The sequence below is a fragment of the Thioalkalivibrio sp. XN8 genome, from assembly GCF_011058255.1.
Lineage (GTDB): Bacteria > Pseudomonadota > Gammaproteobacteria > Steroidobacterales > XN24 > XN24.
The window spans coordinates 76,111-133,584 of the sequence record NZ_JAALFH010000065.1; the positions used below are offsets into that span (position 1 = coordinate 76,111).

Annotated in this window: 48 protein-coding genes (2 of these 48 cut by a window edge); 26 read left to right on the forward strand and 22 right to left on the reverse strand. The window is 70.9% G+C overall.

Features of this window, described 5'->3' with window-relative positions; genetic code table 11:
- On the reverse strand, positions 1 to 1,204 hold the 5' portion of the coding sequence (locus tag G6N75_RS10525) for a methylmalonyl-CoA mutase family protein (RefSeq protein WP_165348316.1). Its footprint begins 2,228 nt before the window's first position; 1,204 of the gene's 3,432 nt are visible here — the first part of the coding sequence; the start codon lies at positions 1,202 to 1,204; the stop codon falls past the left edge of the window.
- Between the two features lie 325 nt (positions 1,205 to 1,529).
- Here G6N75_RS10525 and G6N75_RS10530 point away from each other — a divergent pair, with 325 nt between their 5' ends.
- The 13 genes from G6N75_RS10530 (at position 1,530) to zapE (ending at position 17,758) form a co-directional block, all read left to right on the forward strand.
- Positions 1,530 to 2,651 carry a Glu/Leu/Phe/Val dehydrogenase gene (locus G6N75_RS10530; protein ID WP_165348317.1) on the forward strand — a complete coding sequence of 374 codons (1,122 nt, stop codon included), beginning with the start codon at positions 1,530 to 1,532 and terminating at the stop codon, positions 2,649 to 2,651.
- 7 nt (positions 2,652 to 2,658) lie between these two features.
- Positions 2,659 to 3,831, forward strand: coding sequence for an isovaleryl-CoA dehydrogenase (locus G6N75_RS10535; protein WP_165348318.1), 1,173 nt, complete (start codon positions 2,659 to 2,661; stop codon positions 3,829 to 3,831).
- Between the two features lie 15 nt (positions 3,832 to 3,846).
- Positions 3,847 to 5,025, forward strand: coding sequence for an acetyl-CoA C-acyltransferase (locus G6N75_RS10540; RefSeq protein ID WP_165348319.1), 1,179 nt, complete (start codon positions 3,847 to 3,849; stop codon positions 5,023 to 5,025).
- A complete protein-coding gene (locus G6N75_RS10545) occupies positions 5,026 to 6,636 on the forward strand; it encodes a carboxyl transferase domain-containing protein (RefSeq protein WP_165348320.1) in 1,611 nt (536 codons plus the stop codon).
- Between the two features lie 10 nt (positions 6,637 to 6,646).
- Positions 6,647 to 7,471, forward strand: a complete 825-nt coding sequence (locus tag G6N75_RS10550; RefSeq protein ID WP_165348321.1) for an enoyl-CoA hydratase-related protein — start codon at positions 6,647 to 6,649, stop codon at positions 7,469 to 7,471.
- The gene (locus G6N75_RS10555) at positions 7,468 to 9,474 is read left to right on the forward strand and encodes an acetyl-CoA carboxylase biotin carboxylase subunit (RefSeq protein WP_346765521.1); all 2,007 of its coding nucleotides are present in this window, start codon (positions 7,468 to 7,470) and stop codon (positions 9,472 to 9,474) included. The genes G6N75_RS10550 and G6N75_RS10555 overlap by 4 nt, the downstream gene beginning before the upstream one ends.
- A gap of 1 nt (position 9,475) precedes the next feature.
- Positions 9,476 to 10,381, forward strand: coding sequence for a hydroxymethylglutaryl-CoA lyase (locus G6N75_RS10560; RefSeq protein WP_165348322.1), 906 nt, complete (start codon positions 9,476 to 9,478; stop codon positions 10,379 to 10,381).
- A 57-nt stretch (positions 10,382 to 10,438) separates the two neighbouring features.
- Complete coding sequence (locus tag G6N75_RS10565) at positions 10,439 to 11,206, forward strand: SDR family NAD(P)-dependent oxidoreductase (protein ID WP_165348323.1); 768 nt, start codon at positions 10,439 to 10,441, stop codon at positions 11,204 to 11,206.
- A 75-nt stretch (positions 11,207 to 11,281) separates the two neighbouring features.
- Positions 11,282 to 12,922, forward strand: coding sequence for an electron transfer flavoprotein-ubiquinone oxidoreductase (locus G6N75_RS10570; protein WP_346765526.1), 1,641 nt, complete (start codon positions 11,282 to 11,284; stop codon positions 12,920 to 12,922).
- 40 nt (positions 12,923 to 12,962) lie between these two features.
- Positions 12,963 to 13,709, forward strand: coding sequence for an electron transfer flavoprotein subunit beta/FixA family protein (locus G6N75_RS10575; RefSeq protein ID WP_165348325.1), 747 nt, complete (start codon positions 12,963 to 12,965; stop codon positions 13,707 to 13,709).
- Positions 13,709 to 14,671, forward strand: coding sequence for an FAD-binding protein (locus G6N75_RS10580; protein ID WP_165348326.1), 963 nt, complete (start codon positions 13,709 to 13,711; stop codon positions 14,669 to 14,671). Before G6N75_RS10575 ends, G6N75_RS10580 begins: the two co-directional genes overlap by 1 nt.
- Before the next feature lie 7 nt (positions 14,672 to 14,678).
- Positions 14,679 to 16,649, forward strand: a complete 1,971-nt coding sequence (locus G6N75_RS10585) for an acetoacetate--CoA ligase (RefSeq protein ID WP_165348327.1) — start codon at positions 14,679 to 14,681, stop codon at positions 16,647 to 16,649.
- Positions 16,649 to 17,758 (forward strand): cell division protein ZapE, encoded by a 1,110-nt coding sequence (gene zapE / locus G6N75_RS10590; RefSeq protein WP_165348328.1) that lies wholly within the window; start codon positions 16,649 to 16,651, stop codon positions 17,756 to 17,758. Before G6N75_RS10585 ends, zapE begins: the two co-directional genes overlap by 1 nt.
- On the opposite strand, the gene G6N75_RS10595 is transcribed toward zapE, so the two are convergent.
- The 8 genes from G6N75_RS10595 to G6N75_RS10630 form a co-directional block, all read right to left on the reverse strand.
- Positions 17,731 to 18,153: a CrcB family protein gene (locus G6N75_RS10595; protein ID WP_165348329.1), complete on the reverse strand. Its 423-nt coding sequence runs from the start codon at positions 18,151 to 18,153 to the stop codon at positions 17,731 to 17,733. The genes zapE and G6N75_RS10595 overlap by 28 nt on opposite strands.
- On the reverse strand, positions 18,150 to 18,539 hold the full coding sequence (locus G6N75_RS10600) for a CrcB family protein (protein ID WP_165348330.1): 390 nt from the start codon (positions 18,537 to 18,539) through the stop codon (positions 18,150 to 18,152). The genes G6N75_RS10595 and G6N75_RS10600 overlap by 4 nt, the downstream gene beginning before the upstream one ends.
- 14 nt (positions 18,540 to 18,553) lie before the next feature.
- Positions 18,554 to 21,460 (reverse strand): M14 family zinc carboxypeptidase, encoded by a 2,907-nt coding sequence (locus G6N75_RS10605; protein ID WP_165348331.1) that lies wholly within the window; start codon positions 21,458 to 21,460, stop codon positions 18,554 to 18,556.
- Between the two features lie 59 nt (positions 21,461 to 21,519).
- The gene (locus G6N75_RS10610) at positions 21,520 to 22,950 is read right to left on the reverse strand and encodes an FGGY family carbohydrate kinase (protein ID WP_165348332.1); all 1,431 of its coding nucleotides are present in this window, start codon (positions 22,948 to 22,950) and stop codon (positions 21,520 to 21,522) included.
- A 49-nt stretch (positions 22,951 to 22,999) separates the two neighbouring features.
- Positions 23,000 to 25,609: a penicillin acylase family protein gene (locus G6N75_RS10615; RefSeq protein WP_206203073.1), complete on the reverse strand. Its 2,610-nt coding sequence runs from the start codon at positions 25,607 to 25,609 to the stop codon at positions 23,000 to 23,002.
- Between the two features lie 179 nt (positions 25,610 to 25,788).
- Positions 25,789 to 26,463: a hypothetical protein gene (locus G6N75_RS10620; protein WP_165348334.1), complete on the reverse strand. Its 675-nt coding sequence runs from the start codon at positions 26,461 to 26,463 to the stop codon at positions 25,789 to 25,791.
- Positions 26,460 to 28,826 (reverse strand): hypothetical protein, encoded by a 2,367-nt coding sequence (locus tag G6N75_RS10625; protein ID WP_165348335.1) that lies wholly within the window; start codon positions 28,824 to 28,826, stop codon positions 26,460 to 26,462. The genes G6N75_RS10620 and G6N75_RS10625 overlap by 4 nt, the downstream gene beginning before the upstream one ends.
- Positions 28,827 to 28,980: 154 nt before the next feature.
- Positions 28,981 to 29,631 (reverse strand): phosphoribosyltransferase, encoded by a 651-nt coding sequence (locus G6N75_RS10630; protein ID WP_346765522.1) that lies wholly within the window; start codon positions 29,629 to 29,631, stop codon positions 28,981 to 28,983.
- A 111-nt stretch (positions 29,632 to 29,742) separates the two neighbouring features.
- Between G6N75_RS10630 and G6N75_RS10635 the strand changes: the two genes are divergently transcribed.
- Entirely contained in the window at positions 29,743 to 30,669 is a 927-nt protein-coding gene (locus tag G6N75_RS10635) for a hypothetical protein (protein ID WP_165348337.1), read from the forward strand.
- A gap of 390 nt (positions 30,670 to 31,059) precedes the next feature.
- Positions 31,060 to 31,281, forward strand: coding sequence for a SlyX family protein (locus tag G6N75_RS10640; protein ID WP_165348338.1), 222 nt, complete (start codon positions 31,060 to 31,062; stop codon positions 31,279 to 31,281).
- Here G6N75_RS10640 and G6N75_RS10645 read toward each other — a convergent pair.
- Complete coding sequence (locus G6N75_RS10645) at positions 31,275 to 33,197, reverse strand: ATP-binding cassette domain-containing protein (RefSeq protein ID WP_165348339.1); 1,923 nt, start codon at positions 33,195 to 33,197, stop codon at positions 31,275 to 31,277. The genes G6N75_RS10640 and G6N75_RS10645 overlap by 7 nt on opposite strands.
- A gap of 122 nt (positions 33,198 to 33,319) precedes the next feature.
- On the opposite strand from G6N75_RS10645, the gene G6N75_RS10650 reads away from it, so the two are divergent.
- On the forward strand, positions 33,320 to 33,973 hold the full coding sequence (locus G6N75_RS10650) for a DUF480 domain-containing protein (RefSeq protein WP_346765523.1): 654 nt from the start codon (positions 33,320 to 33,322) through the stop codon (positions 33,971 to 33,973).
- On the forward strand, positions 33,970 to 34,710 hold the full coding sequence (locus tag G6N75_RS10655; RefSeq protein WP_165348340.1) for a hypothetical protein: 741 nt from the start codon (positions 33,970 to 33,972) through the stop codon (positions 34,708 to 34,710). Before G6N75_RS10650 ends, G6N75_RS10655 begins: the two co-directional genes overlap by 4 nt.
- A gap of 9 nt (positions 34,711 to 34,719) precedes the next feature.
- Here G6N75_RS10655 and pdxH read toward each other — a convergent pair whose 3' ends face one another.
- Complete coding sequence (gene pdxH, locus G6N75_RS10660) at positions 34,720 to 35,355, reverse strand: pyridoxamine 5'-phosphate oxidase (protein ID WP_165348341.1); 636 nt, start codon at positions 35,353 to 35,355, stop codon at positions 34,720 to 34,722.
- 72 nt (positions 35,356 to 35,427) lie between these two features.
- Between pdxH and G6N75_RS10665 the strand changes: the two genes are divergently transcribed.
- Together G6N75_RS10665 and G6N75_RS10670 are read left to right on the forward strand one after the other, a co-directional pair.
- Positions 35,428 to 37,002, forward strand: a complete 1,575-nt coding sequence (locus G6N75_RS10665; RefSeq protein ID WP_165348342.1) for a peptide ABC transporter substrate-binding protein — start codon at positions 35,428 to 35,430, stop codon at positions 37,000 to 37,002.
- Positions 37,003 to 37,048: 46 nt separating this feature from the next.
- On the forward strand, positions 37,049 to 37,678 hold the full coding sequence (locus tag G6N75_RS10670) for a glutathione S-transferase family protein (protein WP_165348343.1): 630 nt from the start codon (positions 37,049 to 37,051) through the stop codon (positions 37,676 to 37,678).
- 19 nt (positions 37,679 to 37,697) lie between these two features.
- On the opposite strand, the gene G6N75_RS10675 is transcribed toward G6N75_RS10670, so the two are convergent.
- From G6N75_RS10675 to hppD, 5 genes are all read right to left on the reverse strand, one after another.
- Positions 37,698 to 38,174 carry a hypothetical protein gene (locus G6N75_RS10675; RefSeq protein WP_165348344.1) on the reverse strand — a complete coding sequence of 159 codons (477 nt, stop codon included), beginning with the start codon at positions 38,172 to 38,174 and terminating at the stop codon, positions 37,698 to 37,700.
- Positions 38,175 to 38,246: 72 nt separating this feature from the next.
- Entirely contained in the window at positions 38,247 to 38,930 is a 684-nt protein-coding gene (maiA, locus tag G6N75_RS10680) for a maleylacetoacetate isomerase (RefSeq protein WP_165348345.1), read from the reverse strand.
- Positions 38,905 to 39,891: a fumarylacetoacetate hydrolase family protein gene (locus G6N75_RS10685; RefSeq protein ID WP_165348346.1), complete on the reverse strand. Its 987-nt coding sequence runs from the start codon at positions 39,889 to 39,891 to the stop codon at positions 38,905 to 38,907. The genes maiA and G6N75_RS10685 overlap by 26 nt, the downstream gene beginning before the upstream one ends.
- Entirely contained in the window at positions 39,888 to 41,018 is a 1,131-nt protein-coding gene (locus G6N75_RS10690) for a homogentisate 1,2-dioxygenase (protein ID WP_165348347.1), read from the reverse strand. The genes G6N75_RS10685 and G6N75_RS10690 overlap by 4 nt, the downstream gene beginning before the upstream one ends.
- Before the next feature lie 16 nt (positions 41,019 to 41,034).
- Positions 41,035 to 42,093, reverse strand: a complete 1,059-nt coding sequence (gene hppD / locus G6N75_RS10695) for a 4-hydroxyphenylpyruvate dioxygenase (protein WP_165348348.1) — start codon at positions 42,091 to 42,093, stop codon at positions 41,035 to 41,037.
- Between the two features lie 98 nt (positions 42,094 to 42,191).
- Between hppD and G6N75_RS10700 the strand changes: the two genes are divergently transcribed.
- Entirely contained in the window at positions 42,192 to 42,653 is a 462-nt protein-coding gene (locus tag G6N75_RS10700) for a MarR family transcriptional regulator (RefSeq protein ID WP_165348349.1), read from the forward strand.
- A gap of 14 nt (positions 42,654 to 42,667) precedes the next feature.
- Here G6N75_RS10700 and G6N75_RS10705 read toward each other — a convergent pair whose 3' ends face one another.
- On the reverse strand, positions 42,668 to 43,507 hold the full coding sequence (locus tag G6N75_RS10705; protein ID WP_165348350.1) for a tryptophan 2,3-dioxygenase family protein: 840 nt from the start codon (positions 43,505 to 43,507) through the stop codon (positions 42,668 to 42,670).
- A 137-nt stretch (positions 43,508 to 43,644) separates the two neighbouring features.
- On the opposite strand from G6N75_RS10705, the gene pdhA reads away from it, so the two are divergent.
- Genes pdhA through gpmA form a run of 6 tightly spaced genes read left to right on the forward strand, consistent with a single transcriptional unit; the run spans position 43,645 to position 53,339 of the window.
- Positions 43,645 to 44,727: a pyruvate dehydrogenase (acetyl-transferring) E1 component subunit alpha gene (pdhA, locus tag G6N75_RS10710; RefSeq protein WP_165348351.1), complete on the forward strand. Its 1,083-nt coding sequence runs from the start codon at positions 43,645 to 43,647 to the stop codon at positions 44,725 to 44,727.
- Positions 44,727 to 45,704, forward strand: coding sequence for an alpha-ketoacid dehydrogenase subunit beta (locus G6N75_RS10715; RefSeq protein ID WP_165348352.1), 978 nt, complete (start codon positions 44,727 to 44,729; stop codon positions 45,702 to 45,704). Before pdhA ends, G6N75_RS10715 begins: the two co-directional genes overlap by 1 nt.
- A gap of 4 nt (positions 45,705 to 45,708) precedes the next feature.
- The gene (locus G6N75_RS10720) at positions 45,709 to 46,917 is read left to right on the forward strand and encodes a dihydrolipoamide acetyltransferase family protein (protein WP_165348353.1); all 1,209 of its coding nucleotides are present in this window, start codon (positions 45,709 to 45,711) and stop codon (positions 46,915 to 46,917) included.
- A 12-nt stretch (positions 46,918 to 46,929) separates the two neighbouring features.
- Positions 46,930 to 51,768 (forward strand): NAD-glutamate dehydrogenase, encoded by a 4,839-nt coding sequence (locus G6N75_RS10725; RefSeq protein ID WP_165348354.1) that lies wholly within the window; start codon positions 46,930 to 46,932, stop codon positions 51,766 to 51,768.
- A 31-nt stretch (positions 51,769 to 51,799) separates the two neighbouring features.
- Positions 51,800 to 52,555, forward strand: a complete 756-nt coding sequence (locus G6N75_RS10730) for an NYN domain-containing protein (RefSeq protein ID WP_165348355.1) — start codon at positions 51,800 to 51,802, stop codon at positions 52,553 to 52,555.
- A gap of 49 nt (positions 52,556 to 52,604) precedes the next feature.
- The gene (gene gpmA / locus G6N75_RS10735) at positions 52,605 to 53,339 is read left to right on the forward strand and encodes a 2,3-diphosphoglycerate-dependent phosphoglycerate mutase (RefSeq protein ID WP_240901096.1); all 735 of its coding nucleotides are present in this window, start codon (positions 52,605 to 52,607) and stop codon (positions 53,337 to 53,339) included.
- Between the two features lie 16 nt (positions 53,340 to 53,355).
- On the opposite strand, the gene G6N75_RS10740 is transcribed toward gpmA, so the two are convergent.
- The 5 genes in view from G6N75_RS10740 to G6N75_RS10760 are tightly spaced (each overlapping or abutting the next) and all read right to left on the reverse strand, a layout consistent with a single transcriptional unit that may run on beyond the window.
- Positions 53,356 to 54,261 carry a patatin-like phospholipase family protein gene (locus G6N75_RS10740; RefSeq protein WP_165348357.1) on the reverse strand — a complete coding sequence of 302 codons (906 nt, stop codon included), beginning with the start codon at positions 54,259 to 54,261 and terminating at the stop codon, positions 53,356 to 53,358.
- On the reverse strand, positions 54,258 to 55,064 hold the full coding sequence (locus tag G6N75_RS10745; protein WP_165348358.1) for a crotonase/enoyl-CoA hydratase family protein: 807 nt from the start codon (positions 55,062 to 55,064) through the stop codon (positions 54,258 to 54,260). Before G6N75_RS10745 ends, G6N75_RS10740 begins: the two co-directional genes overlap by 4 nt.
- The gene (locus tag G6N75_RS10750; protein WP_165348359.1) at positions 55,061 to 56,239 is read right to left on the reverse strand and encodes a CaiB/BaiF CoA-transferase family protein; all 1,179 of its coding nucleotides are present in this window, start codon (positions 56,237 to 56,239) and stop codon (positions 55,061 to 55,063) included. Before G6N75_RS10750 ends, G6N75_RS10745 begins: the two co-directional genes overlap by 4 nt.
- Entirely contained in the window at positions 56,239 to 57,189 is a 951-nt protein-coding gene (locus tag G6N75_RS10755; RefSeq protein ID WP_206203075.1) for a nitronate monooxygenase, read from the reverse strand. The genes G6N75_RS10750 and G6N75_RS10755 overlap by 1 nt, the downstream gene beginning before the upstream one ends.
- Positions 57,176 to 57,474: the 3' portion of an acyl-CoA dehydrogenase family protein gene (locus tag G6N75_RS10760; protein ID WP_165348360.1), read on the reverse strand. Its footprint extends 862 nt past the window's final position; 299 of the gene's 1,161 nt are visible here — the last part of the coding sequence; the start codon falls outside the window, past its right edge; it ends in the stop codon at positions 57,176 to 57,178. Before G6N75_RS10760 ends, G6N75_RS10755 begins: the two co-directional genes overlap by 14 nt.

Below are 57,474 nucleotides of genomic sequence, written 5' to 3' on the forward strand. Positions count from 1 at the left end.
CCCGGAACATCCGGTTGACGCCCGGGTCGTTGAACTGGCTCGCGATGGTCGGGTAGACCGGGACCTCCTCGTCGGGCAGGTCGAAGGCCTTGCGGTTGCGCTTCCACTGCTTGCGCACGTCGCGCAGCGCGTCCTCGGCGCCGCGCTTCTCGAACTTGTTCAGCACCACCAGCTCGGCGAAATCGAGCATGTCGATCTTCTCCAGCTGGCTGGCCGCGCCGTACTCGCTGGTCATGACATAGACCGGCAGGTCCACCAGGTCGACGATCTCCGTGTCGCTCTGGCCGATGCCGGCGGTCTCCACGATGACCAGGCCGAAGCCGACCGACTTGAGGAAGTCGACCGACTCCGCCAGCGCCGCGCTGGTCGCGAGGTGCTGGCGGCGGGTCGCCACGGAGCGCATGAAAACCCGCTCGTCGGCGAGGGAATTCATGCGGATGCGATCGCCGAGCAGCGCGCCGCCCGTGCGCCGCCGGGTCGGGTCGACGGCCAGGACGGCGATGCTGAGTTCCGGGAAGGCCCGCAGGAAGCGGTTCAGCAGCTCGTCGGTCAGGCTCGACTTGCCCGCCCCGCCGGTGCCGGTGATGCCGATGACCGGCACTGCCGCGCCGGCGGCGGGCTCCAGCGCCGTACGCGGGCCTCGCGGCTCCCTCGCCTCGTCGGCCGCATCCTCGATCAGGCTCAGGGTCCGGCCGATGCGCAGGTGGTCCCGCGGGCCGCCGGCGCCCGGAGCGAGCTCCGGCCGCGGCGCAGCGCGGACCCGCTTGAAGACGTCGTCGATCATCCCGTCGAGGCCGAGCTGCATGCCGTCCTCGGGGCCGTAGACCCGCTCCACGCCGTAGGCCTCGAGGGCCCGGCGCTCGGCCGGGGAAATCGTGCCGCCCCCTCCGACCACCACGCGGATGTGCTCCGCCCCATGCTCGCGGAGCATGTCGACCATGTAGCGGAAATACTCGTTGTGGCCGCCCTGGTAGGAGGAGACCGCGATGCCGTCGGCGTCTTCCTGCAGGGCCGCCCGCACGATATCGGCCACGCTGCGGTTGTGGCCCAGGTGCACCACCTCCGCGCCGTGCGACTGGAGAATCCGGCGGATGATGTTGATGGCCGCGTCGTGGCCGTCGAACAGCGAGGCGGCGGTGACGAAGCGCAACGGCCGCCCGGCGCCGCCCGGCAGGACCTCCAATGCGCGTGCTGCTGTGCTCATGTCGATCTGTCGTACCTGCTCATGCCGCCGGGGCACAGGGTCCCCGATTATAGCGACAAGCCGCCCCCGGCCGGGACGCGCCCGGATGCTGCGATGCGGCACAAGCCGGCGGGAATGCAGGAGTTTTCCGCGCTGGCTATAATTGCGCGGCCCGACTCGCCGCCCGGCGGGACCCGGAGACCCGCCTCTCCGCCCGGCCCCGCGGCGCGATCCGCGTCAACGCAACCGACCGCGCGCGGCCCGCACGGGCCCCGCACGGCGTCGCGCGCCAGAACAACGACCAGGGCGGACGCCCTGACCGGACCAAAGCAGGAGGTCTCCGCAGATGAATCTGTTCCAGCAGCTCGAGGGCATGGGCCACGAGCAGGTCGTGTTCTTCCAGCACAAGGACAGCGGCCTGAAAGCGATCGTCGCGATCCACGACACGGCGCTCGGCCCCGCCCTGGGCGGCCTGCGGATGTGGCCCTACGCGAGCGACGACGAGGCCGTGAAAGACGTGCTCCGCCTGTCGCGGGGCATGACCTACAAGGCCGCCGTCTCCGGGCTGAATCTCGGCGGGGGCAAGGCGGTACTGATCGGGGACCCCGCCAAGGACAAGAGCGAGGGGCTGTTCCGGGCGTTCGGCCGCTTCATCGGCTCGCTCGGCGGCCGCTACATCACCGCCGAGGACGTCGGCACCACGGTCGACGACATGGACTACATCTACCAGGAAACCGACCGGGTGGTGGGCGTGCACCGGGTCCACGGCGGCAGCGGCGATCCCTCGCCTTTCACGGCCTTCGGCACGCTGCAGGGCATCAAGGCCTGCCTGCAGAAGAAGTACGGCCACGACGACCCGGGCAAGGCGAGCTTCGCCATCCAGGGCGCCGGCAGCGTGGGCCACTACCTGGCCAAGTTCCTCTCCGAGGCCGGGGCCAAGGTGTTCGTCTGCGACATCAACGCGGACCGCGTCCAGCACATCGTCGACGAGTTCGGGGCCGAGGCGGTGAGCACCGAGCAGATCTACGACGTGGACGCGAACGTGTTCGCCCCCTGCGCGCTCGGCGGCGTCATCAACGACGCCACCCTGCCGCGGCTGAAGTTCGACATCGTCGCCGGCAGCGCCAACAACCAGCTCGAGACCAACCAGCATGGCACGGCGCTGGAGGAGCGCGGCATCGTCTACGCGCCCGACTACGCCATCAACGCCGGGGGGCTGATGAACGTCGCCATCGAGCTGCAGGGCTACGATCGCGACCGCGCCTACCGCATGGTCTCCAGCATTCGCGACATCATCGGCCGCATCTTCCAGCTGGCCGAACGCGACGGCATTCCGACCTGGCAGGCGGCCGACCGCCTGGCGGAGGAGCGTATTGCGATGATCTCGAAGGTGAAGATCCCCTATTCCAAGCGCTTCAAGGACCGCCTCTCCGGGCGTCGCAGCCATACCACCGAAATGATGAGCTGAGGCCGGGATGGAGCTGTTCAACACCGGGCTGGGCGAGGACCTCGACCTGCTGCGGGACTCGGTGCGAAGGTTCGCTGCCGAGCGGATCGCGCCGCTGGCCGAGGAGATCGACCGCAGCAACGAGTTCCCGCAGGCGCTCTGGCCGGCCCTCGGCGAGATGGGCCTGCTCGGGCTGACCGTGGGCGAGGACTACGGCGGCTCGGGACTGGGCTATCTCGCGCACTGCGTGGCAATGGAGGAAATCTCCCGTGCCTCGGCCTCGGTCGGCCTGTCCTACGGCGCCCACTCGAACCTCTGCCTGAACAACATCTGGCTGAACGGGAACGAGGCCCAGAAGCAGAAATACCTGCCGAAGCTGTGTTCAGGCGAGTGGGTGGGGGCGCTGGCCATGTCCGAGCCCGGCGCCGGCTCGGACGTCATCGGGTCGATGAGCTGCCGCGCCGAACAGCGCGGCGACGTGTGGGTCGCGAACGGGTCGAAGATGTGGATCACCAACGGCCCGGAGGCCTCGGTCCACCTGGTCTACATGCGCACCGCCGATCCGGGGCTCGGCTCGAAGAGCGTCACCGCCTTCCTGGTCGAACAAGGCATGCCGGGCTTCCGCACGGCGCAGAAGCTCGACAAGCTGGGCATGCGCGGCTCCAACACCTGCGAGCTGGTGTTCGAGGATTGCGAGATCCCGGCGGAAAACGTGCTCGGCGAAGTCAACGGCGGCGCCTACATCCTGATGCGCGGCCTGGACTCCGAGCGCCTGGTGCTCTCGGGCGGGCCGATCGGGATCATGCAGGCCTGCATGGACGTGGTGCTGCCCTACCTGCACGAGCGCAAGCAGTTCGGCGAGCCCATCGGCAGCTTCGGCATCATGCAGGCCAAGATCGCCGACATGTACACCGCCCTGCAGTCCTCGCGCGCCTTCACCTACCGCGTCGCCGGCCAGTTCGACCGCGGGGAGCCGACACGTTTCGACGCGGCGGCCTGCCTGCTGCAGGCCTCCGGCGCCGCCGTGGCGGTCGCCCTCGAGGCCATCCAGGCGCTGGGCGGCAACGGCTATATCAACGACTACCCCGCCGGCCGGCTGCTGCGCGACGCCAAGCTGTACGAGATCGGCGCCGGCACCAACGAGATCCGCCGCATGCTGATCGGCCGGGAGCTGTTCCGCGCCTCCGGCAGCGCCAACTAGACCCAGGAGTCCGCCATGAGCCAGTCACCGATCGTCATCGCCGCCGCCCGGCGCACCCCCATCGGTTCCTTCCAGGGCACCCTCTCCGCCGTACCCGCGCCCGAACTGGCCGCCGCCGCCATGCAGGCGGCGCTCGGGGATGCCGGCGTCGAGCCGGACGACGTCTCGGAAGTCATTTTCGGCTGCGTGCTGCCCGCCGGCCTCGGCCAGGCCCCGGCGCGCCAGGCCGCGCTGGCCGCGGGACTGCCGCAGGCCGTCGGCTGCACCACGCTCAACAAGGTGTGCGGCTCCGGCATGAAAGCCGCCATGTTCGGTCACGACCTGCTGCGCGCCGGCTCGGCCTCGATCGTGCTGGCCGGCGGCATGGAGTCGATGAGCAACGCGCCCTACCTGCTGCCCAAGGCCCGGGCGGGCTACCGCATGGGGCACCAGCAGGTGCTGGACCATATGTTCTACGACGGGCTGCAGAACCCCTACGACGGCCACATGATGGGGCACTTCGCGGAGGCGACGGCCCGGGAATACGGCTTCAGCCGCGAGGCGCAGGACGCCTTCGCCATCGAGAGCGTCCAGCGGGCCCTGGCGGCCGCGGACGACGCCTTCGCGGCCGAGCTCGTGCCCGTGACCGTCAAGACGCGGCGCGGCGAAACCGTGGTCGGCGGCGACGAGGAACCCGGCCGCTGCGACCTCGACAAGATCCCCTCCATGCGTCCGGCCTTCGCCAAGGACGGCACCGTGACCGCCGCTTCCTCGTCCTCGATTTCCGACGGCGCCGCCGCCCTGGTACTCACCACGGCGGCGGAAGCCGAGCGGCGCGGCCTGGCGCCGCTGGCGCGCATCGTCGGGCACGGCGGGTTCGCCCAGGCGCCGGAGCGGTTCACGACGGCGCCGGTCGCCGCCATGCGCCACCTGATGGCGCGCCTCGGCTGGGGTGCGGACGACGTCGACCTCTACGAAATCAACGAGGCCTTCGCGGTGGTCACCATGGCCGCCATCCACGACCTGGGCCTGGACCCGGCGAAAGTGAACGTCAACGGCGGCGCCTGCGCCCTGGGCCACCCGATCGGCGCCACCGGCGCCCGGATCCTGGTCACGCTGGTGCACGCGCTGCGGCAGCGCGGCCTCAGCCGGGGCGTGGCTTCGCTGTGCATCGGCGGCGGCGAAGCCACCGCGGTCGCCGTCGAGACGCTCTGAATGCCGGTCATCCAGAGCAGCCTGCGCCCCGACGACGAGTCTTTCCGCGCCAACCGCAGCCACATGGAGGCGCTGGTCGAGGACCTGCGCGCCCAGGCCGCGCAGGCGGCCCTCGGCGGCGGCGAGCGGGCCCGCGACCGCCACACCGACCGCGGCAAGCTGCTCCCTCGTGACCGCATCGACGCACTGCTCGACCCGGGCAGTCCCTTCCTGGAGCTGTCGCCGCTGGCGGCCCACGGCCTGTACGACGGCCAGGCGCCGAGCGCCGGCATCATCACCGGCATCGGCCGCGTCGCCGGCCAGGAAGTCGTGGTGGTGGCGAACGACGCCACGGTCAAGGGCGGCACCTATTTCCCCGTGACGGTAAAAAAGCATCTCCGCGCCCAGGAAGTGGCGCTGGACAACCACCTGCCCTGCGTCTACCTGGTGGACTCCGGCGGCGCCTTCCTGCCGCTGCAGGACGAGGTGTTCCCGGACCGCGACCATTTCGGGCGCATCTTCTACCACCAGGCACAGCTGTCGGCGGCGAACATCCCCCAGCTGGCGGTGGTGATGGGGTCCTGCACCGCCGGCGGCGCCTACGTGCCGGCGATGTGCGACGAGGCCGTCATCGTCCGCAACCAGGGCACGATCTTCCTCGGCGGCCCGCCGCTGGTGAAAGCGGCCACCGGCGAGGAAGTCGACGCCGAGACGCTCGGCGGCGGCGAGGTGCACAGCCGCATCTCCGGCGTCACCGACCATCTCGCCAACGACGACGCCCACGCGCTGGCCATCGCCCGCGAGCTGGCGGCGGGCTGGCACCGCCGCCGCCACGGCCACGGTCCCGTGGCCGAGCCGGAAGACCCGCTTTATGCCGCCGAGGAGCTCTACGGCGTCGTGCCGCCGGATACCCGCTTCCCCTATGACGTGCGCGAGATCATCGCGCGCCTGGTCGACGGCTCCCGGCTGACCGAGTTCAAGCCGCTCTACGGCAAGACCCTGGTCTGCGGCACGGCGCGCATCAACGGCTATCCCGTCGGCGTCCTGGCCAACAACGGCATCCTGTTCTCCGAGTCCGCGCTCAAGGGCGCGCACTTCATCCAGCTGTGCAACCGGCGCGGCATCCCGCTGCTGTTCCTGCAGAACATCACCGGCTTCATGGTCGGCAAGAAGTACGAGCAGGCCGGCATCGCCAAGGACGGCGCCAAGATGGTCAACGCGGTCGCCACCGCCACCGTGCCGAAGTTCACCGTGGTGGTGGGCGGATCCTTCGGCGCCGGCAACTACGCCATGTGCGGCCGGGCCTACGGCGGGCGCTTCCTGTGGACCTGGCCCAATGCCCGCATCTCGGTGATGGGCGGCGAGCAGGCCGCCAGCGTGCTGGCGACGGTGCGGCGCGACGGCCTGGCGGCCCGTGGCGAGGACTGGCCGGGGGACGAGGAGGAAGCCTTCCGCGCCGGCATCCGCGCGCAGTACGAGACCCAGGGCCATCCCTATTACGCGACCGCGCGACTGTGGGACGATGGCGTCATCGACCCGGCCGATACCCGCCGGGTCCTCAGTCTCGCCTTGTCGGCGGCGCGCAACGCCCCGCCTGCCGCCGAGGCGCCCTACGGCATTTTCCGGATGTAGAGGCAGGCTCATGGCCGACAACGTCTTGCTGGAACTGGACCGTCGCGGCATCGCGACCCTGACCCTCAACCGGCCCGAGGTGCATAACGCCTTCGATGCCGCCCTGGTGCAGCGACTGACCGAGCTGCTGGTGGCGGTCAAGGAACGCGGCGCTGCGCGCGCCGTCGTCCTGACGGGCGCCGGCCGCTCCTTCTCCGCCGGCGCGGACCTGAACTGGATGCGCGCGATGGCCGCCTGCACCGAGGAGGAGAATTTCGAGGACGCGCTGCAGCTGGCCGACCTCATGGCGCTGCTGAACTCCATGCCCCTGCCCACGGTGGCGCGGGTGAACGGCCATGCCTACGGCGGCGGCGTCGGCCTGCTGGCCTGTTGCGACCTGGTCCTGGCCAGCAACGAAGCGAGGTTCGCCCTGTCGGAGGTTCGCCTCGGCCTGGTGCCCGCGGTCATCAGTCCCTACGTCATCGCCGCCATCGGCGAGCGCAATGCCCGCCGCCTGTTCCTCAGCGGCGAGGCCATGAACGCCAAGCTGGCCCGTCGGGTGGGGCTGGTGCACGAGATCGCCAAGCCGAACCGGCTCGACGCCGCGCTCGAGGACCAGCTCGGCATGCTGCTCAGGGGCGGCCCGGTGGCGCTGCGCGAGAGCAAGCAGCTGATCGCCACGGTCACCGGCCACCAGCTGTCGGCCGACGACGCGCTCAAGCGCCGCACGGCGGAGATCATCGCGCAGCTCCGCGGCTCGGCCGAGGGGCAGGAAGGGCTGGCCGCCTTCCTCGAGAAGCGCGAGCCTGCCTGGATCGGGCAGCCGGCCGGCGGAGACGCCGGGGGAGAGGCGTGAGGGAATCGTTCCCCATCCGGCGGCTGCTGATCGCCAACCGCGGGGAGATCGCCTGCCGGGTGATCCGGACCTGCCGCCGGCTCGGCATCGAGACGGTCGCCGTTCACTCCAGCGCGGACGCGCGCGCCCGCCACGTCCGCGAGGCGGACACGGCCGTGGCCATCGGCGGGGCGGCGCCGGCCGAGAGTTACCTGGACGGCGCGCGCATCATCGACGCGGCGCTGGCGGCGGGGGTCGATGCGGTCCACCCCGGCTACGGCTTCCTGTCGGAGAACGAGGACTTCGCGCGCGCCTGCGGCGCCGCCGGGCTGGTGTTCGTCGGGCCGAAGGCCGAGACCATCCGCCGCATGGGCTCGAAGAGCGAGGCCAAGGCGATCATGGAGGATGCCGGCGTCCCCGTCGTACCCGGCTACCACGGCGCGGACCAGTCCGATGACACGCTTGAACGCCAGGCCGGCCAGGTCGGTTATCCGCTGCTGATCAAGGCCTCGGCTGGCGGCGGCGGCAAGGGGATGCGCGTGGTCCGCTCGGCGGCCGAGTTCGCCGACGCGCTGGCCGCGGCCCGGCGCGAAGCGCAGAAGGCCTTCGGCGACGACCGGGTGATCCTCGAGCGCTACCTCGAGCGGCCGCGCCATATCGAGTTCCAGGTCTTCGGCGACCGCCACGGCAACGTGGTCCATCTCTGGGAGCGCGAGTGCTCGACCCAGCGCCGCTACCAGAAGGTCATCGAGGAAAGCCCCTCGCCGCTGCTCGACGACGCCACGCGCCAGCGCATGGCCGCGGCGGCGGTCGAGGCTGCGCGGGCGGTCGACTACCTGAACGCCGGCACGGTGGAGTTCATCGTCAGCCCGGAGCGCGAGTTCTGGTTCATGGAAATGAACACGCGCCTGCAGGTCGAGCACCCCGTGACCGAGATGGTCACCGGCCTCGACCTGGTGGAGTGGCAGCTGCGCGTCGCCATGGGCGAGCCGCTGCCGCTGGCCCAGGCCGAGATCCCGCAGCGCGGCCACGCCGTCGAGGCGCGCATCTACGCCGAGAACCCGGCGGCCAGCTTCATGCCCTCGACCGGGCGAATCCGCTGCCTGCGGGCGCCCGACCGGCACCCGGCCGTGCGGCTCGACTCGGGGGTGGACGAGGACGACGTGGTCAGTCACCACTACGACCCGATGCTGGCCAAGCTGGTGGTACATGGTATCGACCGCGCGGAATGCATCTCGCGCCTGCGCCAGGCGCTGGCGCACACCGCCGTGGCAGGGGTCGCCACCAACCTGCCGCTGCTGCGCGCCATGGCGGCCCATCCCCTGTTCGCGGCGGGCGAGGTCGACACCGGCTTCCTCGACCGCGCCCTGGAGGAAGTGCTGTGGGATGTCCCGACGCCGCCGCTGACCGCGCTGGCTGCTGCCGCCTGGCGGCTCGCCGGCGAGCTCGAGCGGCCGGCACCGGCCGACGATCCCTGGTCGCCCTGGGCCGCCGGTGACGGGTGGCGCGCCGGCGGCAGCGGCGGTCTCCCGCTCCGCCTGCTCGACGCCGCCGGCCGGCGCCACGAGCTGCGGCTGGAACTCCGGCCGGAGGGCGTGCGCGTGCACGCCGGCTCGCATCATCTCGAGGCCGAGCTGCAGGAAATCGGGCCGGACCGGCTGCACGTCCGCTGCCAGGGGCTCGACGAGGAGGCGCTGGTCGTGACCGACGGCGACCGGGTCTACGTGGGCCTCGGCGACCATGGCTGGGATTTCGTGGTCGAGCCGCTGTACGCGGGGGACAGCGCGCTCGCCGAACAGGACACGCATCCGGTGGCGCCCATGCCCGGCACCATCGTGGCCGTGAAGGTGGCAGCCGGCGATCGCGTCGAAGCAGGCCAGGCGCTCCTCATCATGGAGGGCATGAAGATGGAGCTCACCCTGGCGGCGCCCGTCGCCGGCATCGTCGAGCGCGTGCTGTGCGCGGCAGGCGACACCGTCGAGGCCGAGACGGTGCTGGTCGACATCCGGCCGGAGGACGACTGAGGTGTCCCTGCCCACCCGCGTTCGCATCGTCGAGGTCGGCCCGCGCGACGGGCTGCAGAACGAGCCGGCGACCGTCCCTGCCGCCGTGAAGATCGAATTCATCCAGCGGCTGGCGGCCGCCGGGCTGCCGGCCGTGGAGGCGACCAGCTTCGTCAGCCCGCGCTGGATCCCGCAGCTCGCCGATGCCGAGGAGGTGTACCGCGGCCTCGAGCGCCGGCCCGGCGTGGCGTATCCGGTGCTGGTGCCCAACCTGCAGGGACTGGAGCGCGCCATGGCGGCCGGCGCCGAGGAGATCGCGGTCTTCACCGCCGCTTCCGAGGCCTTCAACCAGAAGAACATCAACGCCTCCATCAGCGAGAGCCTGGACCGCATCCGCCGGCTGGCCGATCCGGCGCTGGAGCGCGGCCTGCGCATCCGCGGCTACATCTCCTGCGTCCTCGGCTGTCCCTACGAGGGACCGGTGCGGGAGGAGAAAGTGGTGGCAGTCGCCGCGGCCCTGTTCGGGCTCGGCTGCTACGAGGTATCCCTGGGCGACACCATCGGCGTCGGCACGCCGGTCGCCGCCCGCCGCATGCTCTGGGCCGTCGCGGGCGAGTGCGGCATGGAACGGCTGGCGGTGCATTTTCACGACACCCGCGGCCAGGCGCTCGCTAACATCTTCGCCTGCCTCGAGGCCGGCGTGACCACGGTGGACGCCTCGGTGGCCGGCCTCGGGGGCTGCCCCTACGCCCGGGGCGCTTCGGGCAATGTCGCCACGGAAGACCTGGCGTACCTGCTGCAGGGCCTCGGCATCGAGACCGGCGTCGACCTGCCGCGACTGGTTGCGGCCGGGCGCTGGATCTGCGCCCGGCTCGGCCGCGAGCCGCGCAGCCGGCTGGCGCTGCTGCCCGAATACCAGGACGACTAGCATCATCCCGCGCCCGGCGCGGGCCATCTGCCGCAAGCAAGGACCAAGGAACGAAGTATGCAACTGTCACAACTCAAGGCCGTCGTCACCGGCGGCGCCTCCGGCCTGGGCCACGCCGTCGCCAGGCGCATCGCCAGCGAGGGCGGCCGGGTCGCCATCCTCGACGTCAACGAGAGCCAGGGCCGGGAGGCCGCCCAGGCGCTCGGCAGCCAGGCCATGTTCGTGCGCACCGACGTGAGCAACGAAGGCGAGGTCAACGCCGCCGTGGACGCGGCGGCCGAGGCCTTCGGCGGGATCAACCTGGCGGTCAGCTGCGCCGGCATCCTCGGCGCCGGCCGCGTGCTCGGGCGCGACGGGCCGATGGCCGGCGACTATTTCGCCAAGGTGATCACGGTGAACCTGGTCGGCACCTTCCTGCTGGCCAAGGCGGCGGCGGCGAAGATGCAGGCCAACGAGCCCAACGTGGAAGGCGAGCGCGGCGTAATCGTCAACACGGCCTCGGTCGCGGCCTTCGAAGGCCAGGTCGGCCAGGCCGCCTACTCCGCCTCCAAGGGCGGCGTGGCCGCCATGGCGCTGCCGCTGGCGCGCGAGTTTGCGCGCCTCGGCATCCGGGTCAACACCATTGCGCCGGGGATTTTCCTGACGCCCATGATGGAAGGCATGCCCGAGCATATCCAGCAGTCGCTGGCCGCCCAGGTCCCCTTCCCCTCGCGGCTCGGCCGCCCCGACGAATTTGCCGACCTGGTGGCCTACATCTGCACCAACAGCATGCTCAACGCCGAGACCATCCGGCTCGACGGCGCCATCCGCATGCAGCCCAAATAGCGGCATGCCTCGGGTAAAATCACGGGTTCAGCCGCGCACCAGGACGAGTCGCCGATGAGCGCACATGACGAAGGCATCGAGCGCGATGTCATGGAATACGACTACGCGATCGTCGGCGGCGGGCCGGCCGGTCTCGCCTGCGCGATCCGCCTGAAGGCGAAACTCCCGGAGGCGAACATCTGCCTGCTGGAAAAGGGCTCGGAGATCGGCGCCCACATCCTTTCCGGCTGCGTCATGGAGCCGGGGCCGCTGGACGAGCTGATGCCGTCCTGGCGCGACAACCCGCCGGCCATCTGCGTCCCGGCCGGCACGGACGAGTTCCGTTTCTACACCCGCCAGCGCTCCTACAAGCTGCCGACGCCGCCACAGATGCACAACGCGGGCAACTTCATCGTCTCGCTGGGCGAACTGTGCAAGCAGATGGCGGCCCAGGCCGAGTCGCTCGGCGTGGAGGTCTTCCCCGGCTTCCCGGGCCGGCATCCCCTCATTGACGGCGAGGGTGACGCGGCGCGCGTGATCGGCGTGCGCTGCGGCGACATGGGCCGCGAAGCGGACGGCACGCCCGACGGCCGTCCCGGCGACAACTTCGCCCCCGGCGTCGACATCCACGCGAACGTCACCCTGTTCGCCGAAGGCTGCCGCGGCAGCCTCTCCAAGCAGCTCATCAGGCGCTTCGAGCTCGACCGCGACGCCATGCCGCAGACCTACGGCCTCGGCTTCAAGGAACTGTGGCAGCTCCCGGAGGGACGCACGACGCCGGGGCTGATCCAGCACAGCGTGGGCTGGCCCCTGGACAATGCCACCTACGGCGGCAGTTTCGTCTACCACCTCGACCAGGATCGCGTGTATGTCGGCTACGTGGTCGGCCTCGACTACGCCGACCCGCGCTTCTCGCCCTTCGAGGCTTTCCAGCAGTTCAAGCACCATCCCGACATGCGCGCCCTGCTGGCGGGCGGCGAGATCATCGCCACCGGCGCCCGCACCATCATCGAGGGCGGCTGGCAGGCGCTGCCGAAGATGGACATGCCCGGCGCGCTGCTCATCGGCGACGGCGCCGGCACGCTCAACGTGCCGAAGATCAAGGGCGTGCACCAGGCCATCCGCTCGGGGATGCTCGCTGCCGACCACCTCGCGGCGGCCGGTGAGCCCGCAGGCTACGACGCCGCCTTTCGCGCCTCGGCGGCGGGAGAGGAACTGCGCAAGGTGCGCAATATCCGGCCCGGCTTCAACCGCGGCCTGTGGTTCGGCATGGCCAACGCCGCGCTGGAGACCGTGCTGGGCGGCCGCAGCCCCTGGACGCTGAAGACGCACTCCGACTGGGACAGCCTCAACTCGCTCGCTGCCGCGCGGGCGCACGACGGCCAGGCGGCGATGGCCGCGAACTGGGAAGCCGAGCGCAGCCTGCCGCCGCGCGACCGCCTCGCCAGCGTGTATTTCGCCAACACCGCGCACGAGGAAGCCCAGCCGGTGCACCTGCGCGTGGCCGACACCTCCATCTGCGCCACCCGCTGTGCCGAGGAATACGGCAACCCCTGCACCCGCTTCTGCCCCGTCGGCGTCTACGAGATGGTCGACGACGGCCAGGGCGGGCGGCAGCTGCAGATCAACGCCTCGAACTGCGTGCACTGCAAGGCCTGCGATATCAAGGACCCCTACCAGGTGATCGACTGGGTGACGCCGGAAGGCGGCAGCGGACCGAACTACCAGACAATGTGATCGCCGCGCCGGGGACGGCGCAGCACCTCAAGGAGAAGCCATGAAAATCCTGGTCGGCATCAAGCGCGTCATCGACTACAACGTGCGCGTGCAGGTGAACCGCGAGGGCACCGGCGTGGTCAAGGACGGCGTCAAGATGAGCATCAACCCCTTCGACGAAATCGCCGTCGAGGAAGCCTTGCGCATGAAGGAGCGCGGCGAAGCCGAGGAAGTGGTCGTGGTGTCCGTCGGCCCGGAGGCCGCGCAGCAGCAGTTGCGCACCGCGCTCGCCATGGGCGCCGACCGCGCGGTGCTCTACCAGGCCGAGGAAGAGATCCAGCCGCTGGCCGCCGCGCGCGCCCTGCTGCAGATCGTGCAGGCCGAGGATGCCGGACTGGTGCTGCTCGGCAAGCAGGCCATCGACGACGACGCCAACCAGGTGGGCCAGATGCTGGCGGCGCTGTGGGACCGGCCGCAGGCGACTTTCGTTTCCAAGCTCGAACGCAGCGGCGACACGCTCAAGGCCATGCGCGAGGTCGACGCCGGCCTGGAGAACATCGAGGTCGACCTGCCCGCCGTAGTGACCGTCGACCTGCGCCTCAATGAGCCGCGCTTCGTCAAGATGCCCGACATCATGAAGGCCAAGCGCAAGCCGCTGGACATCAAGCCGTTCGCCGAGCTGGGCGTGGAGATGCCGCCGCAACTGGAAGTGGGCGCGCACGAGCCGCCGCCGAAACGGCAGGGCGGGACCAAGGTCGAGTCGGTAGCAGCGCTGGTCCAGGCGCTCAAGGACAAGGGGGTACTGTGATGAGCCGTGTACTGTTGATCGCCGACCACGACGGCAAGACCCTGAACACCGGCATCGCCCGCACGGTGGCCTGCGCGCGCCAGCTGGGCAACGTGCACGTGGCCGTGTTCCATGCGCCCGACGGCGACGCGCCCTGCGCTGCCGCCGCCAAGCTCGACGGCGTGTCGCGCGTGCTGTCTGTCCGCCACGAGGCCAACGGGGCGCCGCTGGCCGCGGTGCTGGCGCCGCAGATCGCCAGGCTGGCCGCCGAGCACGAGGGCGGCTATGACTACGTGCTCGCGCCCTCCACCACCTTCGGCAAGGACGTGCTGCCGCGCGTGGCGGCGCTGCTCGGCGTGCCGCAGGTATCCGACCTGATGGAGGTGATCGACGCGCGCACCTTCAAGCGGCCCATCTACGCCGGCAACGTCATCACCACGGTCAAGGTGCCGGAAGGCATCCCGGTCCTGGCGACCGTGCGCATCGCCTCCTTCCAGGCGGTCGGCGAAGCCGGCGAGGCGCCCATCGTCGCGGCGCAGGCCGAGGCAGAGCTGCCGACGCACAGCCGCTACCTGGGCCTCGCGGAGTCCGGCGGCAGCGACCGTCCCGACCTGCAGAGTGCGCCGCGCGTGGTCGCCGGGGGCCGAGGCGTGGGGAGCAAGGAGAACTTCGAGATCATCTTCAAGCTGGCCGACAGGATCGGCGCCGCGGTAGGCGCCAGCCGCGCGGCGGTGGACGCCGGCTACGTGCCGAACGACATGCAGGTCGGCCAGACCGGGAAGATCATCGCCCCGGACCTGTACATCGCGATCGGCATCTCCGGCGCCATCCAGCACATGACCGGCATCAAGGACGCCGGCTGCATCGTGGCCATCAACAAGGACGGCGACGCGCCGATTTTCGAGGCCGCGGACTTCGGGCTGGTGGGGGATTTGTTCACGCTCCTGCCGGAGCTGGAGAAGGCGCTCGACGCGGCGGGCTGAGTGCGGCATGGCGGCGCCTGACCAGAGCGGCGATGTCCTGTGGCGCCCCGCGCCGGGACAGGTCGAGCGGGCGCAGCTGACCGCCTTCATGCGGTCCGCCAGCGACCGGGCCGGCCATCCCATGGCGGACTACGCCACGCTGTGGCGCTGGAGCATCGAACATCCCGAGCAATTCTGGCCGGCCGTCTGGGACTTCTGCGGCGTCAAGGCGTCGCGCCGCTGGGATAACGTGCTCGAGCACGGCGACCGGATGCCGGGCGCGAACTGGTTTCGCGGTGCGCGGCTGAACTTCGCCGAGAACCTGCTGCGGCAGGATGAACCTGAACGGCCTGCCCTGGTTTGGCGCGACGAGGACGGTGCCCGGCGCGTCTTCACCCGGGCGGAGCTTTATCATGAGGCGGCCCGCCTCGCCGGCGCGCTGAAGCGGCTCGGGGTCGATCCCGGCGACCGCGTCGCCGGCTTCCTGCCGAACTGCCCCGAAGCGGTGATCGCCATGCTGGCCGCAGCCAGTCTCGGCGCGACCTGGTCCTCCTGCTCGCCAGACTTCGGCATCCAGGGTGTACTCGACCGCTTCGGCCAGATCCGGCCGAAGGTGCTGTTCACGGCCGACGGCTACCGCTACAACGGCAAGCGCATTGATTCCGTCGAGCGCATCCGCGGGGTGCTGCAGGAACTGGAGGGCGTGGAGCGCGTCGTGCTGGTGCCGTTCCTGGATGCCGACCCCGACGTGGCTGCGCTACCGCACGCCGTATCGTGGCAGGACTTCCTGTCGGACCAGTCGGAGCTCGAGTTCGCCCAGCTACCCTTCGACCATCCGCTCTACATCCTCTACTCCTCCGGCACCACCGGCGTGCCGAAATGCATCGTGCACGGCGCCGGCGGCACGCTGCTGCAGCACCTCAAGGAACACCGGCTGCACACCGACATCGGGCCCGAGGACACGCTGTTCTACTTCACCACCTGCGGCTGGATGATGTGGAACTGGCTGGTGTCCGGGCTGGCTACAGGCGCCACCTTAGTGCTCTACGACGGCAACCCCTTCCATCCCGGGCCCGAGGCGCTGTGGCGCATGGCCGAGGAAGAAGGCATCACCGTCTTCGGCACCAGCGCCAAGTACCTCGCCGCGGTGGAGAAAGCCGGCTTCGCCCCGCGCGAGCATTTCGCCTTGGAGTCCCTGCGCGCGGTGCTGTCGACCGGCTCGCCGCTGATGCCGGCCTCCTTCGACTTCGTTTACCGCGCTGTCAAGGCGGACGTGCAGCTCGCCTCCATCTCCGGCGGCACCGACATCGTCAGCTGCTTCGCTCTCGGCTGCCCGGTCCTGCCCGTCCATCGCGGCGAACTGCAGTGCCGCGGCCTCGGCATGGCGGTGGAGATTTTCGACGACACGGGCCGGTCGCACACCGACGAGCCCGGCGAACTGGTGTGCACCCGGCCCTTCCCGTCCATGCCGGTCGGGTTCTGGAACGACCCCGACGGCAGCAAGTACCGGGCCGCCTATTTCGAACGCTTTCCCGGCGTCTGGCATCACGGCGACTGGGCGCGGCTGACGCCGCACGGCGGGTTGTTGATCTACGGGCGCAGCGACGCAGTGCTGAACCCCGGCGGCGTGCGCATCGGCACGGCCGAGATCTATCGCCAGGTGGAAAAGCTCGATGAGATCGTCGAGTCGCTGGCCATCGGCCAGGACTGGGGCGGCGACCAGCGCATCGTCCTGTTCGTGCGGCTGCGCGAGGGACTGTCCCTCGACGAGGACCTGGCGGCGAAGATACGCCAGGTGATCCGCGCCAGCACGACGCCCCGCCACGTGCCGGCGAAGATCCTCCAGGTGCACGATATTCCCCGCACTCTCAGCGGCAAGATCGTGGAGCTTGCCGTGCGCAACGTGGTCCACGGCCGGCCGGTGAAGAACACGGACGCGCTGGCCAACCCGCAGGCGCTGGAGGAGTTCCGGGACCGGCCCGAGCTGGCCGGGGACTGATGGGTACGGCCGGGGACTTGCCCGCCGCGCAGACGCCGCTGAAGCGTTACCGGAGTGAAGTCGCGCGGCTCGGCTGGGCGCAGGACCCGGCCCAGGAAGCGATCGCGGCACGCCTCGACCGGCTGCACGCGGAACTCGTGGCCTGGCGCGCCCCGCGGCGGCGCCTGTTCGGGCGGGCGCCGGCGGTCGAGCCCGTGCGCGGCCTCTACCTGTGGGGCGACACGGGCCGCGGCAAGACCTGGCTGGTCGACCTCTTCTACCAGTGCCTGCCCTTCCGCGAGAAAACGCGGCGCCACTTCCACCGCTTCATGGCCGACGTGCACGAGGCGCTCGGGGAGTATCGCGACCAGCCCGACCCGCTGGCACGCGTCGCCGACGACCTGGCGGCCCGGGCCCGCGTGATCTGCTTCGACGAGTTCTTCGTCTCGGACATTGCCGACGCCATGATCCTCGGCACCCTGTTCACGCAGCTGTTCGCGCGCGGCGTCACCCTGGTCGCCACCTCGAACGTGCCCCCGCACGACCTCTATCGCGACGGCCTGCAGCGGGCCCGCTTCCTGCCGGCAATCGAGGAACTGGAGCGCCATACCGAGATCGTCCACCTGGCGGGCGGGACGGACTACCGCTTCCGCCTGCTCGAGCGGGCCGGGACCTATCACGTGCCCAGCGACGCGGCGGCCGAGGCCGCGCTGCAGGCGTTTTTCGCGGACGCCGCGCCGGTCGACACCCGCAACCGGGGCCCGTTGCGCATCCTCGGGCGCGAGATCCCGGTGCGCTGCCGCGCCGACGGCGTGGCGTGGTTCGACTTCGGCGACCTCTGCGGCGGCCCGCGCAGCCAGGCCGACTACATCGAGATCGCCCGCAGCTTCCACACCGTGCTGGTCAGCGACGTGCCGCAGTTCACCCCGGAGCTGGAGAACGAGGCGCGCCGCTTCATCGCCCTGGTGGACGAGTTCTACGACCGCAGCGTGAAGCTGGTTCTGGCCGCCGCCGTGCCCCCCGCCGGGCTTTATCGCGGCCGGCGGCTGGAGTTCGAGTTTCGCCGGGCCGTCAGTCGCCTCGAGGAAATGCGCTCGACCGCCTACCTGGCGCTGCCCCACCGGCCCTGAGCGCCGAGGCGGTAACCCGCCCAGGCCGCAGCCAGCCACAACGGGACCGAGGTGGCGACATAGGCCAGGGCGAGCCCGACGCGGCCGGCCTGCAGCTGCGCCAGGACCTCGAGGGCGAAGGCCGAAAACGTGGTGAAGCCACCGCAGAAACCGGTCATCAGCAGCAACTGGCCGGGCAGGCCCGCCAGCGGACCGCGCCGGCGCGCCACCAGGCCCGCCAGCCAGCCAACCAGGGCGGAGCCCGCGACGTTGGCGACGAAGGTCCCCCATGGCCAGGCGGCCGCGCCGCCGTCACCCGCCGCCAGCATCACGGCCCAGCGCGCCAGCGCGCCCAGGGCGCTGCCCGCGGCAACAAGGGCATAGAGCTCCGTCCGACGCAGGCCGGCGCCGGTCATGCCAGCCCCCCGGCAAGGCCGCGCGCCAGGGTCCAGCCGAGGCCGGCGCCGCCGAGAGTGCCAAGCAGGGAGATGGTCGTCTCCGCCGCGGCCCGGCCGGCCCGGCCGTCGTGCAGCAAGGCGAGCGTCTGCAGGCTGAACGACGACACGGTGGTGTAGCTGCCGAGAAACCCGACCACCGCCAGCTGCCAGGCCATGGAGCCCGCGCCGGTCCCGGTCGCCAGCCCGGCCGCCAGGCCGGCGACGAGGGCGCCGCTGACGTTCACGGCCAGGATGCCCGCGGCGGGCGAGGTGCCGCGGAGCCGGCCAATCCGCTCGGCCAGCCAGAACCGCGCCATGCCGCCGAGCGCGCCGCCGGCGAGCACGGCCGCCGCGTCAGCGAGCATGGCGCCGCCCTGGCTCAGGGCAGCGGAATCGGCTGGCTCGTACCCATGCCCGGGCCCAGCACCAGCGCATTCTCGAGCACCCGCATGGCGCCCAGCTGCGCGGCGCGGAAAGCCGGCGCATGGGCGAACAGGATCACCTGGCCGCGGCCGATACGCTCGCGCGTCACCCAGGCCGAGGAGGAGATCCGGGTCCGGGCCTCCGGCCACAGCAGGCCCGACATGCGGACCCTGAGCTCCTGTCCCGCCGGCACCGGCGCCCAGTTCAGCGTGGCCGCCTCGGTGTCGGCCGGGTTATAGACGCCGATGCGGAACGGGGCATCCACCGGGAACGCCGCCATCAGCACCGGTGACCTGGAGAACAGCACGGGCAGCACTTCGCCCGTGCCGGCCGCCAGCCAGTGCTTCGTGTCCACGCGCGTGGCCACGATCGCCCCCGAGGGCATCAGCATCGACTGCCACTCGTCGTTGCGCTTGCGGGCTTCGGGCTCGGGCAGCTCCCCGGCCTCGAGCCACGGGTAGTCGAGTTCCGCCGTGGCTGCATGGCCCCAGGTCGCGGGCCCGTCGGGCACCGGCTGGGCTGCCAGCCACTCGCGGTGCAGGGTGTCCTGGTACTCCGCCAGCTCCTCGTCGATCACCGCCTCGAGCGGGCGCGTTTCGACCAGCGGGTCGTCGCCGTCCATCAGCGCCCGCGCCGAGTTGCCGACCGCCACCAGCGTCCCGCCGGCCCGCACCCAGTCCTCCAGCGCGGCACTCAGCCCGGCCGGCAGGGCGCTGCGGCCCCAGCGCTCCGGCAGGTAGATGACGTTGTAGCGGCGCAGGTCGAAGGCGCCGATACGGCTCTCGTCGAGATGGCTGTGGCGGATGCCGAGGCGATGGTCGAGCGCATACCAGGTGGCGCCGAAGTCCAGCATGTTGGTCATGCCGCGCGACACCAGCGCGATGTTGGGCTTGACCAGCAGCTCCCATTCGCGTCCGCCGAGGTCGGCCAGGTCGCCGGGCGCCAGGCCGTGGCCGAGCGCCAGCAGCGGCAGGCCGAGCTCGGCTGCGACGGTGTGGGCGTCGGCCTGCCAGTCGGGCCGGTCGCGGTTGTCGTCCAGCGTCACGGCGATGGACCCGAGCGGGAGCGGCTGGCCGTCGAGCTGCGAGGCCTTGCGGCTCGCGCGCACGAAATAACCGCGCTCCATCATGCGGCCGGCGAAGGCCAGCGAGCGATCGTCGGCGCCGGACACCGCCACCGCGATGGTCGCCGGGCCCATGGCCGGCGCAGCAGGTGTGGCTACCGGCGCGGCCAGCTCGACCGGCTCCAGGCCGCTGTCGAGGTGCTGCGGCACGGTCAGCGCCTCCAGCCCGAACATCATGGTGATGTTCCAGCCGGTCGTGTCGTAGATGGTGCTGCGCCCTTGCTTGAGCACGCGCTCGCGCTCGTTGGCCAGCGCGGTATCGGACATGCGCGGATCGAACTCGAACATCGCGGCCAGCAGCCGCCCCTCGGGCTGGCGGTTACGCAGCACCAGGCTGCCGGCCGGCAGGTCCACGCCGCGCAGCTCCCGCCCGAGCTGGTCGGTGGCGCTGCCGACCCGGAGCTGGCGCGTCAGCCGGTGCACTTCGAACCCCTGGATGCGGGCCAGGTCGAGCAGGTTGTCGAGCCGGCCCTGGTTATCGGTCGGCAGGATGACGAAGCTGCGGCTGCCGTAAGGACCGCGGGCCGAGCTGACCTCGGCACGGTCCGTGGCGAAGGCCTCGAGCAGGTTCCCGCGCTCGCGGCGCAGGGTCTCGAGGTTGGCGAAGGTCGAGATCACCTGGTGGTGGACAGACTGCCGGTAACTGATCAGCAGCGAGTGCCGCTGCACGCCGTCCTCGGCCAGGCGCGCCTGTTCATACAGGATGCCCTGCGAGCCGCGCAGGGCGGCCCACGCGTCGGTGTAGCCCGGGTACCAGTCCTCGTGCCACTCGCCGGTGTAATAGGGATAGCCGTAGCGGTCGAAAGCCCGCGCCTGGTCCGCGGCAAAGACCTGGCCCATGGGACGCCGATACGGCGGCAGGTGCGGGTTGTGCGGTTCGCGCGCCGGCGAGAACAGGTAGGTATCCTGCGCGCCCATTTCGTGGGCATCGACCAACAGCAGCGGCCGCCACTTGGCGATCTCGGGGATGCGGCCGCGGGTCTCGGGATGGCGCGCGTAAATCCAGTCGCGGTTCAGGTCGAACAGGTAATGGTTGCCGCGGCCGAAGGGCCAGTAGCCGGTGTGCAGCACCGACTGGTCGTCGACATTTGGCTGGGTGCCGCGCGACTCGGCCAGGCCCTTGATGAAGCGGGCGCGACCGTCCGGGTTCATGTTCGGGTCGACGATGACCACCAACTCTTCCAGCAGCTCCCGAGTCGCTGCCGAGCGGTCCGCCGCGAGATGGTGGATCACGGCCAGCGCGGCGTCCGAGCCGGAGCTCTCGTTGCCGTGGATGGAATAGGCGAGCCAGGCCACGCCGGGCAGGCTGTCGATCAGCCGCGCGCGCTCGGCGGCGCTGGTGTTGCGCGGGTCGGCCAGCGCCTGCATGCCGGCCTGGACCTCCTGCGCCCGGGCCAGGTTGGCCGGCGTCGAGATGACGAGGTAAAGGAGCGGCCGGTCCCCGTAGCTGCGGCCGTATTCGACCAGCTCGACCCGCGGCGAGGCGTCCGCCACCGCCCGCGCATAGGCCACCACCTGCTCCGACGTGGCCGTGCGCTGCCCCACGGGAAAGCCGAGCAGCTCGTCCGGCGAGGGCACGGCCGGGTCATGGTCGGCGCCGGCCGGGTAGATGTCGCGGCCGTATTCAAGGCCGGGCAGCGGCGACGGCGCCAGGCCGGGATAGGGGGTCTGCGCCGCAGCGGGCAGGCCGGCAAGCAGCGCACATCCCGCCAGCACGAACAGGGTTCTGGCTCGGCTCATGGATTCGTCATCCTTGGGTCCGGTAAACCGTCGATTTTAGCCGGCAATGGCGGGCACAGCTAACCCAGCAGGCGGCGCCAGGCAGCGTATCGCGCTTCGAACGCGGCGGCCGGCTGCGGCTGGAAGCGCGCATCAGCTGACCGTCGCGGCCGCGGCGCGCCGAGGAGCCGCGCCACGCCCGACGCGGTGGCCTCCTGGTTATCCTGCGGCCGGACCACGGGCAGGCCGGAGAGATTGGCCAGGCGCTGGCACAGGCCGTCCAGCTGCGACAGGCCCCCGCTCGCCCGGATCTGCTGCGGCCGCGATTCTCCGTCAGCCGCCAGCATGGCCTCGAGGTTCGCCTGCAGCAGGAAGACGATGCTCTCGATCACCGCCACCGCCTCGTCCTCGAGTCCCGCCTCGGCGCTGAACCGCACCGGGCAGTCCGGCCGCCAGAAAGGCGAGCCCAGCCCGCCGACGCCATTGACGAACAGCGGCGGCGTCGGCGCCTCGGCCAGCCAGCGCGGCAATCCCTGCAGCAGCGACTCCACGGAAGTGGCGCGCGCGTCGGCCAGCCATTGCAGCGCTGACCCCGCGCCGTTCACCGTGCCTTCGAGCACGCGCAACTCGCGCCCCGGCTCGGCCCAGGCGATGCCGCGCAGCAGGCGCGGGTCAGCCGCCGCCGGATCGGCCACGATGCGCTGCACGAAGGCGCCGGTGCCGAGGTTCACGAACAGCGTGCCGGGACCGGGTTCGTCATGGGCGAACAGCGCCGCGGGCTGGTCGCCCGCCAGCACCTGCAGCTCGGCGCGCAGCTGGCCCCGCCGCAATGCGCCGAAGCGGCCGCGCCCCGGCACGACGCGCGGCAGGCAGGCGCGCGGCACCCCGAAGGCGGCGAGCAGTTCCTCCGACCAGTCACCGCCCTCCAGGTCGTACAGCAGGGTGCGAGCGGCGTTGGCCGGGTCCACGACACAGGGGCCCTCCTCCAGCAGCCGGCAGGCCAGGAAGCTCGCCAGCGGCCCGCAGCACAGCCGTCCCTCGCGCGCGGCCGTCGCCACGGCCGGGAGGTTGTCCAGGCACCAGCGCAGCTTGCTGGCGCCGTAATGCGGCGAGATCACTAGCCCGGTGAGCCGGTGGACGCGCGCGGGCTCCAGGCCGAGTCCTTGCAGCCAGCCGGCATGGCGCCGGTCGCGCCAGGACAGCACCGGCGCCAGGGCCGCCCCGCTCGCCCGGTCCCAGCAGGCAATGCTGGAGCGCTGCACCGCCAGGCCCGCGACGACGCCGTCGGCGGCCCGCACGCCGGCCGCGGCGACGACCTCGTCCACGGCAGTGCAAACCGACTCGACCAGCGCCTCGGCATCGTGCTCCACCCAGCCCGGCCGCGGCTCGCGCGTGTCCAGCGGCGCCTCGGCGTTCGCAGCCAGTTCCCCCCCGGCGTCGAACAGCAGCGCCTTGCTGGCATGACTGCCCTGGTCCAGGGCGAGGAAAAAACTCGGGGTCGGGTCCGGCATCTTTGCATGATGCCAGAGCCCGACCCCGCGCAGTTGCAAGCCTCCTGGCTTACTCGGTGATGGTGATTTCCTCCACCAGGTTGGCCGCGATGTCGGCCTCGGTGAACCAGAGCTGGCGGAAATCCTTGTTGGAGTACCGCAGGTTCTGGTCGTTGAAGTACGGCGAGTCGGGGTCCACCGACTGCGAGTAGCTCACGAGGCCGAAGCCGCGCGGACCCGTGTCCGTGAACTCCAGGCCGAAGTGCCAGCTGGTGCCGCGGGCCATGTTCCACCCGCCGCCCGGCGTGGCCGACAGGCCGGCCGTCTGCGGGATGGTGACCGACGGGATGCGCGGCAGCAGCGTGTCCTCGGCCACCGGCGAAGTCACCACGCCGATGGCGTTGAAGGCGCCGTCGAGGCTGCCGTCCCCGCCATGCCAGGGGAACGACGGCCCCAGGTTCACCGGCGTGCCGCCCGGCGGCACCCCGCCGGAGGGCTGGTAGTACTGGACCGTGCCCAGCGGAGCGTCGTAGGCGATGCCGCCCTGGTCCAGGCGCTCCAGCCCGTCGGCCAGCGACACCAGCATCGGGTCGTTCGCCAGGTCGACGGGATCGGCCGGCGCCGGTACGCCCGGCGTGGCGACCGGGTCGGCCGGGTCGAAGGGCGCGGTCAGGTGGCTGCCGAACTTGCTGCGGTAGTCGACGATGAACACGCGGAACACGTGCGCGCCGACGCTGTCCTGCTCGTACACGCCGTCCCAGTTGGCCAGCACGGTACAGGCCGGAGCCACGCTGCGGCTGCCGCCCGCGCTGAGGTTGACCGGATCGGCGCCCACGGCCGCGCAGCGCGCCCGCAGCTCGTCGAGGAACTCCTCGGCGTACCAGCTGCGGTTGTTGTGGATGACGCTGATCAGGTCTTCCGCCCCGAACAGCCCGTCCTGGCCCGCCGGCGGGCTGTCGGCGAAGCCGGGGTCGGTCGGGTTCAGCAGCATGTAGGTGCCGATGCGGGTACGCGGGTTGAGCGCGGTCCGCTCCGGGCCGAACAGCGGCGAGAAGCCTTCCAGCGGCGCATTCACATTGGTGGACCAGAAGCTGTCGTTGGAGTTCTGGGTGAAGTCGCTGCGCACCAGCTTGGGCCGGTCGTCGTAGGGCACCAGGCCCTTGCAGCGGCCGGGACCGGGGATCCAGTCGTCGCGCACGCTGTTGCCGTCCAGCAAGGTCAGGCCGGCTTCGAACAGGGCGTTGAAGGCCGGGCTGGCCGCCCGCTTGGCTTCGATCACGCCCAGCGCGATCGGCGACAGGTTGGGCACCGAGCTGCTGTCGGTGTAGTAGGCGTTGCCCTGGTCGTCGGCGTAGGTCGTGTTGACCCACAGCGTGCCGCGGCACTCGCGGAAGACCTGCTCGAACTCGGCGAGGTCGCGCGCCTGGCCCATGCGCAGCCAGGTGTCGAGCAGGCCGTTGGTGTCGGCGTTGGCGTCGCGGTAGGTGTAGGCCGCCGGCTGCCCCAGGGAACCGGGGCCGCCCCAGGGCGCCAGGCCGCCCTGGGTGACGGCGTCGGCCGCCAGCATCGGGCCGTACTCGGAGAAGTACATGGTCCGCGCCACCCGGATCGGGTCGGGCGCGCCCACGTTCACCTCGATCTCGAAGGTCTCGGCGGTGATGGGCTTCTCCTCGCCGCCCTTGATGTAGGTCAGCGGGTCGCCGTCCTTCAGGGTGAGCTCGTAGAGCGTGAAGCGGCGGCTGGTGCTGACGGTGTGGGACCAGCCGAGGTTCTCGTTGAAGCCGATCAGCGGGATCGGCGTCGCATGCAGGCCGGCGCCGCGGTAGTTGAGGTAATCCGGCACGGTGATCTGGCTCTCCCAGAAACGCCGCACGCCGGTGTAGGGGAAGTGCGGGTTGCCCAGCAGGGCCCCGCGCCCGTTCTCGCTCAGCTCCGCGCCGACGCCCCAGGCGTTACTGGCCAGGCCGGTGTCGACATAGTCTTCCCGCGCGCCCGCATGCCGGCGGGCCAGCAGCGGGGTCTGCTCGAAGATGTCCATCACGGCCGGGTCCTGGACGGCGGCGACCGGGACCGGCGTCGGGTCCTCGCCCGGCGGCACGGCGATGAAGACCGCGCCGGTGGCGAAGAGGTCGCCGCTGGCGAACTGCGCCACGATGCGATAGTGCGCCACCAGGTCCTCCGGCTCGATCTCCTGCACCCACGGCCCGTTGCGGCACTCGGGGGGCAGGTCGGCGGGATCGGTCTCGCGCACGTACTTGTTGTAGCCGGCGGTGAACCCCAGCACCATCGCCCGCGCCTCGTCCGACATCGCGGCGAATTCCTCGGCGGCGCCGCTGCGGATGCGCTGCGCCAGGTAGCTGAAGTCGTTGATGATGTGCAGGTTGCCGGGGCCCGGGCCGAAGTACTTGGCCCGCTCGCTGCGCGCCTTGACGAAGGCGTCGGCCAGGTAGCAGACCAGGTCCTGCGCCTGCGCGTAGCCGCTGCCGAAGGCGGCCGACTCGAGGTTCTCGGCCCGAATGTGCGCCACCCCGTTGGTGGTCCGGCGAATCGTGGCCACCGGGCCGTCGGGGCCGGCATTGACGCGGTCCGGCGGCGGGTTCAGGTTGACGGTCGGATCCCTGGGGATATCCACGCCGTCGCAGCCGGCGACCAGCAGCGCAGCAGCTGCCAGGTGCGCCATGCCGAGCAAACGGACGCGACGACGCGCAGGAGTGCGCGAGTTAGGTGAGTTCATGAAACGACGCCTCTTCTAATATTTGTTGCAACGCGGCGAGAAAGGGTTCCCGCCGAGCCGCTGAACATAGCGGAGGCAGGGAGCGCGGTCAAAAGCCCCCGGATGCCAGGAGCGCGAGGGCGGGTTCAGGGCAGCTCGAACAACCCGGCCGCGCTGCGGACGCCATCGGAAATCGCGACCTCGAGCTTGCCCCCGGGCGCCGCCACGATCACTTCGCCGTCGCGGTCGAGGGCCAGCACCGAACCCGTCGCCGGGTCGCGCAACCGCAGCACGACGATCGGGCCGACATCCCAGCGGACCCTGACGCGCTCACCCGGCATGGCGGCGATCCGGACCGCCTCGCCACCGGTCAGCGCCGCGAGCAGGTCCGCCTTCGAGATGGTCGCCGCGCGCGTGACCATCAGGCCGTCGCCGCCATCGAGTTCCAGGGCCGCCAGGCCGGCGGCACCGGCGCTGCCGGCAGAGACCGGGAGCAGGAAACGTCGCAGCGGCTGGCCCGGGACGGCCGCGAGCGACGCCTCGCCGAACCCCAGCTCGAAGAGCGGCTGGCCATTGTCGTCCAGGCCGCGCAACCGGTACTGGGCGGGCTCCCCGTGGCCGCCGGCGGCGGCTCCCGCCCCCGGCAAGACCGCCTCCAGCGCCGCGTCCGCATCGCTGAACCAGCCACCGACGAGCACCGTCTCCTGGTGGACGACCTGGACCGTCGGCCCCGGACCGTCGGGCGTCGGCTGCGGGGCGCAGGCAACCATCGCCAGCACCGCGGCCAGGCCTGCGCCCAGCCTCCGGGCCCCGCGTCTCATCGGACCTCCTCGAAAACCTGGAGCCGCGTACGCAGACCGTCGGACAGCACCAGCTCCGGCTCGATAGCGGCCGCCGTGGCGGCATCGAAGCGCAGCTCGCCGCTGCGCCCGATGCCCACGACCTGGCCGGAGCGGCGATCGCGCACCAGCGCCACCGGGCTGCTCGCCACGTCCCAGCTCAGGCGCAGGCCGCCGCCCGGCAGGCGCTCGCCGCCGGCCCGGCTGCCCGGGGCTTCTGCCGCCAGGCCGGGCTCGCCTGCCGGCAGCCCCCCGCGCGCGCCTTGCAGCGCCACGCCCTGCGGCGTGATCAGCTCGATGCGGTCCAGGGTCGCCGCCTGCGCGGGCGACAGGGGCACGAACCAGGCGAACTGGCGCTCGGCCGGGTCGGCCGCGTGGGGCACGGCATCGCCGTCGAAGGACAGGTCGAACAGCGCCTCGCCGTCTGCTGTTACGCCGCGGAGCCGGTTCGGGCCGCCGGCTGCCGGCAGCACCGGCCGCGCCTCCAGCTGGAAAGCGGGATTCAGCTCGACGCCCTGGCTGTCGATCCGCCCCCACACCAGCAGGCCGGCGGTCTCCGTGCCGCGGTCCGCCAGGGTCTCCCCGCCGTCGCCGCCGACGGCGAGCGGATCGTTGCGGCGCCATTCGAGGATGCCGCGATAGGTGTAATCGCTGGTCCAGCGCGGGCGACAGTAACCCATGTAATCGAAGTAGCCGGACGGGCCGCGCAGCGAATCGTCGTCGATGTGGTAGCCCGCCTCGCCGACACCGCCGTCGGCATAGGGATAGGACGCGTCCACGCCGGTGATGTCGTCGCCGCAGGGACTGTGGCTGCGGCCGAGGTTGTGCGCCAGCTCGTGGGCCACGGTTTCCGAGGCCCGCGGCAGGTTGTCGTAGGACAGGCCCGTGCGGAACGAGCTGGACGGCGAATTCGGCCGGTAGGCGATGCCGGCCACGGGGATGCCCGGCACGTCCGGCACGATGCCGTGATAGTAGCGGTCGCCGGCGTTCTCCGCGGTGCGAACGGCCTGCAGGTCGCTCAGCAGTCCCTCGATGTCGTCGATGTCGCTCAGGTCACGGTCGGTGACGAAAGGCGTGTCGCGCAACTCCCGCTCGATGGTGTTCACCGGCAGCCACAACCGCGTGTTGGCCAGGAAATCGTCGATGTTGTCCGGGAAGATCTGCCCGGTCGCGCTGTGGCGGGTCGCCTGCACCGGGATGAACAGGACCCGCAGCGGCGCCAGTGCCTCGACCGCGATGGGCGCCTGGCCCGAATCGCGGGGGAAGCGGGTGTTCTCGCGCGAGGCCAGGTTGAGCTCGCCGTCCGGGTCGACCAGGGCCTCCACGGCCAGGCCCGGCTGGACCTCGTCGGGCGTCAGCTCGATGTTCCAGGTGAAGTTCTGCGCCGACAGGAAGGGCTCCAGGGGCACGCTGCCCGTGCGGGCCGGCAAGGTCCGCTCCCACAGCTGCGTGCCGTCCCGGAACAGCCGCACGCGGACATCGGGTGTCAGCGTGTTGGTCCGCGAGGCGGTCACGATGACCCGCAACAGGCCTTCCCGGCCGGCCACCGCAGGAATATCGCCCGCTTCCGTCTGGCTGGCCTGGTTGAGCTGCACGCTCTCGATCGACAGCTCGAGCGCCGGGAGCGCCTCGGCCGAGAAGCTCACGGTCCCGACCCCGGCCAGGCTGGCGCGGACCTCGTTCAGGCCCTCCTGGTCGCCGAGGGTCCAGGCGTCCAGCTGGGCGATGCCGTTGGCACCGCTGGTGGCGAAGCCGCCGGTGACGGAGCCGCCGCCCTGCACGACCGAGAACTCGACCGTAGCCCCTGCCACCGGGTTGTCGAAGCTGTCGGTGACCAGCACGGCGGGCGGCTGGGTCACCGGCAGGCCGGCGTCGCCGGCCTGCTGCTGCACGCTCGCCGGAGCGAGCGCCGCGGCGGGACCTGCCGCCGCGGTGGCGGTGAAACGCACCTCCCCGGAGGCGCCCTGCGCGGTGGCGACGAGCGAATACTGGCCGGCCTGCGTGCCCAGCACCCAGGAATTCGGGCGTGCCCGGCCGTCCGCGCCGGTGGTCACCGTGGCGGGCGACACCGAGGCGCCGGCCTGCTCCGGCTGGAAACTGACGCTGACGCCGGCCGCGCCCGCGCCGTTGCCGTCGACGACTCTGACACCGGGGACCTGCCCGACCGGCTGGCCGACGACGCCGGTGTTGCTGCTACTGCCGTCCGCAACAAGCTGGAGTACCGGCGTGCTGCTGCTGCCGCCGCCACCGCCGCCGCCGCAAGCCGCCAGCACCAGGGCCGCGGCCAGGGCCGCCAGTCGCGCCGCCAGGCGCCCTCGGGAACGGAACATCGTCGCCTCAGTCATCCAGTCTCACCTCTTGCTGCGCGCCTCGCCCTGCGGGAATGAGACACGGGCGCGTCCATTTTGGTTCGTTTGGCGGGCACACGGGGATTCATCCCCGGGGCGCCCGGCCCCGGGGATTATATCGGCAGCAGGCGGCAGGACCTGACCGCCGCGGTCAGGCCGGCTCGGCCACCCCGCGCAGCTGGCGGCGGACCTCCTCGTCCGAGACCTCGCCGAAGTCCTGGTACCAGGCGCCGACGGCGAAGAAGGGCTCCGGGGTCGCCAGGCAGACGACCTCGTCGGCGGCAGCCTCGAGCCGCTCGACGACTTCCGGCGGCGCGACGGCTATCGCAGCCACCACTCGCTCCGGGCCCAGCTGCCGGACCGCTTCGATGGCCGCTTCCATGCTGGCGCCCGTGGCGACACCGTCATCGACCAGCACCACGGTGCGGTGCGCCAGGGAGGGGCGGGCGCGGTCACCGCGATACAGCCGCTCGCGGCGCTCCAGTTCCCTGGTTGCCATCGACACCACTTCCTCCAGCGCGTCACGCCCGATCGCCGCGCGGCGCAGCACGTCGGGGTTCAGCACGCGGATGCCGCCGCTGGCGATCGCACCCATGGCCAGCTCGGGATTGAACGGCACGCCCAGCTTGCGAATGTTGAGCACGTCCAGCGGCGCCTCGAGCGCCCGGGCGATCTCGGCGGCGACCGGCACGCCGCCCCGCGGCAGGCCCAGCACGATGACGTCGCGACCCTGGTATTCGTCCACCAGCAGCGCGGCCAGCGCGCGACCGGCGGTCCTGCGATCCGGGATGGGGAGTCTCACGGCACACCTCCGGTGTAGAGGGCTCATCCCAAGCTTGGACCCTCCGGCACCAAAAAGACAGGTCGCCGGGGCGCAATCGGCCGGCGCGGCGCCTGATGCCATAATCGCGGCATGGCGAAGCGCATCCTGGTCCTGGCCCTGGTCGCAACAGCACTGCTTGCCGCGGGTGGCGCGTGGTGGGTCGCCGACCTCTCGCGTCCCCGCCACGAGGCCTTCGTGGAGCGCCGCGGCACCCTGGTCTCGGCCGTGAGCGAGCCGGCGGAAATGCATCCCGGCGGGTACCTCAGCCAGGGTTACACGCTGCGCGCCGATTCCGGCCTGGCGGTGGATATCCGCGTGTTGCGGCCGGCAACGGCGCCAGGGCCGCTGCCGGTGCTCGTGCTGCTGGGCGGGCACCGCACCGGCCGCGATGCCGTCCGGGTCCTGGGTGACCCGGGCGACGCGGTGATGGTGGCGCTCGATTACCCCTATCGCGGGCCCAACCCGGTCCGGTCGGTCGCAAGCTTCCTGGGCAGCCTCGAGGACGTGCAGCGGGCGCTGCTCGACACGCCGCCGGCCGCGTCCCTGGTGCTCGACTGGCTGGCCGACACGGCGTGGGCGGACACCGGCCGCGCGGAGCTCGTCGGGGTCAGCTTCGGGGTGCCGTTCGCGGCGGTCGCCGGGGGGCTGGACCCGCGATTCCGCCGCGTCTGGCTGATCCATGGCGGCGCCAACAACCGCGGCTGGATCGAGCACAACCTCCGCCGGCGCATCGAGCCTGCGTGGCTGGGAAGCGTGAGCGCGACGCTGGTGCACCTGCTGGTCTACGGCAGCTCCTTCGAGACCGAGGAGTGGGTGGCGCGCATTGCGCCGCGGCCGGTAGTCGTCATCGGCGCGCGCGACGACGAGCTGCTGCCCGAACACAAAGTGCAGGCTCTCTATGAGGCCGCCGGCCAGCCCAAGGAGCTGCTCTGGACCGCGGGCGGGCACATCGATACGGACCGCCCGGAACTGGTGCAGGCGCTGCTGGCAATCGTGCGGGCGCGGCTGGCGCAATAGCGCTGCCGCACGCGGCCCGGACCTGCGGAAACTCCCTAGCGACAAGGGCGCCGGCAGGACCTATCTTGAGGCTGCACACGGACGAGCCCGAAGGCAGTGCGCAGCCCGGCAAGGCGCCGGCAGCAAGGTTCCAGTCGAACCCGTCGCGCATGGAAGACCTGGGGCGCCCAGCGCCGGCTCGTCCGCGGCAACGGTGCACGGCCATGCGCCCGGAACCGCGCCGAGGAAAGCCGCGAAGCGGCCTCTGGCGCACCGCGGAACAGTCCGCGACAAGGTATCCAGGTGTGCTGCATGGGGACCGCACACCGCGAGCGAAAGGGGTCGGTCTGCCGGCCCCTTTCTTTTTGCGGCTGCGGTACGCTGGCGGCCACTTTGCCGGAGCTTCAGCCCATGCAGGACAGCGACCGCCACGCCGCGCGCCTCGAGGACATCGAACTCAAGCTCGCCTACCTGGAGCGCAGCAACCAGGAACTCAGCGACGTGATGTACGCGCAGCAACAGGTCATCGACCGCTTGCAGTCCCGGCTCGCGCGCCTGGCCGACCGGCTCGAGGCCCTCGAGCAGCGGCCGCGCGACTACGCCTCAGAAGACGAGACGCCGCCGCACTACTGAGCCTGCTGCGCCTGCCCGCCGGCCAGCTGCTCCTGGAGCGCCTCCAGTTCCAGCCAGCGCTCGGCCAGCCGGTCGTGTTCCGCCTGGCGCTCGGCCAGCCGGTCGAGCACCGGCTGGGTCCGCTCCCAGGCCTGGGCATAGAAGTCCGGCGCCGCCAGCGCCGCTTCGAGGGCGGCGATCTCCGCCTCCAGCGTCTCGATGCGGTCCGGCAGGCCGTCGAGTTCGCGCTGGTCCTTGTAGCTCAGCTTGCGCGCCCGCGGCTCCATTCTCGCGGCAGCGGGCGGCGCGTCGCCGGCGGCCCGGGCCGCCTTCGGCGCATCCATCTGCGCCAGCTCGCGCCCGCGGCGCAGCCAGTCGCTGTACCCGCCCGCATACTCTACGATCCGCCCGCCCGGCTCGAACACCAGGATCTTGTCCACCACGTTGTCGAGGAACTCGCGGTCGTGGCTGACCACGATCAGGGTGCCGCGGTACTGCGCCAGACGGTCCTCCAGCACCTCCAGCGTCTCCACGTCGAGATCGTTGGTGGGCTCGTCCAGCACCAGCAGGTTGCTGGGCCGGGTGAACAGTTTCGCCAGCACCACGCGGTTGCGCTCGCCGCCGGAGAGCGAGGCGACCGGCGTCAGCGCGCGCTTGGCGGTGAACAGGAAGCCGCGCAGGTAGCCGACGACGTGCTGGGACTTGCCGTTGATGGTCACGTAATCGCGGCCGTCGCCGACGTTCTCGGCCACGCTCCTGGCCGGGTCCAGCACGCCGCGCATCTGGTCGAACCAGGCCAGCTCGAGGTTGGTGCCGTGTTTCACCGTCCCCGCCTGCGGCTCCAGCTCGCCCAGCAGGAGCCGCAGCAGTGTGCTCTTGCCGACGCCGTTGTTGCCGACCAGGCCGATGCGCTCGCCGCGCATGATCTTCAGGTCCAGGCCCTCGATGATGGGCGTCGGGCCGAAGCCGAAACACAGGTTCTTCGCCTGGACGACCTTGCGGCCCGAGAGCTCGGCCTCGCCGATGCTGATGCGGGCCGTGCCGGGCCGCCGGATGCGCTGCCCCGCCACCTCCCGCATGGACTCGAGCGCGCGGACCCGGCCCTCGTTGCGGGTGCGCCGGGCCTTGATGCCCTGGCGGATCCAGGCCTCCTCCTCGGCCAGCTTCTTGTCGAACTCGCTGTTGCGCCGGTCCTCCTCCTCGATCGCCTCGGCCTTGCGCCGCAGGTACTGGCGGTAGTCTCCCGGCCAGCTCACCAGCTTGCCCCGGTCGATCTCGACGATGCGGGTGGCGAGGCGCTGCAGGAAAGCGCGATCGTGGGTGATGAACAGCACGGCGCCGGGCCAGCTGGCGATGCGCTGCTCCAGCCACTGGATCGACGAGAGGTCGAGATGATTGGTGGGCTCGTCGAGCAGCAGCAGCTCTGGGTTGCTGACCAGGGCCCGGGCCAGCGACACCCGCCGGCGCCAGCCGCCGGACAGCTCGCCGAGCCGCTGCTCGCCCGGCAGCTGCAGGTCGCTGAGCACCGTGTCCACGCGCCGCTCCAGGTGCCAGCCGTCGATGGCGTCGATGCGCCGATGCAGGGTTTCCAAAGCCTGCAGGCCGTGGGGGTCGAGTTCGGCCGCCGCCAGGCGCTGGTATTCCTCCACCAGCGCGCGCACCGTGGCCAGTCCCGCCGTCACCGCTTCGCGGACCGTCAGGTGGAGCTCGTCCGGCAGGGCCTGCTCCAGGCGGCTGACGCGCAGGTCCGAGCGCGCCAGGATCTCGCCCTCGTCAGGCTGCAGGGCGCCCGAAACCAGCTTCAGCAGGGAAGTCTTGCCGGCGCCGTTGCGCCCGATCAGGCAGACTCGCTCGCCTGGCTCGATCACGAAATCGGCGCCGGCCAGGATCACCTGGTCGCCGAAGCGGAGCGAGAGCTGGTCGAAGCGAAGGAGCATCGGGACGGCACACGGATGTAGCGGAACGGACCGTGTATTCTAACGTGCCGGGCTGCCGGCCACCGCTGGGAATGGCGCCGCCGGTACCCGGCGCCGACCGCCACAGACCTTGGAGCCGAATCGTGAGAACAGAGCTTACGCCGCTGGAAGCGCGAGTCATCGGGTGCCTGATCGAAAAGGAGATCACCACCCCGGACCAGTACCCCCTGACGCTGAATGCCCTTCTCGCCGCCTGCAACCAGAAGAGCAATCGCGATCCCGTGCTGGAACTCGACGCCGCCACCGTCCAGGACGTGGTGGACGGCCTGATGAAAAAACACCTGGTAACAGATCGCAGCGGCGGCATGGGCGGCCGGGTCACGCGTTACCGGCAGCGTTTCTGCAACTCCCATTTCGGCCAACTGCAGCTCAGCCCCGCCGAGGTCGCCATCGTGTGCGAGCTGCTGCTGCGCGGCCCGCAGACGCCCGGCGAGCTGCGCACCCGCGGCGCGCGCCTGGCGCCCCTGCGCGACGTTGCGGAGGTCGAGACCGCGCTGGAACACCTGGCGGCGCGCGAGGAGCCGCTGGTCGCCTCGCTGCCCCGCCAGCCCGGCAAGCGTGAGCATCGCTGGCAGCAACTGTTCACCGGGGCGACGGAACCGCCCCGGGAAGAGCCAGCCGTGCGAGCGCCCGACCGCGGCGAGACCGGCCTGGAAGCGCGTCTCGCCGCGCTCGAGACGGAAGTGGCCCGCCTGCGTGCCCGCCTCGACGCGGTGCTGCCGGGAGACGGGTCTTGAACCCGGCCGGGACCCAGCCACGGCAGGTCAGCATCGCGCGTCGTTTTTGCGGCCCGCCGGAATCCGGCAACGGGGGCTACACCTGCGGCCTGGTTGCGGCGGCGCTGCCCGGCATCGTCGCCGTCACATTGCGCCGGCCGCCGCCGCTCGACACCGAGTTGCAGCTCGTCCGCACGCCGGAGGGCGTCGCGCTGCTGGACGGGGAAGCCACCATCGCCGAGGGGCGCCGCGCGCAGCTGTCGCTCGAACCGCCGCCATGTCCCGGCCTTGCCGTCGCCGCCGAGGCCGCCGCCCGCTATCACGGGCTCGAGGCGCACGCCTTCCCGAGCTGCTTCGTCTGCGGCACCGGCCGGGCGCCGGGCGACGGCCTCCGGATTTTCGCCGGCGACACCGGGGAGGCGGGCATGGTGGCTGCGCCGTGGAAGCCGGGCCTGGAACTGGCGGACGCTGACGGCCGGGTCCGGCCCGAGTTCGTCTGGGCCGCGCTGGACTGTCCGGGCGCCTGGGCCTGGCTGGCGGAGCTGGACCGCCCGTTGGTCCTCGGGCGCCTCACCGCGTCGCTGGAGTGCCCGGTGCTGGCCGGCCGGCCGCACATCGTGGGCGGCTGGCAGCTGGGGCGCGAGGGCCGCAAGCACGAGTCCGGCACCGCGATCTGGACGGCGGACGGCACGGTCTGCGCGCGGGCCCGGGCCACCTGGATCGAAATCGACCCGGCCCGCTTTGCGGCGCCGGCGTAGCGGCCCGGCTCAGGGCGCCAGGCGCTCGACGACCCAGGCCTCGTCGATGCGCCGGTAGCGCAGGCGGTCGTGCAGGCGCGACGGCCGCCCCTGCCAGAACTCGATCTCGTCGGGGCGGATCCGGTAGCCGCCCCAGAAGGACGGCAGCGGGACGTCGCCGGAGGAGAACTTCCGCTTCATCTCGTCCAGCTTCATCTCCAGCACGGAGCGGTTGGTAATGACGCTGCTCTGCTCCGAGACCCAGGCGCCGAGCTGGCTGCCGCGCGGCCGCCGCGCGAAGTAGCGCAGCGCCTCGGTGGTGCTGATCTTTTCCGCCCGGCCCCGGATGCCGACCTGGCGCTCCAGGGTCTGCCAGAAGAACAGCAGCGCCACGGCGCTGTTTTCCTCGATCTCCCTGGCCTTGCGGCTCTGGGTGTTGGTGAAGAATACGAAGCCGTCGGTATCGAAATACTTCAGCAGCACCGTGCGCGCGCTCGGGCGCCCGTCGATGCCGGCCGTCGCCAGGGTGCCGGCGTTGACCTCGGGCTGCCGGACCTCGCGCGCCTGGTCGAACCAGTGCGCGAACTGCCGGACCGGGTCGGGGTCGAGATCACGGCGCCGGAACGGCTCCCCGCTGTACTCGCTTCTCAGGTCTCCGATGTCCACGCGCCGCTCCTTCCTGCCGGATTTGGCCCAGGCCGTTATTCTAGGCCCTGAACCGATCGAAGGGAGGCGTTGATGCCCCGGAGCCTGATCCCGCTCGTCCTGCTGCTGGCCGGCAGCCCCGCCACGGCGATCGCCGCCGACATCCTGCGCGTCGCCAATCCCGGCCACCCCGCCTCGCTCGACCCTCATCGCATCACCGGCGTCTGGGAGAACCGGATCGTCGGCGACATGCTCATCGGCCTCACCACCGAAGGGCCCGACGGCTCGGTCGTCCCGGGCGCGGCCGAGTCCTGGACCGTTTCCGCGGACGGCCTCCGCTACGTCTTCCGGCTCCGCGCGCACGACTGGTCCGACGGCGAGCCGGTGACGGCCGACGACTTCGTCTACGCCTTCCGCCGCATGATGTCCGGCCGGACCACCTCGCCCTACGCCCAGTTCTTCTGGGTGATCGAGAACGGCCGCGCGGTGACGGCCGGCGAGCTGCCGCCTGCGGCCCTCGGCGTGACCGCCCCGGCGCCGGACCGGCTCGAGATCCGCCTGGCGCGCCCGACGCCGTATTTTCTCGGGCTGCTGATGCATTTCGCGGCTTTCCCGGTGCCGCGCCACGCCGTCGAAGCCCACGGCGAAGACTGGACCAGGCCGGGGCTGATGCCCGCCAACGGCGCCTTCCGCCTCGCTGCGCGGGTCCCCAACGATCACGTCCGGCTGGCAAAGAATCCGCGCTTCTGGGACGCCGCGGCCGTCCGCCTGGACGGCGTGCGCTATGCCGGGCTGGAGGACCGGGACGCCGCGCTGCTGCGCTTTCGCGCCGGCGAGCTCGATGTCCTGCGCGACTTCCCGGCCAGCCGCACGGCCTGGCTGCGCGAGGAAATGCCCCGGGCCGTGCATACGGCGCCGTACCTGGGCCTGTCCTTCCTCGCCGTGAACCACCAGCAGGCGGCGCTGCAGGACGCCCGCGTGCGCCGGGCGCTGGCCCTGGCGATCGACCGGCGGACGATCACCGACAAGGTGCTCGGCAGCGGCGAGCGCCCGGCCTGGAGCCTGGTCCCGCCCGGCACGGCCGCTTACCCGGAACCGGCGCAGGCCGACTGGCGCGACCAGCCCATGGCACAACGCCGGGCCCGCGCCCGCGAGCTCATGCAGGAGGCGGGCTTCGGCCCGGGACAGGCGCTGGAGCTCCGGCTCCGCTACCCGCAATCCGAGAACGAGCGCCGCGTGGCCATCGCCCTGCAGTCGATGTGGCGGGCCATCGGCGTCGGCGTCGAGCTGCAGCGCGCCGAAACGGCGATCCACTACGCGGCGCTCCAGCAAGGTGACTTCGATCTCGGCCTGGCCAGCTGGCTGGCGGTCTACGACGATGCCCAGACTTTCACGCTGCTGCTCGAAACCGACAGCGGCCCGAACAACCTCGGCGGCTACTCCGACCCGGAATACGACCGGCTGACGGCCGCCGCCGCGCGGGCGACGGATCCCGCGGCACGGGCGGAGCGGCTGCGGGCGGCCGAGGCCATCGCGGTGCGCGAACAGGCGCTCATTCCGCTGTATCACCACGTGTCGCGCAACCTGGTGAGCCCCCGCGTCACCGGCTGGCAGGACAACATGCTCGATGTGAACCGCAGCCGGTACCTGGGCCTGCAGCCCGAGTGAGCGGGTGCGCTATGCTTGGCCGCGAGCCAGGCGAAGGAGACCGTCCGTGAAGCTGTACGACATGCGCGTCGCACCCAATCCGCGCCGGGTGCGCATCTTTCTCGCGGAAAAAGGCATCGAGGTGCCCAGGGTGGAAATCAACATCCGCGCCGGGGAGAACCTGGAACCCGGCTTTCTCGCCGTCAACCCGCGCGGCGTCCTGCCGACGCTGCAACTCGACGACGGCACGGTCATCGACGAGTCGACCGCCATCTGCCGCTACTTCGAAGCGCTGCAGCCCGACCCGCCGCTGCTGGGCACCACGCCCCTGGACATCGCGCTGATCGAGTGCTGGAACCGGCGGATCGAGTTCGACGGCGGCCAGCCGCTGGTGGACGCCTTCCGCAACAGTTACCCGCCCTATGCGGACCGTGCCGTGCCGGGGCGCAGCGGGGTCGCGGCGATCCCGGCGCTGGTGGAGCGCGGCCGGGCACGGCTGGGAGAGTTCTTCACCGTGATCGACGCCCGGCTGCGCGACTCCGAGTTCGTGGCCGGCCCGACGTTCTCGCTGGCCGACATCACGCTGCTGTGCATCGCGGACTTTGCCCGGGCGCTGAAGCTGACCGTGCCCGAAGGCATCCCCGACTTCCTGCGCTGGCACGCCACCGTCTCGGCGCGTCCCAGCGCCCAGGCCTGAGGCCGCGGGGCGGCGCCGTTCAGTCCTTGGTGGCGAGCCGCCGTTCCAGCTCGGCGACCTTCTCCTTGAGCTCGTAGACGCTCCGGGCCAGCGCGTCGAGCGTCTGCGGCACGAAGCTGGCCGCCGGCGGCCCGTGGAACAGCTGGTTCATCGACTTCACGAACTCGGGGTCCTGCAACGCGGCCTCGCCCACTTTCGAGAGGCTGAAGCGCGGCCGGACGTGGGGCGACAGCACCTCGATAGCAACCCAGCGGGCTGCCTGGCGCTGGCCCTCGTCCGCGAAGGCGGGGTGCTGCCACCAGGAGATCTCGGTGACGCGCTCGGGATGGGGGACGAACTCCTGCAGATCCGCGCTGGGGCCATCGGCGGCGAACAGGTGCTCTTCCGCCAGCTGCCTCAGGTTGGGGGCGGCGCCCACGGCCAGTGCCCGGCCGTGCTCGTAGAGCGCGTAGACGCCCGGTCCGTCAGGGAACTTGTTCAGGCTGAAGCGGCTCATGGTTCTCTCTTCCCGGTGTGCCTGCCCCTATTCTAGTCCGCCCGGCGGCGGCGGCATCCGGATCGAACGCAGTCAGCGGGCCGGCCCGGCGTCGGGCTGGCGCTCGGGGCTCGACGCCGCGAAGGCGTCCAGCGCCAGGCAGGCGGACTCGATGCGCAGCAGGGTCGGAAAGTCGTCGAGCCGGCAGTCGTAGCGCCGGGCGTTGTAGAGCTGCGGCACCAGGCAGCAGTCGGCCAGCCCCGGCGCATTGCCGTGGCAGAACCGCCCCGTGTCCGGCTCGCCGGCCAGCCGGGCCTCCAGCGCCGCCAGGCCGGTCGCCACCCAGTGGCGATACCAGGCATTGCGCTGCTCCTCGCCGAGCTGCAGCGGGCCGCCGAGGTACTGCAGCACCCGCAGGTTGTTGAGAGGATGCAAGTCGCTGGCGACCAGCTGGGCGAGGCTGCGCACCCGCGCCCGGCCGGCCGGATCGCGGGGCAGCAGCGCCGGCTGCGGCCGGGTCTCCTCCAGGTACTCGATGATGGCGAGCGACTGCGTGAGCACCCGCCCGTCGATGGCCAGCGCCGGCACCAGTCCCTGGGGGTTGAGGCGGAGGAACTCCGGCTGGCGCTGCTCGCCGCCGTCGCGGAGCAGGTGCACCGGGCAGTACTGCCACGCGAGGCCTTTCAGGCCGAGCGCGAGGCGGACGCGCCAGGCCGCCGTGCTGCGCCAGTAGCCGTACAGCCGGACCGGCTCAGCGCTGGTAGCGTTCGTAGACATGCTCGATGGCGCCGAAAATGGAGTGCCCCGCGCGATCGAACATCTCGACCCGCACCCGCGCGCCGAAAGACAGGAAGGGGGTCGAGGGCTTGCCGTCGCGGATGATCTCCAGCATGCGCTTTTCCGCCATGCAGGAAGCGCCGAGCGATTCGTCCTGGTTCGCCACCGTGCCGGAGCCGACGATGGTGCCGGCGGCCAGCGGGCGGGTCCGCGCGGCATGAGCGATGAGCTCGAAGAAGGAGAACTGCATGTCCACGCCGGCTTCCGGTGCGCCGAACTGCTCCCCGTCGAGGGTGGTGACGAGCGGCAGGTGGACCTTGCCGTCGCGCCAGGCCTCGCCCAGCTCTGCCGGCGTCACCATCACCGGCGACAGGGCGGAGCGCGGCTTGCTCTGCAGGAAGCCGAAGCCCTTGGCCAGCTCGGCCGGGATCAGGTTGCGCAGCGAGACGTCGTTGACCAGGCAGACCAGCTGCACGTAGTCGGCGGCCTCGGCAGCGCTGACGCCCATCGGGACGTCGGAGGTGACCACGCAGACCTCGGACTCGAAGTCGATGCCGTAGTCCTCGCTGGGCACCGGGATCGCGCCCACCGGCGGCAGGAATCCGTCGGAGACCGCCTGGTACATCAGCGGGTCGGTCAGGAAGCTCGGCGGCATCTCGGCGCCGCGGGCGCGGCGCACGCGTTCCACGTGCGCCAGGTAGGCGCTGCCGTCGAGAAACTGGTAGGCCCGCGGCAGGGGCGCCGCCAGGTCGCCGACGGCCAGGTCGAAAGCGTCCTGCGCCGCGCCGCGCTCCAGCTCCGCGGCCAGGCCTTCGAGCAGCGGGCGACAGCGCTGCCAGTCGTCCAGGGCCGCCTGCAGCGTCGGCGCGACCGCGGCCGCCGGGACGGCGCGCGCCAGGTCGCGGCTGGCGACCACCAGGGTGCCGTCGCGCCCGCCCTGCTTCAGCGTGGCCAGCTTCATGCGCCGCCTCCCTGCCAGCTGTCGACGTAGCCGTCCCACTCGACGTCGCTCGCCGCCGCGGCGACTTCCAGGGCATCGCGCGTGTCGAGCATCACCGCCACTTCGTTGGTGCCGGGCGCCTTCTGCTCCAACATGTTCTTCAGTGCTTTCGGGTGCGGCCCGTGGGTGAAGCCGCAGGGATGCATGGTGACCATCCCGGGATGAATGTTGTCGCGCGAGAAGAACTCGCCGGCATGGTAGAAGATGACCTCGTCGAAGTCGTCGTTGTTGTGGAAAAAAGGCACCTTCAGGGCGCCTGGATCACTCTCGAAGGGGCGCGGCACGAAGGTGCAGACCACGAAGCGGCCGGCGATGAAAGTGGTGTGCACCGAGGGCGGCAAGTGGTACCGGTGCGACATCAGCGGCCGGATGGCGCGCCAGTTGATGCGCACCGGCGCCAGGTCGCCCTTCCAGCCGACAGCGTCCAGCGGGCTGTAGGGATAAGTGATCACGGAGACCTGGTCGCGGCGCTTCACCTCGACCCGCCACTCGCGCTCGTCCTGCTGGGCGCGGAACGCCTCGTCGATGGCCGGGGTGTCGAGCATGGCCTCGTCGAAAATGGCATGCGGCCCGAGCATGCCCTTGTCGGGCAGCCGGAAGCTGTCGTTGGTGGCCTCGATCAGCAGGGCCTCGACCGGCTGCTCGAGTTCCAGGCGCCACATGGTGCCGCGCGGCAGCAGCAGGTAATCGCCCTCGACCAGTTCCAGCCGGCCGTAGTCGCAGAACAGGACGGCGTCGCCCTGGTGCAGGAACAGCAGCTCGTCGCCATCCGAGTTGCGGGCCAGCGCGGGCATGCTGCGCTCCAGCCGCCAGTGCCGGAACTTCACGGCGGCGTTATGCAGCAGCAGCGAGGCCTGCCAGGGCGAGTCGGCGGCGACCCCCAGCCGGGTGGTATCGAAAGCCCGCGGCTGCAGCGGGCCCTCGAAACGCGTCCAGCCGGTCGGCGGCCGCCGGTGGTACATGTGGGTGGCGGGCCCGAAGAAGCCCTCCTTGCCCAGCTCGCGCTCGTAAGTGCCGGGCGGCAGGTCCGCATGCGCCTGCCGCGAGGCGGTCCCCTCGACGCGCGGGAACGAAATCCACTTCTTCATCTGTGCGCTCCGTGCCTCAGATCACGCCCCGCCGCATCTGGTCCCGCTCGATGGACTCGAACAGGGCCTGGAAGTTGCCCTCGCCGAAGCCCTCGTTGCCCTTGCGCTGGATGATCTCGAAGAAGATCGGGCCGATATTGGTCTGGGTGAAGATCTGCAGCAGCAGGCGCTTGCCGCTCTCCCGGTCGGCATCGATGAGGATGCGGTTCCGGCACATGCGCTCGAGGTCCTCGCCGTGCTCCGGGACCCGGCCCTCCACCATCTCGTAATAGGTGTCGGGCACGTCGAGGAACTCGATGCCCTCGCCCCGCAGCGCCTCGACCGAGCCATAAATGTCGTCGGTAAAGAGCGCGATGTGCTGGATGCCCTCGCCGTTGTACTGCTCGAGGTATTCGGCGATCTGCGACTTGTCGTCGGTGGCCTCGTTGATCGGGATCCGCACCATGCCGTCGGGAGCCGTCATGGCGCGCGAGACCAGGCCGGTCTGCCGCCCCTTGATGTCGAAATACCTGATCTCGCGGAAATTGAAGATCCGCTCGTAGAAGCCGGCCCACTTGTCCATGTTGCCCTGGTAGACGTTGTGGGTCAGGTGGTCGATGAAGGTCAGGCCAAAGCCGGCGGGATGACGGTCGACGCCGTCGAAGTACTCGAAGTCGGGATCGTAGCTCGAGCCGTGGTCGCCGTAGCGGTCGACCAGGTACAGCGCCGCGCCGCCGATGCCCTCGATCACGGGGGCGCGGACCGCCAGGGTACCCGGCTTGTTGGTGATCGCGGCGGCGCCGCGGTCGATGGCGCAGGCGCGCGCCTGTGCGGCGTCCGCCACGCGGATGGCGAAACCGCAGGCGCTCGGCCCGTGGGCCCGGGCGAAGTCGGCGGCGAAGCTGTCGGGCTCCTCGTTGACCAGGAAATTGACGTCTCCCTGGCGGTACAGCGTGACCTTGCGCTGGCGGTGGCGGCCGATGGCGGTGAAGCCCATGTGGCGGAACAGGCTGTGCAGCAACGCTGCGTCGGGCGCTGCGAATTCGACGAATTCGAAGCCGTCGATGCCCAGGGGATTGTCCTGAACTTCGGTCATGTCTTTCTCCGGAACAAGCAACTGGAGGGCGGGTTGAATAGTTACAACTGAAACTATTATAGTCCGGGGCAGCGCCGGCCAACAAGCTGCAATGCATCATGAACGACCAGCCCCTGATCCTCGACGAGTTCCTGCCCTACCGGCTGTCGGTCCTGTCCAACCGCCTGAGCGCGGCGATCGCCCAGGCCTATTCCCGCCGCTACGGGCTCTCCATCCCGGAGTGGCGCGTGATCGCGGTGCTCGCCGTCGCCCCCGGCGCCTCCGCCGCGGAGGTGGCGGAGCGCACGGCGATGGACAAGGTCGCAGTGAGCCGGGCCGTCCGCCGCCTGGCGCAGACGGGCCGGCTGTCCCGCCGCACCGCGGCCGGCGACCGGCGCCGCAGCATCCTCGAACTCACGGCCGAGGGCCGTCGGATCTACCAGCGGGTCACGCCGGCGCTGCGCCGCTACGAGGCGGAACTGCTGGCCGCACTGGGCGCCCGCGAGCGCCGCGCGCTGGACGTGCTGCTGGGCCGGCTCGAACGGCGCGCCGGCGAGCTCGCCGCGCCGGTGATCGACTGAGCGCCGCCGTCCGGCTACTCGATCTCGGTGCGGACGTCGATCAGCTCGGGGAACAGGCGGATGTCGATAGCCTCGCGCAGGAACTTGACGCCCGAGGAGCCGCCGGTGCCGCGCTTGAAGCCGATGATGCGCTCCACGGTTTTCAGGTGGCGGAACCGCCACAGCTGGAAGTTGGTCTCCAGGTCCACCAGCTTCTCGCACATGTCGTAGGCGTCCCAGTGTCCGCGGGGATCCTCGTAGATGGTCTTGAACACCGCCACGACGCCGGGGTGCGACTCGCAGCCCTGGACCCAGTCACGCTCGACCCGCTCCGCCGGCACCGGCATTCCCCGCCGGGCGAGCAGGCGCAGGAACTCGTCATAGATCGAGGGCGCCTCCAGGGCCGCGCGCAGCCGCGCCGTCGCCGCCTCGTCGTGGGCGAATACCGCCAGGTAGCTCGACTCCTTGTTGCCGAGCAGGAACTCGAGCAGCCGGAACTGCACCGACTGGAAGCCCGAGGCCTGGCCGAAGACGTGGCGGAAGCGGGCGTACTCCGCGGGCGTGAGCGTCTCCAGCACGCCCCACTGGTGAAACATCTGCTGCTGCACCTGTTTCACGCGCGCCAGCACCTTGAAGCAGGGCTCGAGCTGGTCGGCCCGGATCGAGGCGATGGCGGCCTCGAGTTCGTGGATGATCAGTTTCAGCCACAGCTCGGTGACCTGGTGCTGCACGATGAACAGCATTTCGTCGTGGTGCGGCGGCTCCGACAGGGGATGCTGCGCGGCCAGCACCTGGTCGAGCCCGAGGTAGCCCGAGTAGGTCAGCCGGTCGCGCAGGTCGCGGTGAATCCCGGCCTCCATTTCCCTCTTCGCCATTCGTTTCTCCCGCTGCGGCGGCGCAGCATCGACTGGTGGGGACACGCCCGTAGGCGGCCGCAGCGGCAGTGTATAATGCGCCGCTATTTAGGGCGCGGCCGTCCGGCCCGCGACCAGAATATCAGGAGGATCACCTGGTGAAGACCATCGCCGAATTCCGGATCCCGTACCGCCAGGTGCTGGATCCCGCGGGCAAGCTCGTGGCCGAGCTGCCTGAATTCGCCAAGGACCCGGAACAGTTGCTGCGGCTATACCGCCTCATGGCGCTGACCCGCAGTTTCGACACCAAGGCCGTCAACCTGCAGCGCACCGGCAAGCTCGGCACGTACGCGTCGAGCCTGGGCCACGAGGCGGCGCACGTGGGCGTCGGCGCCGCCATGCGGCCGGAAGACTGCTTTGCGCCGATGTACCGCGAGTACGGCGCCCAGTTCTGGCGCGGCGTGCGGATGGAGGAGGTGCTGCTCTACTGGGGCGGTGACGAGCGCGGCAATGATTTCGCCGGCCCGCGCCATGATTTCCCCTGGTGCGTGCCCATCGCCACCCAGTACCTGCACGCGGCCGGCGCCGCGCTGGCCTTCAAGCTGCGCAACGAGCCGCGTTGCGCGGTCAGCGTGATCGGTGACGGCGGCACCTCGCAGGGCGATTTCTACGAGGCGCTGAACCTGGCGGCGGTGCGCGACCTGCCGGTGGTGTTCGTGGTGGTGAACAACAAGTGGGCGATCAGCGTGCCGCTGGCGCTGCAGACCGCGTCGCGCACGCTGGCCCAGAAGGCCATCGCAGCGGGCATGCCGGGCATCCAGGTCGATGGCAACGACGTCATTGCCGTGCGCCAGACCATGGAGGAGGCGCTGGAGCGGGCGCGCGCGGGCGAAGGCCCGACGCTGATCGAGGCCGTCACCTACCGGCTGTCCGATCACACCACCGCCGACGACGCCAGCCGTTACCGCGACAAGAGCGAGGTGGAGGACGCCTGGCAGATCGAGCCGATGATCCGCATCCGCAAGTACCTGATGGACACCGGCGCCTGGAGCGAGGCCGACGAGGAGGCGCTCAAGGCCGACTGCGCGCAGCAGGTCGACGCGGCGGTGGCCGCCTACCTCGACACCGAGGTGCAGCCGGTGCAGTCGATGTTCGACACCATGTTCGCCCGGCTGCCCGAGGCCATGGAGGAGCAGCGCGAGACCGCGGTCCGCTTCCGCAACTCGGGGGGGCACCACTGATGCCGCGCATCACCCTGATCGAGGCGGTCACCATGGCGCTGGCCTGGGAGATGGAGCAGGACGACAGCGTCATCGTGCTGGGCGAGGACGTCGGCGTGAATGGGGGCGTGTTCCGCGCCACCGCCGGCCTGCAGCAGCGCTTCGGGCCGGACCGCGTCATGGATACTCCGCTGGCGGAATCGATGATCGCCGGCATGTCCATCGGCATGGCCGCGCAGGGCATGAAGCCGGTCGCGGAAATCCAGTTCATGGGGTTCATCTACCCGACCGTCGACCAGATGATCAATCATGCCGGCCGGCTCAGGAACCGCACCCGCGGGCGCCTGCAGGTGCCGATGGTGCTGCGCGCGCCCTTCGGCGGCGGCATCCACGCCCCCGAGCACCACTCCGAGAGCACGGAAGCGCTCTTCGCCCACATGCCCGGCGTGCGCGTCGTCATCCCCTCCTCGCCCCGGCGCGCCTACGGCCTGCTGCTCGCCGCCATTCGCGACCCGGACCCGGTGGTGTTTCTCGAGCCGAAGCGCATCTACCGGCTGCAGAAGCAGGAAGTGGAGGACAACGGCGAGGCCCTGCCGCTCGACACCTGCTACATCCTGCGCGAGGGCGACGACGTCACCATCGTGACCTGGGGCGCCATGACCTTCGAGACCTTGAAGGCGGCCGAGGAACTGCAGAAGGAAGGCATCGACGCCGAGGTGATCGATCTCGCCACCATCAGCCCGCTGGACCTGGACACCATCCTCGAGTCGGTGGAGAAGACCGGCCGGCTGGTGATCGTGCACGAAGCGGCGCGGAGTTGCGGGGTCGGCGCCGAGGTGGCGGCCGGCGTTGCGGAAAAGGGCATCTGGGACCTGAAGGCGCCGATCGTGCGCGTGACCGGCTACGATACGGTGATGCCCCTGTTCCGGCTCGAGTACGAGTACCTGCCCAGCGTCGCGCGCATCATCGACGGCGTGAAGAAGACCTTCGAGGACTAGCCGAATGACCGTCAAGACCTTCAACCTGCCCGACCTCGGCGAGGGACTGCCGGAGGCCGAGATCGTCAACTGGCTGGTGGCCGAGGGCGACATGGTCGAAGTCGACCAGCCGATGCTGTCGGTGGAGACGGCCAAGGCCGTGGTCGAGGTGCCGGCGCCCTATGCCGGGCGCATCAGCAGGATCCACGCGCCGGACGGCACGATCCTGCCGACGCATTCGCCGCTGGTGGATATCGACACCGCGGGCGGGGCGGCAGGCGCCGCGTCCGGGGCCGCGGCCGAAGCCGCGGCCGAAGAAGGCGCGCGCGAAGACTCCGGCACGGTCGTCGGCAAGATGATGAGCAGCGACGAGGTGCTGCAGGACGCCGACATCGCCGGGCGGAGCCGCCGGCGCAAGGCCGGCAAGATCAAGGCCGCGCCCGCCGTGCGCGCGCTCGCGAAGGAACTCGACGTGGCCCTCGAGGACTGCCGGGCGACGGGTCGTCATGGCCGGATCGTGGCCGACGACGTGCGCGCCGCGGCCGGCAGCCGGGCGACCGCGAGCGCCCGCCATACGCCGCGCCTGCAGCTGCCGCCGGGACAGCCGGAGCCGCTGCGCGGGCCGCGCCGGGCCATGGCGCAGAGCATGAGCGCCTCGCGCGACCATGTCTCCCAGTGCACCCTGTTCGACGACGCCGACATCCACTACTGGGTGCCCGGCCAGGACATCACGGCCCGCCTGCTGCGGTCCATCGCCGCGGGCTGCCAGGCCGAGCCGGCGCTGAACGGCTTCTTCGACGGCGGCAGCATGAGCCGCCAGCTCGAGGAGCGCGTCGACGTGGCCATCGCGGTGGACACGCCCGAGGGCCTCATCGTGCCGGTGATCCGCGACGTGGGCCGCAAGTCGGCGCGCGAGCTGCGGGACGGCCTCAACGCCATCAAGCAGGCCACGCGGGACCGCAGCGTGAAGCCGGAGGACATGCGCGACTTCACCATCACGCTGTCCAATTTCGGCATGATGGCGGGCCGCTACGCCACGCCGGTCATCGTGCCGCCGACCATCGCCATCCTCGGCGCCGGGGGTTTGCGGCACGACGTCGTGCCGGTGATGGGCGGCATCGAGACGCACCGGCGGATCCCGCTGTCGCTGACCTTCGACCACCGCTGCGTCACCGGCGGCGAGGCCTGCCGCTTCCTCGCGGCGGTCATCAAGGACCTGCAACGCCACGACTGACGGATTGCCCGCATGCACCCACGCACCGCCGACGCCCGAGTTCGCTTCCTGGCCAGGGTGGCGGAGTGTGCTGCGGCAGCGGGCGGCAAGGAATTCGACCTCGATCTCGAGGCCTACATCGGGCAGTACTACCGCAACACCGCCCTCGACGACCTGAAGGACCGGGCGGTCGAGGACCTGGCCGGCGCCGCTCTGGCCCACCTCCGGCTCGGCCAGCGCCGCGAGCCCGGCAGGCCCCGCATCCGGGTCTGCAACCCCACTGCGGACCGCGACGGCTGGACGTCGCCGCACACCATCGTCCAGGTCGTGAACGACGACATGCCCTTCCTGGTCGACTCCACCAGCATGGTGCTCAACCGCCACGGGAGTTACATCCATCTTACGGTCCACCCCGTGCTGCAGGTCCGGCGCGACGACCACGGCCGCCTGCTCGAAGTGCCGCCGCCGGACCACGCGGGCCCGGCAGCGCGACTCGAGTCCTTCATGCACCTGGAGATCGATCGCGTCACGGCACCGGACGTGCTGGCGGAGATCAGCGCCGAGCTGGAGCGCGCCCTCGGCGACGTGCGCGCGGCCTGCCTGGACTGGGGCGCGATGCGCGCCCGGGCGCGCGAGATCTGCGCCGAACTCGAGACCGATCCGCCACCGCTGGACCGGGATATCGTGCGGGAGAGCCGGGAGCTGCTCGAATGGATGGCGGACGACCACTTCACCTTCCTCGGCTACCGTGAGTACGAGCTGGTCCAGGGCGAGGAGGCGGACCAGCTGCGCCCGCTCCCGCACACGGCCCTCGGCATCCTGCGCCGCCCGCCGCCGAAAGACGACGGCGAGTGCACCACCCTGGTCGGCCGCGAGATTCGCCGCCAGGCCCGCTCCAGGGACCTGCTGGTCATCACCAAGGCCAACTCGCGCGCGACGGTCCATCGCAACAGTTACCTCGACTATGTCAGCGTGAAGTGCTTCGACGCCGGCGGCCACGTCACCGGCGAGCGCCGCTTCCTGGGCCTGTGGACCTCGGCGGCCTACAGCCGCAACCCGCGCGAGATCCCGTTGCTGCGGGACAAGCTGCGGCGGGTGCTCGCCAACTCCGGCCTGCGGCCGGACAGCCATGGCGGCAAGGCGCTGGTGCACATCCTCGACACCTACCCGCGCGACGAACTGTTCCAGAGCTCGCTCGAGGAACTGATCCGCATCAGTACCGGCATCTACTCCCTGCAGGAGCGCCAGCGCACCAAGCTGTTCGTCCGCCGCGACGCCTTCCGCCGCTTTTTCTCCTGCCTGGTGTTCGTGCCGCGCGACCGCTACAACACGCAGGTCCGCGAGCGCATCCAGGACATCCTGCTGGAGGCCTTCAACGGCGTCGGCATCGAGTCCTCGGTGGAGATGTCGGAATCCAAGCTCGCCCGGGTGCACTTCATCGTCCGCACGCCGCAGGGGACGGTGCCCAGGGTCCAGGTCGGGGCCGTCGAGCGACGCATCGCCGAATCGGTGCGCACCTGGGGCGACCACCTGCGCGACGAGCTGGTGGAGCGCTTCGGCGAAGAGGAAGGCCTGGCGCTGCTGCAGGAATATGCGGAGGTCTTCCCGGCGGCCTACGTCGAGGACGTGAAGCCGCGGGAGGCCACCTTCGACATCGAGCGGCTGGAGGCGACCAAGGCCGCGCCGCGCCGGCTGCAGATGAGCCTGTATCGTCCCGATGGCTTCGCCGCCGACCAGGTCCGCTTCAAGCTGTTCCGCGTCGGCGCACCGCTGCCGCTGTCGGACGTGCTGCCGATGCTCGAGAACATGGGCCTGAAGGTCATCAGCGAGCGGCCCTACCGGTTGCGCGGCGAAGAGGAGAAAGCGGGCGTCTGGATCCAGGACTTCGAGATGCGGACGGCCGACGGGGCGGCCATCAGCCCCGGCAAGGTCAAGGACCTGTTCCAGGAAGCTTTCGAGCAGGTGTGGCTGCAGCGGGTCGAGAACGACGGTTTCAACCGCCTGATCCTTAAGGCCGGCCTGAGCTGGCGCCAGGCGGCGCTGCTGCGCGCCCTGTGCCGCTACCTGCTGCAGACCGGCCTGCCCTATTCCCAGGCCTACATGGAGCAGGTCCTGGCGGAACACGCCCTGGTGGCCCAGATGCTGGTCGAGCTCTTCGAGGGCTACAACAACCCGGAGCTGCCGGAGAAGCGCCGCGAGCGGGTCGCCCTGACGGTCAACCAGGCCATCGGCCATGCGCTGGACGAGGTCGCGAGCCTCGACGCCGACCGCATGCTGAACGCGTTCCGGGCATTGATCACCGCCACCCTGCGCACCAACTACTTCCAGTTCGAGGAGCACGGCCGCCCGAAGCCCTACCTGGCGCTGAAATTCGATCCGCGGCGCATCCCCGACCTGCCCCTGCCGCGGCCGATGTTCGAGATTTTCGTCTACTCGCCCCGGGTGGAGGGCGTGCACCTGCGCGGCGGGCTGGTGGCCCGCGGCGGCCTGCGCTGGTCGGACCGGCGCGAGGACTTCCGCACCGAGATCCTCGGCCTGATGAAAGCCCAGGCGGTCAAGAACGTGCTCATCGTGCCGGTCGGCGCCAAGGGCGGCTTCGTGCCCAAGCGGCTGCCCGCGGGCGATCGCGAAACGGTGATGCGCGAAGTCGTGAGCTGCTACAAGACCTTCATCAACGGCCTGCTGGACCTTACGGACAACCTCGCCGACGGCATGCTGGTGCCGCCCCGCGACGTGGTCCGACACGACGGCGACGACAGCTACCTGGTGGTCGCGGCCGACAAGGGCACCGCCACCTTCTCCGACCTCGCCAACGGCGTGGCGGAGGAGCACGGCTTCTGGCTGGGCGACGCCTTCGCTTCCGGCGGCTCGATGGGCTACGACCACAAGAAGATGGGGATCACGGCGCGCGGCGGCTGGGAGGCCGTGAAGCGCCATTTCCGCGAGGTCGGCATCGACTGCCAGAGCGACGCTTTCACCGCCGCCGGGATCGGCGACATGAGCGGCGATGTCTTCGGCAACGGCATGCTGCTGTCCCCAAGCATGCGCCTGGTGGCCGCCTTCAACCACCAGCACATCTTCCTCGATCCCGATCCCGACCCGGCCCGGGCCTATGCCGAGCGCGAGCGCCTCTTCGGCCTGCCCCGGTCGAGCTGGAGCGACTATGACCCGGCCTGCATCTCGGCCGGCGGGGGCGTCTGGTCGCGCTCGGAGAAGCTGATCCAGCTGAGCACGGAAGCCCGCGCCCTGCTCGATCTCGACCAGGCGGGCGTGACACCCGACGAACTGATCCGGGCCATCCTGCGCATGCGGGTCGACCTGTTGTGGAACGGCGGCATCGGCACCTACGTCAAGGCCACGACGGAGTCCCACGCCGAGGTCGGCGACCGCGCCAACGATGCCGTCCGCATCAACGGCGGCGAACTCCGTTGCCGGGTGGTGGGCGAAGGCGGCAACCTCGGCTGCACCCAGCTCGGCCGGGTCGAGTACGCGCTCCAGGGCGGCCGGATCAACACCGACTTCATCGACAATTCCGGCGGCGTCGACTGCTCCGACCACGAGGTCAACATCAAGATCCTGATCAGCGTCGCCAACCGCCACCGGGCGCTCACGCCCGCCCGCCGGGCCAAACTGCTCGCCGGCATGACCGAGGAGGTCGCCGGCCTGGTGCTGCGGAACAACTACCTGCAGACCCAGGCGATCTCCATCGCCGAGGCCACGGCGGCAGAGCGGATCAACGAGCACGCCTGGTTCATCCGCCAGCTGGAGAAGCGCGCCGGCCTGAACCGTTCGCTCGAGTTCCTGCCGGACGAGGAAGGCATCGAGCAGCGCCGCAAGACGGGCAAGGGCCTGACGCGCCCGGAACTCGCCGTGGTGACGAGCTACGCCAAGATGGCCCTGTACTCGGAGATGGTCCAGTCGAACGTGCCCGAGGACGAGTACCTGTCGAAGGAGCTCGGGCGGTATTTCCCCGGGCCGCTGCAGAAACGCTACGACACCTACCTGCGCGAACATCCGCTGGCGCGCGAGATCATCGCCACCATGATCACCAACAGCCTGGTGAACCGCATGGGCTCGGTGTTCGCCTTCCGCATGCAGGACGAGACCGGCGCCGACATCGCCGCGGTGGCCCGGGCCTTCACCATCGCCCGCGAGGTATTCGAGATCCGCAATACCTGGGAGGCCATCGAGGCGCTCGACAACCAGGTGGCAGCCAAGGTCCAGTACGGCATGCTCCGCTCCAGCCAGGCCCTGCTGATGCAGGCCACGCGCTGGCTGCTGGACCGGCGCGACGAGCTGCCGGACATCGCCGCGGCCGTGGCCCGCCTCAACCCGGGCATCCGCGAGCTGGCGGACTGCTTCCCCGAGGTGCTGCGCGGCAGCCGCCTCGAGCGCTACGAGGGCGCCGTGCAGCTGTACTCGGAGACAGGGCTGCCGGCTGCGCTGGCGCGCAGGATCGCGGCGCTCGCGCCCCTGCACACCGCGCTCGACATCGTCGCGCTGGCCGAGAACTGCGGCGTGGGCGTGCGGCACGCAGCGGACGTGTACTGCCGCGTCGGCGACGGCCTCCAGCTGGACTGGGTCGCCGACCAGGTCGAGAACCTGCGCGTCGAGGGCCTGTGGCAGTCCAAGGCGCGCGGCAGCCTGCGCGACAACCTCTTCTCCCTGCACCGCACGCTGTGCGCCAACATCATCCGCTGCGGGGCCTCCGGCCAGGACGCAGAGGCCGCCGTAGCGGCCTGGATGGAGGGCGCCGCCGAGCGCACGGCGCACTTCGGCCAGATTCTGACCGAGATGCGTGACGCAGCGCAGATAGATTTTGCTACTCTCTCTGTTGCGCTGCAGGAAATCCGGCGCCTGGCGCAGGACTGAGCCCGCACCAGCCCCCTGGAGGAACGGACCCATGGCCACAGAACCGCTGATCGCGGTCTTCATCGATTTCGAGAACCTCGCGCTCGGCGTGCGCGACATGAAGGGCGACAACAAGTTTCACGTCGAGCTGGTGATCAAGCGCCTGCTCGAGAAAGGGCGACTGGTGTTCAAGCGCGCCTACTGCGACTGGAGCGGCTACCGGGAATACACCCGCGAGTTCCACGCCAACGGCATCGAGATGGTCGACATCCCGCAGAGCCGCCACAGCGGCAAGAACAGCGCCGACATCCACATGGTGGTGGACGCCCTCGACCTCTGTTACGCCAAGCAGCACATCGACATCTTCGCCCTGCTCTCCGGCGACAGCGACTTCTCGCCGCTGGTCTCGAAGCTGAAAGAGAACAACAAGCGCGTCATCGGCTGCGGCGTGAAGAGCTCCACTTCCGACCTGCTGATCCACGGCTGCGACGAGTTCATTTACTACGACGACCTGGCGCGCGCCGCCGCCAAGCCCAAGCGCACCCGGGTCAAGGCCGACAAGCCCGACAAGAAGACCGAGGCGATGGACCGGCTGGTCGAAATCGTGGATTCGCTGGATACCGACTACGACCAGCTCTGGGGCTCGATGGTAAAGCAGACCATCAAGCGCGTTCATCCCGGCTTCAGCGAGAGTTATTACGGCTACAAGAGCTTCTCGGACCTGCTCAAGGACGCCGAGTCACGGGGGCTGATCCGGCTCGAGTTCGACGAAACCCGCGGCAATTACCTGGTGAGCGCGGCCGGCTGAGCCGGTGCCGGACCGCCACACTTCCGGAGCCTGAAACATGGGACATACGCTGATCCTCCTGCGCCACGGCCAGAGCGAGTGGAACCTGAAGAACCTGTTCACCGGCTGGGTGGACGTGGACCTGACCGAGCAGGGCCTGGCCGAAGCCAGGGAAGCCGCACGGCTGATCAAGGCCGAGGGCCTGGACTTCGACCTGGCCTTCACCTCCAAGCTGAAGCGCGCGATCCGCACGCTGTGGATCGTGATGGACGAGACGGACCGGATGTGGGTGCCGGTGACCCGGGCCTGGGAGCTGAACGAGCGCCATTACGGCGCCCTGCAGGGCCTGGACAAGGCCGAGACGGTCCGGCGTCACGGCGAGGAGCAGGTCTTGATCTGGCGCCGGAGCTACGATGTCCCGCCGCCCCCCATGCCGGAGGACGACCCGGGCCATCCACGTCTCGATCCCCGTTATGCCGATGTCGATCCCGGGCTCCTGCCGGTCGCGGAATCGCTCAAGGACACGCTGGCCCGGGTCCGGCCCTACTGGGAAGAGCGCATCGCGCCGCTGATCCGGGCGGGCCGCCGGGTCATCATCGCCGCGCACGGCAACAGCCTGCGGGCCCTGGTGAAGATGCTCGACGGCCTCGACGAGGACGAAGTGCTCAAGCTCAACATCCCGACCGGCATCCCGCTGGTCTACGAGCTGGACGAAGAGCTCGCGGCCGTCAGCAGCCGCTACCTCGGGGACCCGGAGGCGGCGAAGCGCGCGGCCGAGGCGGTCGCGAACCAGGCCAAGGGCTGAACTCCGTAAGCGCGCCTCAGGCGCGCTTACGGCCCATGGCTTCGTCGGCGCGCTCGTAGCCGAGAGCGATCATTTCCTCCGCCCGGTAGAACTCGTAAAAGAGGCAGGCGTCCCGCGGCACGTCGATGACGATGTCCGGCGTGTAGGAGGCCAGCTTCATCCGGGCGATGGAGTTCTGCATCACGTCCAGGGACATGGTGACCACGTCCAGGATGCCCGGGACTTCGGCGGCCCCTTCGGACGCCGCCTTGTCCCCGTCCTTGCCCGACGGTTCCCGGGCCGGCGTGGCGCCCAGCTCCGCCGCCCGCTGGCGCGACTGCCGGGAGTGCGCGTTCAGGTTGACGGCGACGATCATGTCCGCGTCCTGGTTCAGGGCCGGCGCGATCGGGATCGGGTTCAGCAGGCCGCCGTCCACCAGGATGCGGCCCTGGTAGGGATGCGGTGTGAAAACCGTGGGAATGGCGATGGAGGCGCGGATGGCGTCGAACAGCGGCCCCCGGTTGAGCCAGATCTCCCGCTGCTCGTTCAGGTCGGTGGCCACCGCGGTGAAGCCGATCGGCAGGTCCTCGATGACGTGGTCGCCGACCAGCTCCTTGAGCACGCCCATCAGGCGGTCGCCCTTGAACAGGCCCTTCCAGCCGAAGGCCAGGTCCAGCAGGCTGAACATGTCGCGCCGCTCCAGCTTGCGCGCCCACTCGGCATAGGCGGGCAGCTGGCCGGCGGCGTAGATGCCGCCTACCAGCGCGCCCATGGAGCAGCCCGAGATGTACACCACCTCGTGGCCGAGCTCCTCCAGGCGCTGGATCACGCCGATGTGCGCCAGGCCCCGCGCGCCGCCGCTGCCCAGCACCAGCGCAATGCGCTTACCGCCACGGCCGCCGTCGGGCCGGGCCGGCTGGAGAGGCGCCGCGGACTCGCTCATGCCAGCTCGCGCGCCGGCCCGAACCGCGGGGCCTCGCCCGCCATCCCGGCCCGCACGGCCTCCATCTGGTTGGGCCGGCCGATGATCTGCAGCTGGAGCGACTCTTCGAGCCGCAGCGCCGCTTCTTCCGGCGCCTGCCACGCCTGGTTGAACAGGCGCTTGACCCCGCGCACGGCGTCCGGCGAATGGCCGGCAATGGTCCCGGCCAGCGCCAGGGCCTCGGCCAGCGGGTCCTCCGCCAGGCGCGTCACCAGCCCCAGCGCGGCGGCCTCCTCGCCCGGCACCACCCGGCCGGTCCAGGCCAGCTCCAGCGCCACGTCGCGCCGCAGCAGGTGGCGCAAGGTCTGGCTGCCCGACATGTCCGGGATCAGTCCCCAGCGCACCTCCATCACCGACAGGCGCGTATCCGGGGCGGCGATGCGCAGGTCGGCGCCCAGCGCGACCTGCAGGCCGCCGCCGAAGACCTCGCCGTGCAGCGCTGCGATCACCGGCACCGGGCACTGGCGCCAGCCCCAGGCGACCCGTTGCGCCAGGTTGCCCGCCTCGCCTTCCGGCCGGTCCAGCAGCTTCTGCATCTCGCTGGCGCCGCTGGCGAAGGCGGCCAGGTCGAGCCCGGCACAGAAGCTCTTGCCCTCGCCCGCCAGCACCACCGCCCGCAGCTCCGGGTCGGCCGACAGGCGCTTCGCCGCATCGTCCAGCGCCTCGAACATGGCGATGTCCAGCGCATTGCGCTTGTCGGGCCGGGCCAGGGTCACCACGGCCACGTGGCCGCGGCGCTCGATGTTCACACGTGTTGCGGTCATGACTGATTCTCCTTGGGCGAATCCTCCAGGGCCGGGATAACGCCCGCCCGGGCCAGCGCCGCCAACGCCGGCGCATCGTAGCCTGCCGCGGCCAGCACGGCCCGGGTATCCGCGCCCGGGCGTGGCGGCGCCGCCGGCTGGTCCGCGGCGCTGCGGCTGAAGCGCGGCGCCGGCGCATTCTGCATCACGCCGCCGACCTCCAGGAAGGCGCCGCGGGCGACATTGTGGGGGTGCTGCGGCGCCTCGGACAACCCCAGCACCGGGGTCACGCAGGCGTCGCTGTCGGCGAACACCCCGGTCCACTCCTCGCGCGTGCGGGTCCGGAACACGTGCGCGAGTTCCTGCTTGAGCGCGACCCACTGCGAGGTGTCCATGCGCCCCAGCCTGAACCCGTGCGGCAGGAAACGCTCGCGATCAACACCCAGCTTGTCGAGGAACTCCGCGTAGAACTCGGGCTCGATGGGCGCGACCGCAAGGAAGCGTCCGTCCGCGGTCTCGTAGGTGTCGTAGAAGTGCGCGGCGCCGCCCAGCAGGTTGGTGCCGGGGTCGTCCTCGAACAGCCCCATGGCACGGAAGCCGCAGAACATGGCCAGCATCGACACCGCCCCGTCGAGCATCGCCGCGTCCACCACCTGGCCCTGCCCGGAGCGCTCGCGCTCCAGCAGCGCGCACACCATCCCGAAAGCCAGCAGCAGGCCCCCGCCGCCGAAGTCGCCCACCAGGTTCAGCGGCGGCACCGGCTTGCCGCCCTTGACGCCGATGCTGTGCAGGGCGCCGGAGAGCGCGATGTAGTTCAGGTCGTGGCCGGCGCGCGGCGCCAGCGGCCCGTCCTGGCCCCAGCCCGTCATGCGGCCGTAGACCAGCCGCGGGTTGCGCTCCAGGCAGGTCTCCGGGCCGAAGCCGAGCCGTTCGGCCACGCCGGGCCGGAAGCCCTCGAACAGCGCGTCCGCGTCTTCGACCAGCCGCAGCAGGGCCGAGAGGCCCTCCGGCTGCTTCAGGTCCAGCGCAATCGAGCGCCGGCTGCGCGCCAGCGGATCCGGGATGCGCGGCGGCGGCGGCATGCGCTCGACGCGGATCACCTCGGCGCCCATGTCCGCCAGCATCATGCCGCAGTAGGGCGCGGCGCCGAGCCCGGCGACCTCGATGATCTTCAGGCCGGCCAGCGGTCCCGCCATCAGCCGCGCTCCGGCCAGGGCACCCCGGCGGCACAGGCCGCGTCGAACTCGCTCTTCAGGCGCGCGCACAACTCGGCGGCGCCTGGCACGTCCTGCACCCCGCCCACGCCCTGCCCCGCCGACCAGATGGTCTTCCAGGCCTTGGCCTCGTCGCCGAGGTCCTTGAGCTTGCCGCTGCCGAGGCCGCGCCTGAGCAGCTCGACCACGTCGAAGTCGTTGGCCTCGAGGCTTTCGCGCAGGAAGTTGGCCGGCACGCCGGAGACCGCATCGGTGTAGACGATGTCCTTGGCCGAGGCGCGCAGCATCATCTGCTTGTATTCCTCCGGCGCCAGGCTCTCGCGGGTCGCGATGAAGCGGCTGCCCATCCACGCCAGGTCGGCGCCCATCATCAGCGCGGCCGCCACCTGGCGGCCATCGTTGATCGCGCCGGCGAGCAGCAGCGTGCCGTCGAAGAACTGCCGGATCTCGCTGGTGAGAGCGAACGGACTGGTGGCGCCGGAATGGCCGCCGGCCCCGGCGCACACCGCGATCAACCCGTCCACGCCGGCCTCCGCGGCCTTGTGGGCGTGACGGATGGAGATCACGTCGTGGAACACCACGCCGCCGTAGCCGTGCACGGCCTTGACCAGGTCCGGCACCGCGCCCAGCGAGGTGACGATGAACGGCACCTGGTGCTCGACGCAGGCGGCGAGGTCGGCCTCGAGGCGCGGGTTGGAGCGGTGCACGATCAGGTTCACGCCCCAGGGCGCATGGGTCGCGTCCAGCGCCCCGCCGACCGCGTCCAGCCACTCGACGAACTCCGCCGTGCTGCGCTGGTTGAGCGCCGGGAAGGCCGCCGGGATGCCCGCCTTGCAGGTCTCGATGATCAGCTCCGGCCCGGAGACCAGGAACATCGGCGCCGCCACCGCCGGCACCGCGATGCGGCCGCGGAAGGACTCAGGCAGAGCCACGGCGCGGATCCAGGCCCATGGAGCGGGCGACGATTTCTTTCATGATCTCGCTGCTGCCGGCATAGATGCGCGACACGCGGGCGTTGGCGTACAGGCGGGAGATGGGGTACTCGTCCATGTAGCCGGCGCCGCCGTGCAGCTGCAGGCACTCGTCGGTGACCCAGCCCTCCAGTTCGCTGGTGAACAGCTTCGCCTCGGCCGCCACCTCGGCGGTGAGCTTGCCCTCGTTGTGGTCCATGACGCAGCGATCGACGAAGGCCTGGGCCGCGTCGATCCTGGTGCGCA

Bases quoted from the DNA above. Each gene is read 5' to 3' on its own strand.
- G6N75_RS10530 (WP_165348317.1), top strand. From the start codon at position 1,530: ATGAATCTGTTCCAGCAGCTCGAGGGCATGGGCCACGAGCAGGTCGTG.
- G6N75_RS10535 (WP_165348318.1), top strand. From the start codon at position 2,659: ATGGAGCTGTTCAACACCGGGCTGGGCGAGGACCTCGACCTGCTGCGG.
- G6N75_RS10540 (WP_165348319.1), top strand. From the start codon at position 3,847: ATGAGCCAGTCACCGATCGTCATCGCCGCCGCCCGGCGCACCCCCATC.
- G6N75_RS10545 (WP_165348320.1), top strand. From the start codon at position 5,026: ATGCCGGTCATCCAGAGCAGCCTGCGCCCCGACGACGAGTCTTTCCGC.
- G6N75_RS10550 (WP_165348321.1), top strand. From the start codon at position 6,647: ATGGCCGACAACGTCTTGCTGGAACTGGACCGTCGCGGCATCGCGACC.
- G6N75_RS10565 (WP_165348323.1), top strand. From the start codon at position 10,439: ATGCAACTGTCACAACTCAAGGCCGTCGTCACCGGCGGCGCCTCCGGC.
- G6N75_RS10575 (WP_165348325.1), top strand. From the start codon at position 12,963: ATGAAAATCCTGGTCGGCATCAAGCGCGTCATCGACTACAACGTGCGC.
- G6N75_RS10580 (WP_165348326.1), top strand. From the start codon at position 13,709: ATGAGCCGTGTACTGTTGATCGCCGACCACGACGGCAAGACCCTGAAC.
- G6N75_RS10585 (WP_165348327.1), top strand. From the start codon at position 14,679: ATGGCGGCGCCTGACCAGAGCGGCGATGTCCTGTGGCGCCCCGCGCCG.
- zapE (WP_165348328.1), top strand. From the start codon at position 16,649: ATGGGTACGGCCGGGGACTTGCCCGCCGCGCAGACGCCGCTGAAGCGT.
- G6N75_RS10595 (WP_165348329.1), bottom strand. From the start codon at position 18,153: ATGACCGGCGCCGGCCTGCGTCGGACGGAGCTCTATGCCCTTGTTGCC.
- G6N75_RS10600 (WP_165348330.1), bottom strand. From the start codon at position 18,539: ATGCTCGCTGACGCGGCGGCCGTGCTCGCCGGCGGCGCGCTCGGCGGC.
- G6N75_RS10605 (WP_165348331.1), bottom strand. From the start codon at position 21,460: ATGAGCCGAGCCAGAACCCTGTTCGTGCTGGCGGGATGTGCGCTGCTT.
- G6N75_RS10610 (WP_165348332.1), bottom strand. From the start codon at position 22,950: ATGCCGGACCCGACCCCGAGTTTTTTCCTCGCCCTGGACCAGGGCAGT.
- G6N75_RS10615 (WP_206203073.1), bottom strand. From the start codon at position 25,609: ATGGCGCACCTGGCAGCTGCTGCGCTGCTGGTCGCCGGCTGCGACGGC.
- G6N75_RS10620 (WP_165348334.1), bottom strand. From the start codon at position 26,463: ATGAGACGCGGGGCCCGGAGGCTGGGCGCAGGCCTGGCCGCGGTGCTG.
- G6N75_RS10625 (WP_165348335.1), bottom strand. From the start codon at position 28,826: ATGACTGAGGCGACGATGTTCCGTTCCCGAGGGCGCCTGGCGGCGCGA.
- G6N75_RS10635 (WP_165348337.1), top strand. From the start codon at position 29,743: ATGGCGAAGCGCATCCTGGTCCTGGCCCTGGTCGCAACAGCACTGCTT.
- G6N75_RS10640 (WP_165348338.1), top strand. From the start codon at position 31,060: ATGCAGGACAGCGACCGCCACGCCGCGCGCCTCGAGGACATCGAACTC.
- G6N75_RS10645 (WP_165348339.1), bottom strand. From the start codon at position 33,197: ATGCTCCTTCGCTTCGACCAGCTCTCGCTCCGCTTCGGCGACCAGGTG.
- G6N75_RS10665 (WP_165348342.1), top strand. From the start codon at position 35,428: ATGCCCCGGAGCCTGATCCCGCTCGTCCTGCTGCTGGCCGGCAGCCCC.
- G6N75_RS10675 (WP_165348344.1), bottom strand. From the start codon at position 38,174: ATGAGCCGCTTCAGCCTGAACAAGTTCCCTGACGGACCGGGCGTCTAC.
- maiA (WP_165348345.1), bottom strand. From the start codon at position 38,930: ATGTCTACGAACGCTACCAGCGCTGAGCCGGTCCGGCTGTACGGCTAC.
- G6N75_RS10685 (WP_165348346.1), bottom strand. From the start codon at position 39,891: ATGAAGCTGGCCACGCTGAAGCAGGGCGGGCGCGACGGCACCCTGGTG.
- G6N75_RS10690 (WP_165348347.1), bottom strand. From the start codon at position 41,018: ATGAAGAAGTGGATTTCGTTCCCGCGCGTCGAGGGGACCGCCTCGCGG.
- hppD (WP_165348348.1), bottom strand. From the start codon at position 42,093: ATGACCGAAGTTCAGGACAATCCCCTGGGCATCGACGGCTTCGAATTC.
- G6N75_RS10700 (WP_165348349.1), top strand. From the start codon at position 42,192: ATGAACGACCAGCCCCTGATCCTCGACGAGTTCCTGCCCTACCGGCTG.
- G6N75_RS10705 (WP_165348350.1), bottom strand. From the start codon at position 43,507: ATGGCGAAGAGGGAAATGGAGGCCGGGATTCACCGCGACCTGCGCGAC.
- G6N75_RS10715 (WP_165348352.1), top strand. From the start codon at position 44,727: ATGCCGCGCATCACCCTGATCGAGGCGGTCACCATGGCGCTGGCCTGG.
- G6N75_RS10720 (WP_165348353.1), top strand. From the start codon at position 45,709: ATGACCGTCAAGACCTTCAACCTGCCCGACCTCGGCGAGGGACTGCCG.
- G6N75_RS10725 (WP_165348354.1), top strand. From the start codon at position 46,930: ATGCACCCACGCACCGCCGACGCCCGAGTTCGCTTCCTGGCCAGGGTG.
- G6N75_RS10730 (WP_165348355.1), top strand. From the start codon at position 51,800: ATGGCCACAGAACCGCTGATCGCGGTCTTCATCGATTTCGAGAACCTC.
- G6N75_RS10740 (WP_165348357.1), bottom strand. From the start codon at position 54,261: ATGAGCGAGTCCGCGGCGCCTCTCCAGCCGGCCCGGCCCGACGGCGGC.
- G6N75_RS10745 (WP_165348358.1), bottom strand. From the start codon at position 55,064: ATGACCGCAACACGTGTGAACATCGAGCGCCGCGGCCACGTGGCCGTG.
- G6N75_RS10750 (WP_165348359.1), bottom strand. From the start codon at position 56,239: ATGGCGGGACCGCTGGCCGGCCTGAAGATCATCGAGGTCGCCGGGCTC.